General features: G+C 34.8%; 57 protein-coding genes and 2 pseudogenes (1 of these 59 running past the window's edge). 24 read left to right on the top strand and 35 right to left on the bottom strand.

Annotated features, from left to right (window positions below; all coding sequences use genetic code 11):
* From pyc to ACEWK1_RS03635, 3 genes are all read right to left on the bottom strand, one after another.
* Positions 1–209: the 5' end (the start) of a pyruvate carboxylase gene (gene pyc / locus ACEWK1_RS03645; protein WP_212134421.1), read on the bottom strand. 3,232 nt of this gene lie to the left of the window's left edge; 209 of the gene's 3,441 nt are visible here — the first part of the coding sequence; it begins with the start codon at positions 207–209; its stop codon lies off the left edge, out of view.
* A gap of 188 nt (positions 210–397) precedes the next feature.
* Positions 398–1,618: an FtsW/RodA/SpoVE family cell cycle protein gene (locus tag ACEWK1_RS03640; protein ID WP_212134419.1), complete on the bottom strand. Its 1,221-nt coding sequence runs from the start codon at positions 1,616–1,618 to the stop codon at positions 398–400.
* A gap of 162 nt (positions 1,619–1,780) precedes the next feature.
* Positions 1,781–2,062, bottom strand: coding sequence for a YlaN family protein (locus tag ACEWK1_RS03635; RefSeq protein ID WP_098799401.1), 282 nt, complete (start codon positions 2,060–2,062; stop codon positions 1,781–1,783).
* A 309-nt stretch (positions 2,063–2,371) separates the two neighbouring features.
* On the opposite strand from ACEWK1_RS03635, the gene ACEWK1_RS03630 reads away from it, so the two are divergent.
* Positions 2,372–2,869: a peptidyl-prolyl cis-trans isomerase gene (locus ACEWK1_RS03630; RefSeq protein WP_212134417.1), complete on the top strand. Its 498-nt coding sequence runs from the start codon at positions 2,372–2,374 to the stop codon at positions 2,867–2,869.
* A gap of 55 nt (positions 2,870–2,924) precedes the next feature.
* Here ACEWK1_RS03630 and ACEWK1_RS03625 read toward each other — a convergent pair whose 3' ends face one another.
* Entirely contained in the window at positions 2,925–4,253 is a 1,329-nt protein-coding gene (locus tag ACEWK1_RS03625) for a PhoH family protein (protein ID WP_121661285.1), read from the bottom strand.
* A gap of 330 nt (positions 4,254–4,583) precedes the next feature.
* Between ACEWK1_RS03625 and ACEWK1_RS03620 the strand changes: the two genes are divergently transcribed.
* Positions 4,584–5,189, top strand: a complete 606-nt coding sequence (locus ACEWK1_RS03620) for a YhcN/YlaJ family sporulation lipoprotein (RefSeq protein WP_121661284.1) — start codon at positions 4,584–4,586, stop codon at positions 5,187–5,189.
* Between the two features lie 131 nt (positions 5,190–5,320).
* On the opposite strand, the gene ACEWK1_RS03615 is transcribed toward ACEWK1_RS03620, so the two are convergent.
* Complete coding sequence (locus ACEWK1_RS03615; RefSeq protein ID WP_121661283.1) at positions 5,321–5,779, bottom strand: pyridoxamine 5'-phosphate oxidase family protein; 459 nt, start codon at positions 5,777–5,779, stop codon at positions 5,321–5,323.
* 155 nt (positions 5,780–5,934) lie between these two features.
* Here ACEWK1_RS03615 and ACEWK1_RS03610 point away from each other — a divergent pair, with 155 nt between their 5' ends.
* Positions 5,935–6,135 carry a YlaI family protein gene (locus tag ACEWK1_RS03610; RefSeq protein ID WP_098799396.1) on the top strand — a complete coding sequence of 67 codons (201 nt, stop codon included), beginning with the start codon at positions 5,935–5,937 and terminating at the stop codon, positions 6,133–6,135.
* Positions 6,132–6,566, top strand: coding sequence for a hypothetical protein (locus ACEWK1_RS03605; protein ID WP_232273505.1), 435 nt, complete (start codon positions 6,132–6,134; stop codon positions 6,564–6,566). Before ACEWK1_RS03610 ends, ACEWK1_RS03605 begins: the two co-directional genes overlap by 4 nt.
* 24 nt (positions 6,567–6,590) lie before the next feature.
* Here ACEWK1_RS03605 and ACEWK1_RS03600 read toward each other — a convergent pair whose 3' ends face one another.
* Positions 6,591–6,911, bottom strand: a complete 321-nt coding sequence (locus ACEWK1_RS03600) for a YlaH-like family protein (RefSeq protein WP_232273506.1) — start codon at positions 6,909–6,911, stop codon at positions 6,591–6,593.
* A gap of 208 nt (positions 6,912–7,119) precedes the next feature.
* On the bottom strand, positions 7,120–8,961 hold the full coding sequence (typA, locus tag ACEWK1_RS03595; RefSeq protein WP_098799393.1) for a translational GTPase TypA: 1,842 nt from the start codon (positions 8,959–8,961) through the stop codon (positions 7,120–7,122).
* Between the two features lie 214 nt (positions 8,962–9,175).
* Between typA and ACEWK1_RS03590 the strand changes: the two genes are divergently transcribed.
* Positions 9,176–9,361: a DUF5325 family protein gene (locus ACEWK1_RS03590; RefSeq protein WP_121661281.1), complete on the top strand. Its 186-nt coding sequence runs from the start codon at positions 9,176–9,178 to the stop codon at positions 9,359–9,361.
* Positions 9,362–9,418: 57 nt separating this feature from the next.
* Here ACEWK1_RS03590 and ACEWK1_RS03585 read toward each other — a convergent pair whose 3' ends face one another.
* The 3 genes from ACEWK1_RS03585 to ACEWK1_RS03575 all read right to left on the bottom strand — a co-directional run bounded on the left by ACEWK1_RS03585 (position 9,419) and on the right by ACEWK1_RS03575 (position 10,971).
* Entirely contained in the window at positions 9,419–9,883 is a 465-nt protein-coding gene (locus tag ACEWK1_RS03585; RefSeq protein ID WP_121661280.1) for a GNAT family N-acetyltransferase, read from the bottom strand.
* Positions 9,880–10,671 (bottom strand): inositol monophosphatase family protein, encoded by a 792-nt coding sequence (locus ACEWK1_RS03580; protein ID WP_121661279.1) that lies wholly within the window; start codon positions 10,669–10,671, stop codon positions 9,880–9,882. The genes ACEWK1_RS03585 and ACEWK1_RS03580 overlap by 4 nt, the downstream gene beginning before the upstream one ends.
* A gap of 144 nt (positions 10,672–10,815) precedes the next feature.
* Complete coding sequence (locus tag ACEWK1_RS03575) at positions 10,816–10,971, bottom strand: hypothetical protein (protein ID WP_232273945.1); 156 nt, start codon at positions 10,969–10,971, stop codon at positions 10,816–10,818.
* A gap of 380 nt (positions 10,972–11,351) precedes the next feature.
* Here ACEWK1_RS03575 and ACEWK1_RS03570 point away from each other — a divergent pair, with 380 nt between their 5' ends.
* Positions 11,352–11,972, top strand: a complete 621-nt coding sequence (locus ACEWK1_RS03570; RefSeq protein WP_121661278.1) for a YktB family protein — start codon at positions 11,352–11,354, stop codon at positions 11,970–11,972.
* Positions 11,973–12,037: 65 nt separating this feature from the next.
* On the opposite strand, the gene ACEWK1_RS03565 is transcribed toward ACEWK1_RS03570, so the two are convergent.
* The gene (locus ACEWK1_RS03565) at positions 12,038–12,307 is read right to left on the bottom strand and encodes a UPF0223 family protein (RefSeq protein ID WP_212134413.1); all 270 of its coding nucleotides are present in this window, start codon (positions 12,305–12,307) and stop codon (positions 12,038–12,040) included.
* Positions 12,308–12,341: 34 nt separating this feature from the next.
* Entirely contained in the window at positions 12,342–13,298 is a 957-nt protein-coding gene (locus tag ACEWK1_RS03560) for an NAD(P)H-dependent flavin oxidoreductase (RefSeq protein ID WP_212134411.1), read from the bottom strand.
* 275 nt (positions 13,299–13,573) lie between these two features.
* Between ACEWK1_RS03560 and ACEWK1_RS03555 the strand changes: the two genes are divergently transcribed.
* Positions 13,574–15,049 carry an aminotransferase class I/II-fold pyridoxal phosphate-dependent enzyme gene (locus tag ACEWK1_RS03555; protein ID WP_121661275.1) on the top strand — a complete coding sequence of 492 codons (1,476 nt, stop codon included), beginning with the start codon at positions 13,574–13,576 and terminating at the stop codon, positions 15,047–15,049.
* A gap of 234 nt (positions 15,050–15,283) precedes the next feature.
* Here ACEWK1_RS03555 and ACEWK1_RS03550 read toward each other — a convergent pair whose 3' ends face one another.
* The 3 genes from ACEWK1_RS03550 to ACEWK1_RS03540 all read right to left on the bottom strand — a co-directional run bounded on the left by ACEWK1_RS03550 (position 15,284) and on the right by ACEWK1_RS03540 (position 17,965).
* Positions 15,284–15,424, bottom strand: coding sequence for a GapA-binding peptide SR1P (locus ACEWK1_RS03550; protein ID WP_121661274.1), 141 nt, complete (start codon positions 15,422–15,424; stop codon positions 15,284–15,286).
* Between the two features lie 313 nt (positions 15,425–15,737).
* Positions 15,738–16,205: a hypothetical protein gene (locus ACEWK1_RS03545; protein ID WP_212134409.1), complete on the bottom strand. Its 468-nt coding sequence runs from the start codon at positions 16,203–16,205 to the stop codon at positions 15,738–15,740.
* A gap of 38 nt (positions 16,206–16,243) precedes the next feature.
* Entirely contained in the window at positions 16,244–17,965 is a 1,722-nt protein-coding gene (locus ACEWK1_RS03540; protein ID WP_212134407.1) for a tetratricopeptide repeat protein, read from the bottom strand.
* Positions 17,966–18,200: 235 nt separating this feature from the next.
* Here ACEWK1_RS03540 and ACEWK1_RS03535 point away from each other — a divergent pair.
* A pseudogene (locus ACEWK1_RS03535) lies at positions 18,201–18,701 on the top strand (BCCT family transporter); the annotation flags it as partial.
* 20 nt (positions 18,702–18,721) lie between these two features.
* On the opposite strand, the gene ACEWK1_RS03530 reads toward ACEWK1_RS03535, so the two are convergent.
* Positions 18,722–18,973: a hypothetical protein gene (locus tag ACEWK1_RS03530; protein WP_121661270.1), complete on the bottom strand. Its 252-nt coding sequence runs from the start codon at positions 18,971–18,973 to the stop codon at positions 18,722–18,724.
* Between the two features lie 260 nt (positions 18,974–19,233).
* On the opposite strand from ACEWK1_RS03530, the gene ACEWK1_RS03525 reads away from it, so the two are divergent.
* Positions 19,234–19,608: a hypothetical protein gene (locus ACEWK1_RS03525; RefSeq protein ID WP_098798087.1), complete on the top strand. Its 375-nt coding sequence runs from the start codon at positions 19,234–19,236 to the stop codon at positions 19,606–19,608.
* 52 nt (positions 19,609–19,660) lie between these two features.
* Here the strand turns inward: ACEWK1_RS03525 and lpdA are convergent, their stop codons facing one another.
* The 5 genes from lpdA to ACEWK1_RS03500 all read right to left on the bottom strand — a co-directional run bounded on the left by lpdA (position 19,661) and on the right by ACEWK1_RS03500 (position 25,774).
* Positions 19,661–21,073, bottom strand: coding sequence for a dihydrolipoyl dehydrogenase (gene lpdA, locus ACEWK1_RS03520; protein ID WP_121661269.1), 1,413 nt, complete (start codon positions 21,071–21,073; stop codon positions 19,661–19,663).
* A 3-nt stretch (positions 21,074–21,076) separates the two neighbouring features.
* Positions 21,077–22,387 carry a dihydrolipoamide acetyltransferase family protein gene (locus ACEWK1_RS03515; protein ID WP_121661268.1) on the bottom strand — a complete coding sequence of 437 codons (1,311 nt, stop codon included), beginning with the start codon at positions 22,385–22,387 and terminating at the stop codon, positions 21,077–21,079.
* Positions 22,388–22,436: 49 nt separating this feature from the next.
* A complete protein-coding gene (locus tag ACEWK1_RS03510; protein WP_121661267.1) occupies positions 22,437–23,414 on the bottom strand; it encodes an alpha-ketoacid dehydrogenase subunit beta in 978 nt (325 codons plus the stop codon).
* Between the two features lie 3 nt (positions 23,415–23,417).
* Positions 23,418–24,533, bottom strand: coding sequence for a pyruvate dehydrogenase (acetyl-transferring) E1 component subunit alpha (gene pdhA / locus ACEWK1_RS03505; RefSeq protein ID WP_121661266.1), 1,116 nt, complete (start codon positions 24,531–24,533; stop codon positions 23,418–23,420).
* A gap of 584 nt (positions 24,534–25,117) precedes the next feature.
* Complete coding sequence (locus ACEWK1_RS03500; RefSeq protein ID WP_121661265.1) at positions 25,118–25,774, bottom strand: YkyA family protein; 657 nt, start codon at positions 25,772–25,774, stop codon at positions 25,118–25,120.
* A gap of 439 nt (positions 25,775–26,213) precedes the next feature.
* On the opposite strand from ACEWK1_RS03500, the pseudogene ACEWK1_RS03495 reads away from it, so the two are divergent.
* Both ACEWK1_RS03495 and def read left to right on the top strand, forming a co-directional pair.
* A pseudogene (locus tag ACEWK1_RS03495) lies at positions 26,214–26,300 on the top strand (YjcZ family sporulation protein); the annotation flags it as partial.
* A gap of 244 nt (positions 26,301–26,544) precedes the next feature.
* Entirely contained in the window at positions 26,545–27,099 is a 555-nt protein-coding gene (gene def, locus ACEWK1_RS03490; protein ID WP_212134403.1) for a peptide deformylase, read from the top strand.
* Positions 27,100–27,150: 51 nt separating this feature from the next.
* Here def and ACEWK1_RS03485 read toward each other — a convergent pair whose 3' ends face one another.
* Complete coding sequence (locus ACEWK1_RS03485) at positions 27,151–28,077, bottom strand: DMT family transporter (protein ID WP_212134401.1); 927 nt, start codon at positions 28,075–28,077, stop codon at positions 27,151–27,153.
* 406 nt (positions 28,078–28,483) lie between these two features.
* On the opposite strand from ACEWK1_RS03485, the gene ACEWK1_RS03480 reads away from it, so the two are divergent.
* On the top strand, positions 28,484–28,693 hold the full coding sequence (locus ACEWK1_RS03480; RefSeq protein ID WP_121661261.1) for a DNA-dependent RNA polymerase subunit epsilon: 210 nt from the start codon (positions 28,484–28,486) through the stop codon (positions 28,691–28,693).
* Positions 28,694–28,698: 5 nt separating this feature from the next.
* Entirely contained in the window at positions 28,699–30,366 is a 1,668-nt protein-coding gene (rnjA, locus tag ACEWK1_RS03475; protein ID WP_121661260.1) for a ribonuclease J1, read from the top strand.
* A 44-nt stretch (positions 30,367–30,410) separates the two neighbouring features.
* Here rnjA and ACEWK1_RS03470 read toward each other — a convergent pair whose 3' ends face one another.
* Complete coding sequence (locus ACEWK1_RS03470) at positions 30,411–31,073, bottom strand: potassium channel family protein (protein ID WP_098798076.1); 663 nt, start codon at positions 31,071–31,073, stop codon at positions 30,411–30,413.
* Positions 31,074–31,403: 330 nt separating this feature from the next.
* Between ACEWK1_RS03470 and ACEWK1_RS03465 the strand changes: the two genes are divergently transcribed.
* A complete protein-coding gene (locus tag ACEWK1_RS03465) occupies positions 31,404–32,462 on the top strand; it encodes an AbrB family transcriptional regulator (protein ID WP_212134400.1) in 1,059 nt (352 codons plus the stop codon).
* 102 nt (positions 32,463–32,564) lie between these two features.
* Here ACEWK1_RS03465 and recQ read toward each other — a convergent pair whose 3' ends face one another.
* Together recQ and ACEWK1_RS03455 are read right to left on the bottom strand one after the other, a co-directional pair.
* Positions 32,565–34,703, bottom strand: a complete 2,139-nt coding sequence (gene recQ / locus ACEWK1_RS03460) for a DNA helicase RecQ (protein WP_416635737.1) — start codon at positions 34,701–34,703, stop codon at positions 32,565–32,567.
* 219 nt (positions 34,704–34,922) lie between these two features.
* On the bottom strand, positions 34,923–37,250 hold the full coding sequence (locus tag ACEWK1_RS03455; protein ID WP_180320431.1) for an immune inhibitor A domain-containing protein: 2,328 nt from the start codon (positions 37,248–37,250) through the stop codon (positions 34,923–34,925).
* Positions 37,251–37,827: 577 nt separating this feature from the next.
* Between ACEWK1_RS03455 and mreBH the strand changes: the two genes are divergently transcribed.
* The 3 genes from mreBH (at position 37,828) to ACEWK1_RS03440 (ending at position 39,514) form a co-directional block, all read left to right on the top strand.
* Positions 37,828–38,835, top strand: a complete 1,008-nt coding sequence (gene mreBH, locus ACEWK1_RS03450) for a rod-share determining protein MreBH (protein ID WP_121664925.1) — start codon at positions 37,828–37,830, stop codon at positions 38,833–38,835.
* A gap of 249 nt (positions 38,836–39,084) precedes the next feature.
* Positions 39,085–39,222, top strand: coding sequence for a protein YkpC (locus ACEWK1_RS03445; RefSeq protein WP_162987284.1), 138 nt, complete (start codon positions 39,085–39,087; stop codon positions 39,220–39,222).
* 25 nt (positions 39,223–39,247) lie between these two features.
* Positions 39,248–39,514 (top strand): hypothetical protein, encoded by a 267-nt coding sequence (locus ACEWK1_RS03440; protein WP_121661256.1) that lies wholly within the window; start codon positions 39,248–39,250, stop codon positions 39,512–39,514.
* A 74-nt stretch (positions 39,515–39,588) separates the two neighbouring features.
* On the opposite strand, the gene ACEWK1_RS03435 is transcribed toward ACEWK1_RS03440, so the two are convergent.
* Positions 39,589–40,755 (bottom strand): acyl-CoA dehydrogenase family protein, encoded by a 1,167-nt coding sequence (locus ACEWK1_RS03435; RefSeq protein ID WP_212134396.1) that lies wholly within the window; start codon positions 40,753–40,755, stop codon positions 39,589–39,591.
* 173 nt (positions 40,756–40,928) lie between these two features.
* On the opposite strand from ACEWK1_RS03435, the gene ACEWK1_RS03430 reads away from it, so the two are divergent.
* Both ACEWK1_RS03430 and ACEWK1_RS03425 read left to right on the top strand, forming a co-directional pair.
* The gene (locus ACEWK1_RS03430; RefSeq protein WP_212134394.1) at positions 40,929–42,161 is read left to right on the top strand and encodes an aminopeptidase; all 1,233 of its coding nucleotides are present in this window, start codon (positions 40,929–40,931) and stop codon (positions 42,159–42,161) included.
* A 149-nt stretch (positions 42,162–42,310) separates the two neighbouring features.
* Entirely contained in the window at positions 42,311–43,234 is a 924-nt protein-coding gene (locus tag ACEWK1_RS03425; protein ID WP_212134392.1) for a CobW family GTP-binding protein, read from the top strand.
* Positions 43,235–43,288: 54 nt separating this feature from the next.
* On the opposite strand, the gene ACEWK1_RS03420 is transcribed toward ACEWK1_RS03425, so the two are convergent.
* Positions 43,289–44,203: a ketopantoate reductase family protein gene (locus ACEWK1_RS03420; protein WP_212134390.1), complete on the bottom strand. Its 915-nt coding sequence runs from the start codon at positions 44,201–44,203 to the stop codon at positions 43,289–43,291.
* A 166-nt stretch (positions 44,204–44,369) separates the two neighbouring features.
* Here ACEWK1_RS03420 and ACEWK1_RS03415 point away from each other — a divergent pair, with 166 nt between their 5' ends.
* The gene (locus tag ACEWK1_RS03415; RefSeq protein ID WP_212134388.1) at positions 44,370–46,091 is read left to right on the top strand and encodes a sensor histidine kinase; all 1,722 of its coding nucleotides are present in this window, start codon (positions 44,370–44,372) and stop codon (positions 46,089–46,091) included.
* A 9-nt stretch (positions 46,092–46,100) separates the two neighbouring features.
* Positions 46,101–46,832: a LytR/AlgR family response regulator transcription factor gene (locus ACEWK1_RS03410; RefSeq protein ID WP_121661250.1), complete on the top strand. Its 732-nt coding sequence runs from the start codon at positions 46,101–46,103 to the stop codon at positions 46,830–46,832.
* Between the two features lie 88 nt (positions 46,833–46,920).
* Here the strand turns inward: ACEWK1_RS03410 and ACEWK1_RS03405 are convergent, their stop codons facing one another.
* Complete coding sequence (locus ACEWK1_RS03405) at positions 46,921–48,540, bottom strand: ABC-F family ATP-binding cassette domain-containing protein (RefSeq protein WP_098798064.1); 1,620 nt, start codon at positions 48,538–48,540, stop codon at positions 46,921–46,923.
* 221 nt (positions 48,541–48,761) lie between these two features.
* Positions 48,762–49,259 carry a spore coat protein gene (locus ACEWK1_RS03400; RefSeq protein ID WP_121661249.1) on the bottom strand — a complete coding sequence of 166 codons (498 nt, stop codon included), beginning with the start codon at positions 49,257–49,259 and terminating at the stop codon, positions 48,762–48,764.
* A gap of 178 nt (positions 49,260–49,437) precedes the next feature.
* On the opposite strand from ACEWK1_RS03400, the gene ACEWK1_RS03395 reads away from it, so the two are divergent.
* Complete coding sequence (locus ACEWK1_RS03395) at positions 49,438–49,863, top strand: hypothetical protein (protein WP_212134386.1); 426 nt, start codon at positions 49,438–49,440, stop codon at positions 49,861–49,863.
* Between the two features lie 98 nt (positions 49,864–49,961).
* Here ACEWK1_RS03395 and ACEWK1_RS03390 read toward each other — a convergent pair whose 3' ends face one another.
* Both ACEWK1_RS03390 and ACEWK1_RS03385 read right to left on the bottom strand, forming a co-directional pair.
* A complete protein-coding gene (locus ACEWK1_RS03390) occupies positions 49,962–50,849 on the bottom strand; it encodes a CPBP family intramembrane glutamic endopeptidase (RefSeq protein WP_121661247.1) in 888 nt (295 codons plus the stop codon).
* 13 nt (positions 50,850–50,862) lie between these two features.
* Entirely contained in the window at positions 50,863–51,474 is a 612-nt protein-coding gene (locus ACEWK1_RS03385) for a LysE/ArgO family amino acid transporter (RefSeq protein WP_121661246.1), read from the bottom strand.
* A 244-nt stretch (positions 51,475–51,718) separates the two neighbouring features.
* Between ACEWK1_RS03385 and ACEWK1_RS03380 the strand changes: the two genes are divergently transcribed.
* Positions 51,719–53,161 (top strand): carbon starvation protein A, encoded by a 1,443-nt coding sequence (locus ACEWK1_RS03380; RefSeq protein WP_212134384.1) that lies wholly within the window; start codon positions 51,719–51,721, stop codon positions 53,159–53,161.
* 141 nt (positions 53,162–53,302) lie between these two features.
* Positions 53,303–53,563 carry a hypothetical protein gene (locus ACEWK1_RS03375; protein WP_121661244.1) on the top strand — a complete coding sequence of 87 codons (261 nt, stop codon included), beginning with the start codon at positions 53,303–53,305 and terminating at the stop codon, positions 53,561–53,563.
* A gap of 11 nt (positions 53,564–53,574) precedes the next feature.
* Here the strand turns inward: ACEWK1_RS03375 and ACEWK1_RS03370 are convergent, their stop codons facing one another.
* From ACEWK1_RS03370 to ACEWK1_RS03355, 4 genes are all read right to left on the bottom strand, one after another.
* Positions 53,575–54,501: a DUF4349 domain-containing protein gene (locus ACEWK1_RS03370; RefSeq protein ID WP_212134382.1), complete on the bottom strand. Its 927-nt coding sequence runs from the start codon at positions 54,499–54,501 to the stop codon at positions 53,575–53,577.
* A 128-nt stretch (positions 54,502–54,629) separates the two neighbouring features.
* Complete coding sequence (lepB, locus tag ACEWK1_RS03365) at positions 54,630–55,190, bottom strand: signal peptidase I (protein WP_212134380.1); 561 nt, start codon at positions 55,188–55,190, stop codon at positions 54,630–54,632.
* 182 nt (positions 55,191–55,372) lie between these two features.
* Complete coding sequence (locus tag ACEWK1_RS03360) at positions 55,373–55,795, bottom strand: organic hydroperoxide resistance protein (protein ID WP_212134378.1); 423 nt, start codon at positions 55,793–55,795, stop codon at positions 55,373–55,375.
* A gap of 298 nt (positions 55,796–56,093) precedes the next feature.
* A partial coding sequence (locus tag ACEWK1_RS03355) for a PTS fructose transporter subunit IIABC (RefSeq protein WP_416635736.1) occupies positions 56,094–57,671 on the bottom strand: 1,578 nt, incomplete at its 5' end.

Below are 57,671 nucleotides of genomic sequence, written 5' to 3'. Positions count from 1 at the left end.
ATGATTCCTTCAATATCAAGATAGGCATCAATTGGTTTCTTTCCTTCTCCTACTAAATAAGCTTCATCAGCTTTATAGCGATGGTAAGACCCGGTATCTTCTTTCGAATAAATCGCTACTGTTCTAATATTCAACTCTGTGCATGCCCGGAACACCCTTATTGCGATTTCCCCTCTGTTTGCAACTAAAAGCTTATTCAATGTACCCATTAACAAACTTCCCCTCCTAAAACAAACAATTAGTTTGTTGATTAGTATAACACATTAAAGAAAAATGTTATACAAAAATTCACTGACTATTTGGCCTTTTAAACAAACACAGTAGGTAGGTATATGTATAATATAAATAAAATACCCTTCAGACAAACATTTGTGACTGAGGGGTATTTTAAGTAATTTTATCTTATTGAAGTATTCTTTGTTGTTGGTTGAATAGGCTGAACTTCTTGTAATGGTTGATTATCCATTTTCACAGGCTTCTTATACGTATCGCGATATGTTGTAAACATTGATACATTTATAAGTAGCCCCATAGAGATAAGGAGCAAAAGAATAGAAGAACCTCCATAACTTATAAACGGTAATGGAACACCTGTAATCGGTAGTAATCCCGTTAAGCCGCCTAAATTAATCATAGATTGAATGGCAATCATACTTGAGATGCCAACGGCAAGCAAGGTACCAAAAGGATCTTGACATTTCCTAGCAATATAAAACCCTTTTATTACAATAAAAGCTAGTAGAATCAATACAAATAGGACTCCAAAGATTCCTAATTCTTCAGCAATGATAGACATAATAAAATCAGTATGTGATTCAGGTAAGTATCCATACTTTTGAACACTTTGTCCCAATCCTAATCCTGTTAAGCCACCAGAACCAATTGCATAAAGAGAATTCACAAGTTGATATCCTGCTCCCCCTTCGGTTCCGAAAGGATCTAGCACACCAGTAAAACGACTCATCTGTTCATCACTAAAAAACCCTTTAAGTACGATAAACGGTAGCATCAATAAACCAAATAACCCTAAAAGAGATATTAGCTTTAACATACTTTTTATCGCCATTCCTGAGCAGACAATCATACAAATAGCAATCATCCCGATTATAAAAGCAGTTCCAAAGTCAGGTTGAATGACAACAAAAAAGCAAATAAGTCCTGTGAAAATAAGCGGAGGAAGAACACCTCGTCCAAATTCATCTATATAAGACTGTTTCTTATCATAAACAGCTGCAAGATAAATGATTACACTTAGCTTCACAAACTCACCAGGCTGAAGGCTGAAACCACCTAACTTGATCCAACTTTGAGCGTTACCGGCTACATGCCCGATAAAAAATAAGGAGACTAAGAGGCCAATTGAACCAAAGACAATAAATTTTAAAATTTTACTATTTAAAAATGCTCTGTAAGGAAAAATCATCATTACAATAAATGCAAGACCTCCTCCAATTAGAGCCATTTTTTGCCTTTGGAAAAAATGATCTGGCTCAAAGCCATATCGTGCAACTGCTGTGATCATACTAGAACTATAAACCATAACTAGTCCAAATGAACATAACAGGATAACAGCTAATATTAATGAATAATCATATGATTTTATTATTTTTTTCATCATAATTATCTCTTCCTTACTTAAAAACATGAAGTAAATCTAGTTGTACCTTTATTTTACTATATCTTCGCTTTTTGTAGAGGAAAATCCTTTAAAATCGTTATATTTTTATCAATAAACTAAAAAAACTCAAACTATTATGTGTGAGTTTGAGTTTTTAGTCAACTATTTTGTTGTAAATGCATCGTGTAATGCAGACAACTCTCTTTCAAGCGAATCAAGAAGTTCTTTTCCTTCACGTTCCTCAACTAAACCAAGCCTTACAGCGAAGTCTATTTCCCTAGATAAACCAAACATTTGTGTATCTAAAACCTCTTCATAAAGTGGACATTGAGGCATCGTTAAATTATCCATTTGAACCTTGATTAATTTCATGATTTTATCAGCATCTGCCTTAAGTACCGCAAGTGCCTTTTCTCGATGATTAACAGCAATCTCAGACGCCAATTTAATCCCTCCGTTTCCGAGCGATTACCCTATTCTATGTATTAATATTAAATCCATTGAAGGAAAAAAGCAAGGACAAACAGACTAAAGATTAAATAATCCTCTAAAATTTAAGCCTATTTGTTAATTCTTAAAAATTATCATAATGGAATTAGATTTTGATAGGCTAAAGCTAATGTACTTTTTAAACTAATGATCTCTCTTCTGAAATGGAATTATTTGTGAACTTCGTTTAAAAAAGGATGCTATCTTAACATGTGACAAATTTTCCATAAAAGCTTATACTAGCGTTGTAAAGGGGTGTTCATAATGAATTCAATTATTATTATAAAAGGAAAGGTAAATTATCAAATTACCTTAGATCCAGGTGTTTGGATTTTCGATGATAGAAAAGTTGATTTGACAACTTATTTTCATACGGAACAGGAATCAAAAGATGAGTTAGAAGAGTACACGAAAGCGGTATCTAAACACTGGGAACGTGAAATTCGCGAAGGAGCTATTTACCCTCCAACACTTAAGACAGAACGTACATATGAGAGAGAGAAAATTTTGAACGGAACCTTCGGAATTCCTTTTAAACCCTTCCTTCAAAATGCCGAGTTCCAAGATGATGCAAAAGAGGTTCAATTTATTACAAAAGACCAGAAATACATCGTTCCACTTGAAGATGCATCAGAGATGATATTAGGTTTTAGCAAGAAAGGAAAACCTCTTAAGGAAGATGGTCCAATTCACGTTTATTATGGCAATGGATCAAATATCGATTCACCAATAACGCATGTAAAAGAAATCATTGTTTCTTAATTAGTTACGAAAAGGGCTCATTAAAGCCCTTTTCGATTTCACTAATTGTCCATCACTATAGTATGTCAGCTGCAAGCTGAGCCAACCCAGACCTTTCTCCTTTTACCAGCCTTACATGACCAGCTATAGGCTGATCTTTAAACTTTTCCACAACATAAGTTAGTCCATTATTATATTCATCTAAATAAGGATGATCTATTTGTTCAGGATCTCCCATTAAAACAATTTTACTTCTCTCTCCAACACGCGTAAGAATGGTTTTCACTTCATGTTTTGTTAAATTTTGTGCTTCATCAATAATAATAATTTGTTCAGGTATACTTCTTCCACGAATATACGTTAAAGCTTCTACTTCAATTGATCCCATTCCAGCTAATATAGCATCAAGCTCACCTGGCTTTTTTGTATTAAAGAGATATTCAAGGTTATCAAATATTGGCTGCATCCACGGTCTAAGCTTTTCTTCTTTCTCACCAGGTAAAAATCCTAAATCTTTTCCAACAGGCACGATCGGTCTTGCAACAAGTAACTTTTTGTAAGAACCAAGATCTTCAGTTTGCATAAGACCTGCCGCTAAAGCAAGTAATGTTTTTCCAGTTCCTGCTTTACCAATTAGTGTAACTAAAGGCAAGTCCGTTCTAAGTAAAAGCTCCATAGCCATCGTTTGTTGTACATTTCTAGGTTTGATTCCCCAAATGTGATCATGGTCGAATACTAGTCTTTGAATTTTCTTACCTGAATGATCTACCTTACCAATTGCAGAGGACGAACCTCCAAGTGCATCTTTCATGATCACAAATTGATTTGGATAAAAAGGATGATCCGTTATTTCTGATAATATCAATTCATTTTTTTCATAAAAACGATTTAAATTTTCATTACTAATATACATGTCGAGAAAGCCTGAATAGATGTGATCGATTTCTACTACTCGATCACTTAAAAAATCCTCAGCAATTAAACCAATCGCATCAGCCTTTACTCGAACGAGTGTGTCCTTACTCACTAATATTACTGCTCGGCCATTTTCTTTCGTCTGTTCCTCTAATGATAAATTCTTTGCCACTGCAAGTATTCGGTTATCATTTGTTTTTTCAACAAAAATTTCTTGTAATTGGTGAAAAGACCGATGATTTAATTCTATCCTTAATGACCCACCATTGGGTAAAGGAATTTTCTCATGAAGTTTGCCTGTTTCTCTAAGCTGATCAATCAGTTTTGAAACTTGCCTTGCATTTCTTCCTATTTCATCCATATACCGCTTCTTTGAATCAACCTCTTCTAAAACCACTGCTGGAATAACTACTTCATTTTCTTCAAAGGAAAAAATTGAATTCGGATCTTGCAATAATACATTTGTGTCTAGAACATAAATCTTCCTCAAACCTCCGCCTCCTACTCCGTTCCTATTTTTTTATGGAGTTTAAACAATTAGGTGGTGAAAAAAAGTCAAGCTGTGAATGAAGCGTTGCTAAAATATATGAAAGAATGAATAAAGATAGAAGGTTTATTAGACAATAAAATTAAAAAGCAGTAAAAAAACTTCTTTTCAACTTAAATTCGGATGTAAAATCAATAAACATTTCGGTGTATATCAGCTGAGTTAAAAGTGGTGTACGGAAAGACTCCTTAGTGAAACACACTAAAGGAAAAAAGGATCAAAAACCAGGAAAGATTAACATGAATATTTAAAAAAATCATAAGGAGTGATCTCATGAAATTCATTACAATTCTTTTGTTATCGTTCCTCATCATAACCGGTTGCAATCAAGACCAAGGTGCTAATGATACGCAAAACAATGACGGAAACGAAACACAAATAAATGTTAAGAACAGCGTAGAACAGCATGTGGATCGTAAAACAGGACAAGAAATCTCAAAGCATCTTGTGGAGCTTGCCAATCAAATACCTGAAGTTAACGATGCAACAGCTGTTGTGCTTGGACAATTTGCAGTTGTAGGTATTGACGTTAATTCAAAACTTGATCGTAATAAAGTAGAATCAATAAAATATACAGTTGCTGAAAGCTTAATGCATGATCCATATGGAGCAAGAGCAATCGTCATTGCAGATGCAGATACAAACGTTAGACTACGTGAAATGGCCAACGAAATTCAGGAAGGACGACCAATTGTGGGTATCTTAGACGAGTTAGCAGCCATTGTTGGACGTGTCGTACCAGAAGTACCGGCTGAAATCTTAGATAACCAACAAAAACAACCAACAGAGCAAAGTAAGAATCAACTAAATGAGCAAGAAGAAAAGTCGTTAGAAAAAGAACAGCAAGATCAATCGAATGGTCATTTAAACGATAAGTAAATCAGTTACTTTGTTAATATAAAAAGACTGCCTGGAACAATTTATGAATACCTAATTCGTGTTAGCTATGTTAGGGATCATCTTGTTTCAAGCAGTCTTTTTCCTAAATACGACTATAAGATATTCACTTTTCAAGCATGATTTTTTAAAGCATCTAATACTTGTTTATCTAACTTAGACGCCGCTTTTTCATCATATGTTTTTTCATATTGTGGTTCGGCTGAAATCTTTGAACCATAGAACATAACATCACGAACTTCAATTATCGATATTTCAATTAAAGCAAGTTTCAACGGAACTTCTTCCAACCTTTCTCCTTTAAGATGTGCATTTCCGTTAATGGAGTATGTAGATTCGTTAGCTATTAAATTTAAAACAACTGCAGGATGTTTCTTTATATTATCAATGATTCGTGAACGTTGATCTATTGCTAAAAAAATCCGGTTAGTTTCCGGAGCAAAAACCCAAGAAATGGCACTTATGTTTGGAGAACCCGTTTCATAATCAATTGTTGCCAAAGTTACATACCGCTCTTGTTGCAAAGCATTAAATAAGGGCTCAATTAACACTGGTTCAACTTTATTAGCCATCTGAATCCTCCCTTTCCATTTTATATAGAAATATCATACCTTTTTTTCTAAAATGTTCCAACTAAAAACATTCCTTCTCAATTCTTTTAAAGGCTTATGTTATAATATGACCAATAGAATTAGTAAAAAGATATTAAATAATAAAGAGGTGCCAAATGAGAGTTAAGTGTGTTATTTGTGATACAGTGGAAAACATTGACGATGAAACATTAGTTGCAAAACGACTTAGAAATCGTCCAATTCATACATATATGTGTAATCCTTGTCAAAACAGAATTACAGAAAAAACAAATGAGCGAATTGCAACTGGTAAGTTTCGACTTTATCAAGATAAAAAGACAGAAGACACCTGGTGAGAATACTTCAAGGGCTCGTTACCGGACTTATAAGCGGAACGGTATTGGGCTTGTTTTTAAAATTAGTCGAAACATTAACAAAACTAAAGGTTTACACACTATTATTAAATATTGATTTTATTTATATTGGTTATATTCCTGAAATCTTAGAATTTATTATTCATCTAGCAGTATCTGTTATAATCGGGGTAATCTTTGTTTTTTTTACTCATTCCCTTAAGCTCATACAGATGAAACAGCAGGTTCTTCTTTCATGTTTCCTAACCTTACCAACTGTTTTTTTATATTTCCCTTTAACAATACTTTCCATAAAAGAAACACCAGATATACTTGACTTTACAGCTATACTTTGGTGGACACTAGGACACTTACTATACGCCTTAATCCTACCAATTCCACTACGATTTTTTTCTAAATCAACTAAAAAATAAAGGTTCTGACTTTGGTCAGAACCTTTATTTTGCTTCTTCTGCTTCTTGTTTTTTTGACTGATATAGCCTGATTTTGTAAATAATTAAAATAAGTGCTGCAACCACTAATCCTTCTGCAACTGGTAAAAAGATCCCTAAAAACGTTAATACCGTACAACCAAAGGCTAAAAAGGTATAAATAACAGCCGATTTTAAAATTGGGAGTTTTTTAGCAAACCCAAGTTTATATACAAGAATCGATAAAAATAAGATTGTTAAGTATAACATCCACATCCCAAGCTTCGGATTATCGACAACTTGGTACAGGCTAGGAAAAAACGAAAGTCTTTCTGAAACATCCATCATGTCCCCTCCTCACAAGTTTACTTGCTAGTTACTTACTGTGGACAAAACTCTAATTATATACTAACACATAAATTGTTCCATTTTTTTAGTAAATTGGAGCTAGGTAAGTCAGGTTACCATTCATCCACAAATTAAACTATGAACATTACTTTAAGTGAATAGGCTGATTCTATACAATAGAATCAGCCTATTCAAATTAGCTTTCCAATTACATTCCAGCTAGTTTTTTCTTTTTAGCTGCTTTTTCACGTTCATTTTTATCAAGAATTTTCTTTCTCAATCTGATCGATTCAGGAGTTAACTCGCAATATTCATCATCATTTAAATACTCAAGGGCTTCTTCTAATGACATAATACGAGGTTTTTTCATTGTACTTGTTTGATCTTTAGTAGCAGAACGAATATTTGTTTGTTGTTTCATCTTACAAATGTTAACAACTAGGTCATTTTCACGAGTGTGTTCTCCAACAATCATACCTTCATACACATCCACACCAGCTTCAACGAAGATCACTCCACGGTCCTCAACACCTTGAATACCGTAAGTTGTAGACTTGCCATTCTCCATTGAAACAAGAACACCTTGACGACGTCCCCCTACTTTACCAGGTTGCATTGGCTGGTAGCTGTCAAATGTGTGGTTAATAATACCGAATCCACGAGTTAAAGACATAAACTCTGTTGAATATCCAATTAATCCTCGAGCTGGTACATTAAATATTAAACGTACTTGACCATTACCGTTATTTATCATGTCAAGCATTTCACCTTTACGAGCTCCAATAGATTCCATAACAGAACCAGTGTGCTCTTCTGGAACGTCAATTTGTACACGTTCTACTGGTTCACATCTTACTCCATCAATTTCCTTAACAATAACCTCTGGTTTGGATACTTGTAATTCATATCCTTCACGACGCATGTTTTCAATTAAGATTGATAAATGAAGCTCTCCACGGCCGGAAACAACCCACGCATCTGGTGAATCTGTTGGATCAACACGTAAGCTTACATCTGTTTGCAATTGAGCTAACAAACGTTCTTCAATTTTACGTGCTGTGACAAATTTACCTTCACGACCTGCAAACGGACTGTTATTTACAGCAAATGTCATTTGTAATGTAGGCTCATCTATACGTAGAATAGGAAGTGCTTCCTGATGTTCAGCTGGACATACTGTTTCACCAACATTGATATCTTCCATACCTGATACTGCAACAAGGTCCCCTGCGACAGCTTGTTCAACTTCAACACGTTTTAATCCTTGGAAACCAAAAATCTTTGATACACGGAAGTTTTTAATTGAACCATCAACTTTCATTAATGAAACCTGTTGTCCAACCTTCATTGTTCCACGGAACACGCGTCCAATCCCGATACGTCCTACGTAGTCATTGTAATCTAACAATGCTACTTGGAATTGAAGAGGCTCTTCTTTGTTATCGACTGGTGCAGGAATATGATCTACAATTGCATCAAATAATGAAGCCATATTTTCTTCTTGTTCAGCCGGATCAGGACTTGTACTTGCTGTACCATTAATAGCAGAAGCAAATACCACTGGGAATTCTAATTGATCTTCGTTTGCATCAAGCTCGATGAATAAATCTAAAACTTCATCGACTACTTCTGATGGACGTGCAAAATCACGGTCAATCTTGTTTACTACAACAATCGGTGTTAAGTTTTGCTCTAATGCTTTCTTTAATACGAAGCGCGTTTGTGGCATACACCCTTCATAAGCATCAACAACAAGCAATACGCCATCAACCATTTTCATAATACGTTCAACTTCTCCACCGAAGTCAGCATGCCCTGGTGTATCCATAATGTTAATACGTTTGTCTTTATAGTTTATAGCTGTGTTCTTAGCAAGAATTGTAATTCCACGCTCACGCTCAAGGTCGTTTGAATCCATTGCACGTTCAGCAACTTGCTCGTTCGTACGGAATGTTCCAGACTGATGTAAAAGTTGGTCAACCAAAGTCGTTTTACCATGGTCAACGTGGGCAATAATAGCAATGTTGCGAATATCATTTCGAAGTTTCACAATTTCATCTCCTAAAAATATATAATAACCAAGAATGAGGTGTTACCTAATTAAAAGGCTCATTCCTGTAGTATTCTGAGTTAATACTATCATTATTTCAAAATCACCTTCGATATTATACCATAAACAATCTAGAAAAGCTGAAAGATTTTAAGTAAACTATAAGAATGGAACAAAAATTAGGCAAAGCCATGGTTGGGAGCTGTCATTTTTAATGAAACAAGGTAAATGGATTTTTCTTGTATTAGCTGTATTAGCAGCCCTTTTTATGATTGGAATTGGAGTGGCTGTTGGTGAACGAAGCATCCTAGGAATTATTTTGGCCATTATTGGTCTTAATGCTGTAATGGCTGCAGGGTTTATTATGAAAAAAAGAATGAGAGAAAAAGGATTAATATAAGATCCTCTACTTTTCTCTAAACGTTAAAGAAAACTCGCCATTTTCGGCGAGTTTTCTTTATAACGGCTTAACAGAGATCATAAATTTTTTATGAGATGTATCGTCCTCTTCAACCTTAAATTGCTCAAATCCACATTTCCCAAGAAATAGAAGCCAGGAATCCCTCTGAATAGGACACCCCGCAAATACTGCTTTATGTCCGTTATCACTTAAAACCATTCCGATCTCATTCAGTATTGCTCTTCCATATCCTTTTCCTCTAAAGTTTTCATGAACAATAATCGTACCAATCCAAGGTTTCTCGTTAGATGGAGCCCATTCCAGAACATATGATACACCCAATAGGTGATTTTCATCCAACCATACCCTCCATTCACCATTGAACATTTTGTATGATGATAGGTATTCAGTAAGGTCTTCTGCTTTACATTCTTCCTCTTGCCATTCTAGACTTGTCCTAATTAAATCCATGAAAAATGGATGATCACTCGTCTCAAGTATTCGAGATTTTAATTTTGTCATTTTACCAAAAATTCTTTAAGGATATATTGATGTAATGATTGTTCGCCAATAAAAAAGCTATTCTTATTTAATAGATCAAGCTTTTCTCCTGATAATGTTGACGCATTTGCACCAACTTCCTCTAGCAGAACTAAGCCTGCTGCGAAGTCCCACGGTGCCAATCTCATTGTCATATAAGCATCTAAACGGCCGGCTGCAACATATGCACATTCAAGTGCTGCTGATCCATATGATCTTGTACCACGTACCCTTTTAACAATCGGTGTAATTAATTGATGATCGAACCGTTTATTCTCTGTTACCCACATCGGACTTACACTTAATATAGCTTGCTCGATTTTCACTTCATCAAGTTTAGGCAAAGGTAACTCATTCATATAAGCTCCCTCTCCTCTAAAAGCATGATAAAGCTCTTTATGTACAACATCATAGATCAACCCTATGTATCCAATACCATCTCCATATACGCCTACAGATATAGCAAAGTTTCTTTGCTGATGAACAAAATTCATTGTTCCATCAATTGGATCAATAATCCACACGACTCCGTCTAAGCTTTCTACCTTATCACCATACCCTTCTTCACCAAGGATTTTGTGGTCAGGGTAGGTTTCTTGAATTTTACTGATTAAATATTGTTCTACTTCTTTATCCATATTTGTAACCAAATCATTTGGGTTTGACTTGTACTGTATAGAAAGGGCAGAATCAAAAGAGTTTCTAATTAATTCACCGGCTTCTTCCACCCACTGTTTTGCCCTTTGATCTAATTCCTTCCAGTTCGTCATTAAGCAACCTCATTTCTATGTAATAAATCACCATTTCTATATTAAGCATACTGTATGGAATTAATGGAAATCAAGTATCTGACACTTTGTCGCGCAGATAAAAACGAACCTAACCTAAGGTTCGTTTGTAGATATTCTTCTCTACTAAGCTTGAAGTTTCATCCACTCTTTTCTTAACTTTTCCAATTTTTGTTTACACTCTATTTTTTTCTTTTGATCTTTATTCTGCATAGCTTCGTAAAGGGAGGCTAATTCGTAATCGAGTTCGAGTCTTAACACCCCAATACGATTGTTAATCATTTTCTGACCACTCGTTTTAACTATTTGTTTCACTTTTTACCGCCCCTTTCATTTCATCTTTTTTATAACAAGGTAACCATCAAAGCGATTTCAAAGAATCATTTAATGTTTTAATAGTTTTTTTATATAATATGTGGTCGTAAAAAAAGTTGGAACCAATTAGACAAAATTGTGTATTTACCTAATCTATACCACTAAATTTTTTTTTGAAACTTAAAAATGAGAGTATCAAGAATGTACGTTCGGGTAGTTTTAACTAGTAAATAATCAATTGTTTTTAAGGTAAACTTAAAGAAGTCATATAACTAGGAAAAAGGAAGGGAATTGTTTATAATAATTATAAATTAAAATTAGATATAAACTAGGAGGAACTTTGATCGATGAAGTTTAATGGGTTTACGAACGAAGATTTTGAAACATTTACAATAGATGGTTTGGATGAACGGATGGAAGCAATTCGAGGACGCATCCAACCAAAATTCCATGAGTTAGGACAAGCTTTAACAGATGATCTTGCTTCTTTGCTACAAAAGGAAATGTTTTTACATATAGCAAAACATGCAAGAAGAACGGTAAATCCACCTAAAGACACATGGTTGGCTATTGCAGATAATAAACGTGGATATAAACAGCACCCTCACTTTCAGGTTGGATTATTTGATGACCATCTTTTTATTTGGTTGGCATTTATTTACGAATTACCAAACAAGGAAAAAATTGCAAAAAACTTCTTAGAGCATCTAGATAAAGTTGTAGAAATTACACCTGAAGAATACTATGTTTCTTTAGATCACACAAAAAAAGATGCTAAGCCACTTCATGAGGCTGATTTAAAAAAATCTTTAGAAAGATTTAGAGATGTAAAAAAAGCGGAATTTCTTATTGGTCGTCATTTCCGAGCACAAGACCCAATTGTACGAGACGGAGATAAGTTATATGAAGTTATTCGTGAAACATACGAGACACTTATTCCTCTTTATAAGCTGTCTTTCGATAAATAAAAAAACAAATGATTTATAATAATAAAACGTCCAAAGTGCTTTTACTACTTTGGACGTTTAGTTTCCTACATTTTCACCAAATGAACTTCTTCAGCATCTTTTGCTTTTTTGATCACGCGATAGGATGAATAACCGCTCACTTCTTCAAATTCATTGCATATTGTCTTTTCCTCTGCCTTGCTTGGCACGATCTCTTTAAATCTTCGATATGCTGTCATTAGTTTTGTCCGATCAATTCCATTTTCATATGCTTTTTCGATACATTCAAAAAAATGAATAACATCAACTGTTTCTTCTGTGTTCCAGTCTAAAGAAATAGGATACTGATATTCCATGTTTAACGCCTCACTTCCACTATGTCTATTAACATTATGTCCATTCTTTACGGATTGTTTCCGCATCTGTAATAATCCGGGTTACTAGCTCTAGGACAGAAGGTATGTCTGATATTAATCCCATTACTTGTCCTGCCCATGCGAACCCATCATTTATCTTACCATCATATATGTATTTTTTGTTAGCTACCCCACTAATGTAAGCTTTTAATTCTTCATACCCACCAGAATTCTTTTCGATTTCTAAGATTTTGTCTGTCCATTCATTAGCAATTGCCCGCGCAGGTGCTCCAATTGATCTTTTAATAACAACTGTGCTGTTTTCATCTCCATCAATTAATGCTTTCTTATAAACAGGGTGTGCATGAACACATTCTTTCGTAGCAATAAATCTAGTGCCCATTTCAATTCCATCAGCTCCTAGGCTTAAAGCAGCCATTAGCCCTCTGCCATCAGCAATACCACCTGAAGCAATAACCGGTATATTGACAGCATCAACTACTTGAGGGATTAACACCATAGTTCCTACATCTGTTCTTCCAAGATGTCCCCCGCCTTCTTGTCCTACTACCATTACAGCATCTGCACCCAACTCTTCAGCTTTGATAGCCTGCCGTTTTGCTGCTACTAAGACCAGTTTTTTTATTTCCGTTCCTTTAAGTAAATCAAAAATAGGACTAGGGTTTCCACCTGTCATTGAGATCACTGGGACATTTTCCTCAATTGCTACTTGTACTAGTTCTTCATACCCCTGCCCGTGTTGACCGATAGCAAAATTCACTCCAAACGGTTTTGATGTTTTATCACGTATCTTTTTAATTTCATTACGAAGTGCATCAGCTGTTCCAAGTGACATAGCTGTAATTTGCCCCAATCCACCAGCATTTGAAACTGCAGCAGCTAAATCAGAATAGGCTAAATACGCTAAGCCTCCCTGTATAATTGGATATTGAATCCCCAAAACATCAGTTACTCTTGTTCTCCAATTCATTTCTACCCCTCCTTTATTACATAACTATTCTAGTCTTGCTAATATCTCCCTTCTATCTTTTGAAATTTAATCTTTTCTGTTGACTGAGTTTATTGATAGCGATATAATTCACTTGTTTTATGTCTAATAATAAGGCAGATTTCGACATAAACTTATGTAATACAAGTAAAACTTAAAAGTATCGGATCTCATACATAGACACTAAACATCATCCGTTGCTTTTGATGTCATAAAAAACGCAATAATATCTTTCAAAAAAGAAGGTGGGAACAACTTTGTCACAAAAAGAAACACCATTGTTCACTGGTTTAATTGAACATGCAAAAAAAGACCCTATTCAGTTTCATATTCCAGGACATAAAAAAGGAGCGGGGATTGATCCTGAATTTAGACAATTCATTGGTGATAATGCCTTATCAATTGATCTAATTAATATCGGACCTTTAGATGACCTCCATGCCCCTAAAGGTATGATAAAAAGAGCTCAAGACCTAGCAGCGGAAGCATTTGGTGCAGATCATACATTTTTCTCTGTTCAAGGAACGAGTGGTGCCATTATGACAATGGTTATGACTGTTTGTGGGCCTGGAGATAAGATTATCGTTCCTAGGAATGTTCATAAATCCGTTATGTCTGCCATTGTCTTTTCTGGTGCAACTCCTATTTTCATACATCCTGAAATTGATAAAAAACTCGGCATTTCTCACGGTATAACAACAGAAGCTGTTGAGAAAGCACTTGAACAACATCCTGACGCAAAAGGTGTACTTGTAATAAATCCTACTTATTTTGGGATTTCTGCTGATTTAAAGAAAATCGTTGAAATTGCTCATTCCTACTCAGTTCCAGTCTTAGTTGATGAGGCACATGGGGTGCATATACATTTTCATGAAGATTTACCTTTAAGTGCGATGCAAGCAGGTGCCGATATGGCCGCGACTAGTGTTCATAAACTAGGTGGTTCAATGACTCAAAGCTCTGTATTAAATGTAAGAGAAGGACTTGTATCACCACAACGTGTTCAATCCATTTTAAGTATGATGACAACCACCTCAACTTCGTACTTGCTTCTTGCTTCACTTGATGTTGCAAGAAAACGATTGGCAACTGAAGGACATGAACTTATTCAGAAAACGATTGAGTTGGCAAATTATACGAGAGATAAAATAAACGAAATTCCTAACATATCTTGTATAGGTAAAGAAATAATAGGTACTAAAGCAACATTTGATTACGACCCAACAAAATTAATTATTCCAGTTTATGAACTTGGTATTACGGGCTATGACGTTGAAAAATGGCTTCGAGAAAAATACCTAATTGAGGTAGAATTATCTGATTTGTACAATATCCTTTGTATTATTACACCTGGAGATACTAAAAATGATGTTGATACATTGATTAAAGCATTGAGTGAGCTATCTTCAGAATTTAAGGCAATGAAAGAGCAAAATGATGTAAAAGAACGCATTTTATTACCTGATATTCCAGTACTTGCGCTCACACCGAGAGATGCATTTTATTCAGAAACTGAAATTGTGTCCTTTGAAGAATCCGCAGGTAGAATTATTGCTGAGTTTATCATGGTCTACCCTCCAGGTATACCAATTTTTATACCAGGGGAAATCATTACTGAAGAAAATTTAACATATATTAAGAAAAACTTGGAAGTAGGTTTACCAGTTCAAGGTCCAGAGGATCCTACACTTAACAAAATACGAGTGATAAAAGAACACAGAGCAATTAGATAAAAATCCCCTCCCTTTTTGGGAATTCTAAAACGTTTGTTAGATAAGAAAAGCTTAGCAGGTAGCCCAAACGAAAGCCTTAGCTTTTCTTATCCACATCCATAATATCTTAACTTTCTGATCGTACAAAACAAAGCTCAAGTACCTATACAAGTACTTGAGCTAATTTTTTCAGTACAATTCTCCAGTACTGAATTATCATTCATAGTCGGTCTTACCTTTTATATTTAACCCCTTTTACTTGACCTTTACTGAGCTTCGTTGCTGGTTTTGGCTACAACAATCATTATGACTACATTTACCATATAAAATTGTCACTTTTTCTCCTTCTACATGACCGATTGTAGAGCTGCAGTGCTGACATACGATTGTTCCCATCTCCATACCCCTTTTCACTCTAGATAATTAAAACTCTTTAATTCTCCTTATCTCTGAAAGCGTTTAATTAACTTGTTACATCCATAATAATATGTCACATTTGAATAGTCAATAGTTAATTGTATAACACATTTATTTATTAGTTATTTTAAGCATTTGTTAATATGAAGTATATTTTTAGTTAGAGGAGAATACATATAATCTTAATAAGGTGATTATAAACGCTTAAGTAACAATTTTAATCCAATAAAGTTTCAGATGAAAAAAGGTCACTCTTTTTTTCAATAGAGTGACACATTATAACGTTTATAACCTAATATTTTATTTTCTTTTTTGCTTTTTCCAATTCATTTAATATAGATTGATATGTGTTTTCCGATAGTACTGTTGGGTCTTTTTTATAAGCATCCACTAACATCTCAAAGTCTTCAATCGCAGTTGAAGTGCGATGAAAAACTGATTCAGGCATTCTTGCACATACATTACCTCGTAGAATACGTATTGTATGATTTGTTGGTTCGTTCGAAACAGCTTGATCTAGCATTCTCAAACCTTCTAGTGCATATTTTTTCTTATCTTTAGGGATTGGGGTATCTCTCGCTAAAAGTGCTGTAGCACTTCCGTAATATCCTAATGACTCTATGTGATTTGGTTTTTCACTTGCTAACGTTGCAAATAAATGATATGCCTGCTGAGCAGCTTTTTTATTTCCCCTTACACCTTTATGATAAAGGTCAACAGCCTCATCAAAACGAAGATTCCATTCTGTATTGTTAGCCATACATAGCCTCCTAATTTTCAAGTTAAACAAACAAAGAATCAATCCTCAATCCGTATCCCTTTTTCAGTCAAAAACTCCGAATAAAATAAATCTTCATCTTCCTTAGCAAGTTCAGACCAAATTTTTTTGGCTTTATGAACAAAATATTTTTTCTCATAAACAGTTCCAAGATCAGCTAATACCTTTAAATATTGACTATGGGTTATATCAATATCTGAGCTACTTTGATACATTTTAATAACCGCTTCGAAATCCTTAATTATCTGATCACTACAACGAAAGAACGTATCTGGAAGGCTAAATTGTATATAGGCTCGATGTAAAAGAAGTTGAATATACCTTGGATCATTAATCGGAATAGATGTATTTAGTTTTTTTAGCCCTTTAATAGATTGACTAAAGACCTCATAAGGATCCGAGAAGAATCGACCTAGTAAGGTTAACGATGCAGAATAATAAAACTTTGCTACCGGGCAGCTGCTATATTCTTTTTGAATAAATTCCCATAAAGCTAGTGATTGTTTTGCTGCCTTTTCATTACCGTTTACACCAATATCATGAAGTTGTAATGCAGTTTCATATAATTGTTCCTTTGGTTTTTCAATTATTTCATCAAGTAATAGCTCTTCAAATGAAAATACGTTAATTAATTCGTTTGCTTTGGTAACAATCTCTTTATTTGATGAAAATTCAACAAGTTTATGCCATTGTTTGACTGCTTCCTCTACCATATCTAATCGAACAAAGCATTCTCCAAGCCTAAGTAGGATATCTTCATAGATAGCCAAAGAAAAAATAGTAGGATTTTTTTCATACTGAGCTGATAAATATTGAAAATCACGTGCTGCAGTTGAAGATCGAAAAAAGAAAAACTCTGGCAATCGATAACTTTGCATCGCCCTTACATATCTTATTTTATAAAGTGTAGGATATTCACTTACAAGCTTATCTAATAGATTTAAAGTCTTATACGCATTAGTGAAGAGTTCAACCATACCGGCAAAACTATGACTATCTTTAATTGAGTTCAAATGAACATTATAAGCTTGTAAAATTGGATTTGAAGAATCTTTATCCATTAATTGTGAGACTTTTTTCATAACCTTAAGTAAAGAGACCTCATCACTACAAATTGCCATAGTATATAAAGAATGAATTTCATCATTAATTGGATCATTTATATTAGCTACTGGTATAGATTTAATTTTGCTATTAAACTTAGGGATTTTATATGAAGAATCTATATCTAATAATTTATTTACTACCTCCGTTGCTTCTTCTATCTTACCTAAACGTTCATATGCAGTAATTAAACTCTCCATTGTTTCAATATATAGTGTTTGTGGAATGCCATAAGAATTACGTTCATACATGTTTATAATACGTTCAAAATCCTCAATTGCTGTTTCCGTTCGATGAAAGCGACCTTCAGGCAAATTAGTGGCAACATTACCTCGTAATGTTCGAATTAATGCATTAGAGGGATCTTTTAAAACCGCCACATCAAGCAACTTTAGCCCTTCATTTGCATATTTCCCTTTCTCTCTCAGGTCAAATGTATCTCTTGCTAGCAAAGCCTTTGCCGATCCAAAATAAGCCATTAATTCTGTATTATTGGGCTCTTCTTTTGTAAGCTCCTCAAAAAGACGATGTGCCTCAATACCTGCCTTTTTATCACCCTTTATTGCCTTGTAATAAGACTCTACACCTTTATCAAACTGCTCCTCCCAATATTCCTCTAAATTTTCATGAGAATTCATGGAACATATCAAACCTCCAATCAACATTCGTATTCTAGAAAATACAGTGATAATCTATGATTTAAAACAGTAACAAGTGTCAGAAATATAGAAAAACTATGAAATAGTCTATATTTTTTACAAAGTAAATGAAGAGATGTTCAAGGCTTACTAGACCTTCTCAAACAAACAACTATTTTTAGATTTCTCTGAAATTTCCTTTATACATCGTGATTTGTCGTATAGATTTACCTTTATTTCAAGAGGGCGAACGATCCGTGAATTCGTCACCGGTGTCCTTGCAGTCCCAACCATTTTCGGGGCACTCTGGTTCTCTGTTTTTGGTGGATCAGCCATTTATCTAGACTATCTACAGAATGTGTCAATCGTTGACATCGTAAATGAACAAGGAAAAGAGGTTGCTCTTTTTGCAGTATTAGATCACTTTCCTCTTGGAACGTTCATGTCATTTATTGCGATTTTTTTAATTAGTACATTCTTCATTACATCAGCTGATTCTGCTACGTTTGTGCTTGGTATGCAAACCACAAACGGTTTATTGAATCCGCCAAATAAAATAAAATTCATTTGGGGCGTTATCCAATCTGCCTCAGCTGCTATCCTCTTATAGTCAGGTGGATTAGGCGCTTTACAAACTTCAGCGATTATTGCAGCACTTCCTTTTGCCGTGATTATGATCCTAATGGTTTTCTCATTATTAAAATCACTGCAACAAGAAAAAGTGGTTAGAAAGTAAAATGGGTACCAATTTGGTACTCATTTTTTCAATCCAATAAAAATAAGTTGATTGACAATAGCAAAGAGCAGGAGAGAAAAAAGAGAAAAGTATATCGCATTTTTCCTCGCTTTTATTAAAGTATAGGCAATTAAATATGAAAGATAGAAAAACATGACCAATAAGATCATTTTTGCTAAAAAGCTATCTTTTTTTGAAAGCCATTCTATAACACTATAGCTACTCCACAAAAGGAGATGAGTAACAGAAAGCAAGCTCCATGTTTTTTTCATTTCATCCTCCCCCCTTTACCAATTCTTATGCAACAACATAAGATTCTTTCAGGGATTTTGAAGCTTAATCTTAATTTTTTGTATAGAAACTTCATTATATTTTTCATTTATGTAACAAATAGATGACAACAGGAAGAAAATTGAATTATTATGATAAAATGTGTTTAATTTAGATACATATTTTTGGATTTTATAAGTGAAATTCTGTCATAAATAATTATTTCGTTCTATTTTATTCTATTAAAAAGAGGTGGACATGGATGAAAAGATCAATACTTATTGCCTTCATCATACCAGTCATTGTTCTTTCTTCATGTGAAAATCTGTTGTTTTCAGAAGGTCCCTTAAATGAAGATATACCCCAAGACAAACAACTAGTGTTTTTTTCCGATGATGAAAATATTCAACGTGAAGCAGTCTATTATGATGCCTTATTAGACATTAAAAAGAATTTCCCAGAGGAATTTGAGAATATGAAAATAATCTCAGAGAAAACAGATCATAATCAATTCGAGATCGAAACTTTTCCTTCCCTGCTTGTTATTGATAAGAAACAAGTTTTAGTACAAATCGAAGGAACCGTTGTATCAAAAGAAGATATATTAGAGCCTGTGTCAAGCGCTCTATCGAAATAGACAAATTACATGCAAAAAGGCTGACTCTAGTAGTCAGCCTTTTCTTTATTTATTATTTCACAATATGAATTGGGCTACCAATTGCAACTTCAGCAGCTTCCATTGTGATCTCACCTAATGTTGGGTGAGCATGAATTGTCATTGCAATATCTTCTGCTGTCATACCAGCTTCAATTGCTAATCCTAACTCTGAAATCATGTCTGAAGCACTTGGTCCAGCGATTTGTGCACCAATTACTAATCCATCTTCCTTACGAGTTACAAGTTTTAAGAAACCATCAGTATTGTTAAGTGATAACGCACGACCATTTGCAGCAAATGGGAATTTAGAAGCATTCACTTCAATACCTTCTTCTTTTGCTTGAGCTTCTGTGTAACCTACTGAAGCTAATTCTGGCTCAGAGAATACAACAGCAGGAATAGCTAAGTAATCAATCTCTGCTTTTTCTCCAGCAATTGCTTCTGCAGCAATTTTACCTTCATAAGAAGCTTTATGAGCTAAAGGAGGTCCCTCAACGATATCACCGATTGCGTAGATGTTTGGAACGTTTGTACGGCATTGTTTATCAATTTTGATAATTCCTCTGTCCGTCATTTCCACACCTACTTGCTCTAAACCAAGTTCATCAGTGTTTGGACGGCGTCCTACAGTAACTAATAGGTAGTCAGCTTCAACTGTTTTTTCTTCACCGTTTACTTCGAAAGTTACTTTAACACCATTGTCAGTTTCTTCCACACCTTTTGCCATTGCTTTTGTGTGAATTTCAACATTTCCTTTTTTCTTTAGGTTACGTTTTACAATAGCACTCATTTGTTTTTCAAAGCCAGCAAGAATTTCATCAGCAGCTTCGATAAACGTTACTTCAGTACCAAAGTTTGCGTAAGCTGTACCAAGCTCAGTTCCGATATATCCTCCACCAATTACAACAAGCTTATTAGGGATTTCTTGAAGGTTTAATGCACCTGTAGAATCTAATACACGCTTAGAGTATTTGAAAGCTGGGATTTCAATCGGACGTGAACCAGTTGCGATAATAACATTTTTAAATTTGTAAGTTTGTGAAGACGTTTCGTCCATAACTTTTACTGTTTCATTATCTACGAAGTAAGCTTCACCACTAACTACGTCAACTTTATTACCTTTAAGTAATCCAGCTACACCGCCAGTTAATTTTTTCACAACACCTTGTTTAAATTCTTGAACTTTTGAAAAGTCAACAGTTACGTTTTCAGCTTTAATACCCATATCTTCAGAGTGTCTAGCTTCTTCATAACGGTGACCAGCAGAGATTAGCGCTTTTGAAGGAATACAACCAACGTTTAAACAAACCCCTCCAAGTGTTGCTTTTTCAACTACTGTTACTTTTTGTCCTAGTTGTGCAGCGCGGATCGCTGCAACGTATCCGCCTGGGCCTGCTCCTATGACAAGAGTATCTGTTTCAATTGGGAAATCTCCTACTACCATCGATTACGCCTCCATTAAAATTAATTGTGGATCGTTAAGTAAACGCTTGATGTGGTTAAGAGCATTTTGAGCTGTAGCACCATCAATCATTCTGTGATCAAAGCTTAATGATAAAGCAAGAACCGGAGCTACAACAATCTCTCCATCACGAACAACAGGTTTTTCTGCAATTCGTCCAATACCTAGAATAGCAACCTCTGGGTGGTTAATTACTGGAGTGAACCATTGACCACCTGCAGAACCAATGTTAGTGATTGTGCAAGAAGCACCTTTCATTTCATTTGGTGCAAGCTTACCTTCACGCGCTTTTGTAGCAAGTCCGTTAATTTCATCAGAAATTTCAAATACAGATTTGCGTTCTGCATTTTTCACAACTGGTACTAGAAGACCTTTTTCAGTGTCAGCAGCAATACCAATGTTGTAATAATGCTTTTGAACAACTTCTTCTGTTTTGTCATCAAGTGAAGTATTAAGTACAGGATACTTTTTAAGTGCTGAAGTAAGAGCTTTCACTACGTACGGTAAATATGTTAACTTAATACCTTGCTCTGCTGCAACATTTTTGAATTGTTTTCTATGAGAAACTAAATTTGTTACATCCACTTCATCCATTAAAGTAACGTGTGGAGCAGTATGTTTTGAGTTAACCATCGCTTTAGCAATTGCTTTACGGATTGGGCTCATTTTTTCACGAGTCTCTGGGAATTCACCCTCTGGAATTGCTTGAGCTGCTGCTGGTTGAGCTTGTTTTTCTTCTTTTGCAGCTGGTGCTTCTTCTGTAGTTTCAGGTTGTGCAGAAACTCCTCCACCTTGTAAGAATGAATCAACATCTTCTTTTAATACACGACCATTTTTACCGCTACCTGAAACTTGACGAATATCCACATCTTTTTCACGAGCATATTTACGTACAGATGGCATAGCAATAACACGCTTAGAAGGATCTACCTCTACTTCTGCAGGTGCAGCAGCTGGAGCTTCTGCTTTCTCTTCTGCAGCAGGTGCAGCTTCAGCTTTTTCTTCCTTCTTAGGCTCATCATCACCATGATCACCTTTGAATTTAAGGTTTTCGTAACCAGGTGCATCAAAAGTAATAATCGTTTGACCAACAGTTGCAACTGTTCCCTCTTCTACATTTACTTCTGTAACTGTACCTTTAACTGGTGATGGGATCTCAACAACTGCTTTATCATTTTGAACTTCAGCAAGGACATCATCCTCTTCAACCTTGTCGCCTGGTTTAACGAACCACTTTACAATTTCACCTTCGTGGATACCTTCACCAATATCAGGCAGTTTAAATTCAAATGCCAAATCATTCAACCTCCTATAATTATGTTAAAAATTCGTTTTGAAGTATTAATTAAAATTCAAGAACTTTTCTAGCTGTTTCTAAAATATCTTTATAAATTGGTAACCAAATGTTTTCCGCTTCAGTAAATGCATATACAGTATCAGGAGCAGTCACACGCAATACTGGTGCTTCTAAGCTTAAAATTGCTCTTTCAGTAATTTCAGCCACTACATTAGCCGCAATACCTGCTTGTTTTTGTGCTTCTTGAACAACAATTACACGACCTGTTTTTTCAACAGATGCAATAATTGTTTCAATATCTAATGGGCTGATTGTACGTAAGTCAACAACCTCAACAGAAATACCTTCTTTTTCTAATTCTTCCGCAGCCTTTAATGATTCATGAACCATTGCTCCGTAAGTAATAATTGAAAGATCTGTACCTTCACGTTTTACATCAGCTTTACCAATTTCAATTGTGTACTCTTCTTCAGGAACTTCCTGACGGAATGAGCGGTATAATTTCATGTGCTCTAAGAATACAACTGGGTCATTATCACGAATAGCAGAGATTAAAAGTCCTTTTGCATCATAAGGAGTTGAAGGAATAACAACTTTCAATCCAGGTTGTTGTGCAACAAGGCCTTCTAAGCTATCAGCGTGAAGCTCTGGTGTATGTACGAATCCACCAAATGGCGAACGAATTGTTACTGGAGCAGTCCAATGTCCACCAGAACGATAGCGCATACGAGCTAATTGACCATTTAATGAATCCATTACTTCATAAACGAAACCAAAGAATTGAATTTCCATAACTGGACGGAATCCAGTTAAACCGAAACCAACTGTTAATCCACCAATACCAGACTCAGCAAGTGGCGTATCAAATACTCGGTCTTCTCCAAACTCTTTTTGAAGTCCTTCCGTCGCACGGAATACCCCACCGTTCACACCAACGTCTTCACCATATACAAGGACGTTTTCATCATTTTTTAATTCGGTGCGTAATGCATCAGTGATGGCTTGAATCATTGTCATTTGTGCCATGGATTATTTCGACTCCTTTGCTTTGTAAATTTCATATTGCTCTTTTAAGTTATAAGGCATTTCTTCGTACATGATTTCCATCAAGTCCGTTACCTTTTGTTTTGGATATTTATCAGCTTTTTGAATAGCATCTTTAATATCTTCTTTTGCTTGTTCAATTACTTTGTTTTCCTCATCTTCGTTCCAGATTCCTTTGTTCTCTAAGAACTTACGGAAACGAACTAATGGATCTTTTGCTTCCCACTCATTTTCTGTTTCTTTCGTACGGTAACGTGTAGGATCATCTCCAGCCATAGTGTGTGGTCCATAACGGAATGTTAATGTTTCAATTAATGTTGGACCTTCTCCGTTAACTGCACGCTCACGAGCGTCACGAACTGCAGCATAAACTGCTAATGGATCCATACCATCAACCTGAACACCTACGATACCTGCTGCGACTGCTTTTTGCGCAATTGTTTGTGCTGCAGATTGTTTTTCAACTGGAGTTGAGATCGCATAACGGTTATTTTGAACAACGAAAATTGCAGGAGCTTTATATGCACCAGCAAAGTTAATACCCTCATAGAAATCACCTTGTGATGCACCGCCATCACCTGTATAAGTGATCGCAACCGCTTGTTTGCCTTTCTTCTTAAGACCTAATGCAACACCAGCAGTTTGGATGTATTGTGCACCAATTATAATTTGTGGTGAAAGACAATTTACTCCTTCAGGCATTTGGTTACCATGGAAATGTCCACGTGAAAATAAGAATGCTTGATATAACGGAAGGCCGTGCCAAATGATTTGTGGAACATCACGGTATCCAGGTAAAATCCAATCTTCTTTTTCTAAAGCATATTGAGATGCAATCTGAGAAGCTTCTTGTCCTGCTGTTGGAGCATAGAAACCTAAACGACCTTGACGGTTTAATGAAATAGAACGTTGATCTAAAATACGTGTATAAACCATACGACGCATTAATTCTTTTAATTGATCGTCACTTAATTCTGGCATTGCCGCTTCATTTACGACTTTACCTTCTTCATTTAAAATCTGGAATGTTTCAAAAACCTTAGAAATAGCTTCAAACTGTTTTTTACTGTCTACAACAGCGCCTTTTGTTTTTGCAGCCATTTTACAACCTCTTCCTTTCCATTTTAAGAGTGTTGTTCAATCCATATTAAGAATTGAACTTCAAAAGTATTAGTAAGAGAATTCCAATATTCACAGCAATAGGTTACCCTAAAATCTTATGGATGACACAATTTTTTTGAATTCGACTCTTCTTACCTTTTATACCACTCACGAGATGTATAAAAACGTTCTCTATGTATGGTTTGGTGGTCTATTTAACCCACACTGTATTAGTTTAAATTTAAAATAAACTGATACACCTTAACAATTCATTTACAAGTTTACACCAATGTTTTCACGTCCGTCAATCAGTTTATATCTATATTTCTTAAAGAAAAATAAATTATATATTTAGTCATTTTTCTTGCTCCCTTAAACTGTATTATCACAAATATAAACTCTGTAACATTGTTTATAATACAGTTTTATATAACAACTTGATTTTATAATATGTATTCGACACTTTTCACCTTCTCAAACACAGTGACTTAGCTATTAATTTATTTAACCTTAAATGAATACCATCTTGGAAAAGAGAATCAAAAAAGAACCTTCCAGGTGGAAGGTTCTCATATACATGTGCATTATTCACTTTTTTCAACGTTTAACTCAGCTTCTTCATAAAACTTTATTTTTAAATCATTATATTGTTCAGTTAGTTTGTTAAATTCATTATTTTGTTCCATAACTGATTGATATGACTTATTAATTTTAGCTATTTGTGTTTCCAACTGTTTCATCTCCAAATCTTTATTTTGAAGCATTGAATACAGTTCTTTGTCTAAAGAAATTGATTTTTTGTAGTTTTCATAAAGATTTTCGTATGATTTATATCGATCTTCCATAGTAGACTTAAGCTCTTGTGCAGATTGCAACAGTGTTTCATCCTTAATTTTCTCGATTTCTTCATTAATTTCATTGAATTTATCTTTCGAAGACATAATACTGTCATATTCCATTTGTAGTTTAGATTCTCGTTCCTCTACTGAAGTTAAAGCTTCTTTAGATAAGGAAACAACTTGTTCAAATTCTTTCATTCCTAAATCCATAATCCTATTATAGAGATCCGCTTCCTTCTTTTCGAGTTCAAGTAATGGCTGTTGTTGCTCTTTAAATGAATTCTCTAATGTAACAGCTTCCTCCAATATTGTATAAATCCTTTCTTCTGGTGCAGGACCGAAGCAGCCAGAAAGTAAAAATAATAATACAATAAACAAAGCGTAATTCTTTTTTTTCAGCATCAGAATGTATATCCCCCTAACTTACAGACACTTCTACTATAATTGGTCTAACATATTTTCTCAATGGGTTTTCATTATATCTTTGGAATTATTTGGATAAAAACTTTTGATCAATTAGCTTGATTCTTTGTTATATACATTTATATGAAGCCTGTCTTCATTTTAGACCTACTTAGAGCATTTCTCAAAACCAATCATAGGGGGTATATATACAACGCGGGTAAAGTATCCGATACAATTCAGTAATGAACTACTCCTTTCCCGAAGTAAGAATCAATTTAATATATCTAGGCGAATGTCTATACACTTTTGAACTACTTTCATACAGTGTACTATACGTCAAAACAAAGGACGTAATCATCATGAGGAGGTCGTTAGAATGCATTATTTTGATTGCAATTACGGGTGTGGAAATTATGGTTACGGATATGTTGCACCAACAGCTGGATACGGAAACGGCTTTGCGTTAATCGTTGTATTGTTTATTTTACTAATTATTGTAGGTGCAGCTTACATCGGCTATTAAAAATAAAAGCAGAGATATTTGTCAAAGGGCTAACATTTTTCCACTGTTAGCCCTTCAATTATTTATGTAATCCCAATTTCTTTTCGATTTCTGCTATTTCCTTTATAATCTTGTAGTATAATACAATGAAATTATATCTAGTCTATCTATACATAATGATTTTAAGGTTGTAATAACTTAGTTTGACTTCCTTAGTCATTCACCTATTAAATATTTTTGCTTTATGTTTAAAGGAGTGTTCACCATGATAACAATGGAAGATATTATAAGAGAAGGTCATCCGACTTTGAGAGAAGTGGCGAAGGAAGTAACATTACCGCCTTCAGATGAGGATAAAGAAACGTTATCTCAAATGATCCAATACGTAAAAAATAGTCAAGATCCGGAAATTGCTGAGAAGTACGGATTACGCCCAGGTATAGGACTTGCAGCTCCGCAAATTAATGTATCAAAAAGAATGATTGCGATCCATGTTGTTGATGAAAAAGGAAACCAGCACAGTTATGCTCTATTTAATCCAAAGATTGTTAGCCACTCTATCGAGAAAAGCTATTTAACTAGCGGCGAAGGATGCCTTTCGGTCGATCGAGCAGTTCCAGGCTTTGTACCTCGTTATGCCCGAATTCGCGTAAAAGCTACAAGCCTTGAAGGAAAGAATATAGATGTTAGACTAAGGGGTTTATTGTCCATTGTTTTTCAGCATGAGATTGATCATTTAAATGGTGTGATGTTTTATGATCATATTAATGAGGATCACCCGTTTCAAGAGCCTGAAAATGCAGTTCCTGTTGAACGTTAAAGAAGGGATAACTCCCTTCTTTAGTTTTGTCTACGAGAGTTTTTCTTCACTTTAATGATTACTCCCTATTGAAGTATTAAAACTGCTTCTTTTTTTCGCCATTTTAGCTGAGCTTAAATAAACTCCTGCAAAAACAAACAATAAACCTAAGATCATATGTGGAGAAATACCTTCCCCAAGTAATAAATATCCCCATAACATTGCCGTAATTGGAACGATATAGGTTACCAATGAAGCAAATTCAGCACTTCCTTCTTTAACCATATAATAGTAAAAAAGATAAGCAAATCCAGAGCCAAACACACCTAATCCAATTAATGATAGGAATGTATGTGTTGAAAATACTGATGTAAGATGAACAGATTCATTTAAAATTAAAATAAATATTAAGCTGATCATTGTTGAAAAAAACAAAGTAATAATTGATACAATTATAATAGATAATTCCTGTAAATATCTTTTTGCCATTTGAGCGCCTAACCCATAACAAAATGTAGCAAAAAGCATCGTTCCTGCCCCAATAAAGTTTTCATTTATTAAGCTTTTAAAATCAAGATTTAACAAAATTAAAATACCTAAAAACCCTATTGAAACTCCAATCCATTGTCTCCCCTTAACAGGAATAAAGAAAAAGAGTGCCCCAATGACAATCGTCCATATTGGAGTTGTTGCATTTATAACAGAGGCAAGACTACTTGAAATCCTCATTTCACTCATAGCTATGAATGCAAAGGGGAGTGCATTATTAAAAAGTGCTACAAGAAAAAGCTTCAGCCATGGTAGACTTTTGAACCTTACTCTTTTCAACTCTTGTTTTTTAAACACAAAAAGAATAATGAATAGTGTGATTGTGCCAAATAAACACCGCCAAAACACAACACCCCATGGCCCTAGATCTTCTACTAGGAGCTTTATAAATAAAAAAGACATCCCCCAAATCATACTTAAAATAAATAATGAACTATATAGTTTTTTCATTTCAGTTTATCCTCCTGATGTGTAAAAAGCATGTTTTCAAACTAAGTGAAAATGAAGAAATTGTCAATTTCTTTCACATTAATTCCCATGAAAATATCACAAAAAATGACATATACTAAAATCGATAACAAGAGATCGGTAAATAAAATTAGATAGGAGGATTTTCTATGTTAAAAAAATTAAAGAAATCTCTTAGAAGACAGTGGAAGCACTTAGTAAAGAGAAAAACAATCGCATAATAAAGCCTATTCCAACTGGTAGCTATATTTTATTTTTAACTGCGAGTTATAGACTTATTTACCAAAAGAAGACATGCTCTTGCCCTATAGGCTTGGCTTGAGTAGAAATATCGCATATAATAGAAAAAGTTAGTCTAACATTCGGAAGTTAAGGAGAGATTTGGTAAATGATTTTTAAAGTTTATTATCAAGATAAAATTACAGAGGTTCCTGTTCGCGAACGAACAAACACTCTTTATATTGAAGCAACATCTGAAGCAAATGTGAGATTTAAACTTAAAGAACGCGGCTATAATATTGAATTTGTCACTCCAGTTGATGGGGCTTATTTAGAATATGAAAAGCAAAGCGAAAATTATAAAGTATTGGAGATCTGATTGTTATGAAATTTGTAAAAAATGATCAAGTTGCAGTCTTTGCATTAGGCGGACTTGGTGAAATCGGAAAAAACACGTACGGAGTACAATTTCAAGATGAAATCATCCTTATTGATGCTGGAATAAAATTTCCGGAGGATGAGCTACTAGGAATTGATTATGTCATTCCTGACTACACTTATTTATCTAAGAACGAAGATAAAATAAAGGGATTATTTATTACGCACGGACATGAAGACCACATTGGTGGAATTCCATATTTACTTCGTCAAGTAAACATTCCTATTTATGGTGGTAAGCTTGCTTTAGGTTTACTTAGAAACAAACTTGAAGAGCACGGACTTCTTCGACAATCTAAATTAATTGAAATTCAGGAAGATGATATTATTAAGTTCAGAAAAACGTCTGTGACATTTTTTAGAACAACTCATAGTATTCCTGATTCATATGGTATTGTTGTTAAAACACCACCAGGAAACATCGTACATACCGGTGACTTTAAATTTGATTTTACACCTGTAGGAGAACCTGCAAACTTAACAAAGATGGCTGAGATTGGTCGGGACGGAGTTCTGTGTTTACTTTCTGACAGTACAAACAGTGAGATCCCTACCTTTACGATGTCAGAGAGACGTGTCGGTGACAGCATACACGAAATTTTCCGTAAGGTTGATGGTCGTATTATCTTTGCAACATTTGCATCAAATATACACCGACTACAACAAGTAGTTGAAGCTGCTGTTGCACACGGACGTAAAATTGCCGTGTTTGGGCGAAGTATGGAAGCAGCCATACAAATCGGACAAGATTTAGGTTATATTAGTTGTCCTAAAGATACTTTTGTAGATGCACATGAAATTAATCGTATGCCAGCTCATCGTGTGACAATTCTTTGTACAGGATCTCAAGGTGAACCAATGGCAGCTTTATCGCGTATCGCAAACGGCACTCATAGACAAATTCAAATTATTCCTGGAGACAATGTTGTCTTCTCTTCTTCTCCAATACCAGGAAATACACTTAGTGTTAGCAAAACGATTAATCAACTGTTCCGCGCCGGAGCAGAGGTAATCCACGGACCACTTAACGATATTCATACTTCAGGTCACGGTGGTCAAGAAGAACAAAAACTTATGCTTAGGTTAATGAAGCCAAAATACTTTATGCCAATACATGGTGAATTCCGCATGCAGAAGATGCACGCTAGACATGCAGTAGACTGTGGTGTTGAAGAAGAAAACTGTTTTATCATGGATAATGGAGAGGTTCTAGCAATAGGAGACAAAGAAGTTGGAATTGCTGGGAAAATCCCTTCAGGTAATGTTTATATTGATGGAAGTGGTATTGGTGATATCGGTAATATCGTCCTCCGTGACCGCCGAATTCTTTCGGAAGAAGGTCTTGTGATAGTCGTTGTAAGCATCAATATGAAAGACTTCAAAATCGCAGCAGGTCCAGACATTATCTCTAGAGGCTTTGTCTACATGCGCGAATCTGGTGACTTAATTAATGATGCACAATCACTAATCTCCAAGCATCTGAACAAAATTATGGAACGTCGCACGAGTCAATGGTCTGAAATTAAAAATGAAATCACTGACACACTCGCTCCATTCTTATACGAAAAAACAAAGCGTCGTCCAATGATTTTACCAATTATTATGGAAGTTTAATTAAAAAAGCAGTACACCGATTCAAAAATCGGGTACTGCTTTTTTTAATCACCTAATAAACGTTTTTCAAAACGGTTAATATCTGTATCCGCACCAATAACAATTAAAATATCATTTTTTTGAATAATTTCATTTGCTTGAGGAGAAACAATAATATCTTTTCCTCTTTTTACAGCAACAATGTTGATTCCATATTTAGCTCGAATGTCTAAATCAATGATGGAGTTTCCGTTTAGCCTGTCATTTGCAACAATCTCAACGATGCTGTGCTCATCAGAAAGCTCTAAATAGTCAAGAACGTTGTTTGAAATAATTTTATGAGCAATTCTTCTCCCCATATCACGTTCTGGATGAACAATACGGTCAGCCCCAATTTTGGATAGCACTTTTTCATGATAATCATTTTGTGCTTTAACAGTAATATGCTTAACTCCTAACTCTTTAAGAATCAATGTGGTCAAAATACTGGCTTGAATATTATCTCCTATCGCAACAATAACATGATCAAAGTTACGGATACCAAGACTTTTTAACACTGTTTCATCTGTGGAATCTCCAACAACAGCATGTGAAGCAACGTTTGCAAACTCATTTACTTTGTCCTCATCTGTATCAATAGCCATTACTTCCATACCCTCTTCACTTAGAGCCCGACAAATACTGCCTCCAAAACGCCCAAGTCCAATTACCGCAAATTCTTTTTTCATCTAAAATCCTCCGCAATATCACAATAAGTAGTTAGAAAACGCTTTAAGTAACCAAAAACCTTTTTATAAGCTAGTACTATTAAAAATGTTATCACATTTCAACTTTTTTTTACAGGACAACTCATGATTATCTGTTTGTTTCTATAACCAAAAATTAGTACAAAGATGAGCCTGATAACCTTAATACATATCACGGACTTTATGATAAAATAGAAAGAATGGTGTAGTAACAATAAAAAACAGCATGACGAAAGTCAGGGGAACAACAGTGTAAGAATTAAACACATATTTAACGAAAAATTAGTAAACAAGTAATTTGGGAGGAATAGAATGAGTACAAAACTACCCAATGTCATATTTCCCTATCTAATAGGAACATTTGGAGGATTTCTCTTTTATCTTTCTCATCTCCCTCTAGCTTGGATTCTAGGTCCTATGACTTTTCTAATAATATGGCGATCACTTTTTAAAAAGATAAGGACATTTATACAACCGAGCTTTTTAAAAAACGGTTCATTTATCATTTTAGGAATATCATTTGGACTTTCATTCACAAAAGAAACCTTTGTTCTTGTGGGTCCATACGTGATTCCCTTTTTACTTACAACGGTTTTATTAATTTTTCTTAGTGTTTGTAACGGTTTAATCATAAGTAAACTTGTTAACATCGATCGAAACACGAGTATTTTTGCTTCAATTCCCGGTGGATTAACAGAAATGGTTGCCGCTAGTGAGGCTGTTCATGCAAACTCTTCATTAGTTACCATCTTTCAAACTGTAAGATTATTAACAGTTGTCTTTTTGGTCCCATTTACAATACTACATATGTTCGAACCCTCGTTCTACTCACAAACAACACTTTCAGTACAAAAAGATTTATCATTATTTTCATATAGCTGGTATTTCCTTGCAGGACTTGCAGGTTGGGGGTTTAGAAAATTCTTACCAGCATCATATGTAATTGGTCCTCTTTTAACGACAGCCTTATTGAATATTATAGGTATAGAATTACCCCTTTTTCACGATCTATTTATGATTTTTGCTCAAATATCAATCGGTGTTGGATTTGGACTCATGATCACATTTAATGATCTTAAAAAGGGTGGAAAATACTGTGGTTTGTATTTTATAACAACTATGATTCTTATCGTAGCAAGCTTTGGCTTTGGCTATGTTTTCAGCCTTTTAACAGACCTAAACTTAGCAACAGCCATGCTTTCTCTTGCACCAGGCGGGCTAGTCGAGATGGTTCTTACGGCCTCGTCAATTGGTGCTGATCCAGCGATAGTTAGTTCCTTACAATTTATCCGTTTACTATTTATCATAAGCGTTGTCCCAAGCCTTTTAAAATACAGCATTAACAAACTTCCATCCAAAAGTTTAAATTAGAAGAAAATCAGAATTAAGACTGTTTTTAATATAGATTAATATTAAACTCTTATAGAAAAAGCTCACATTCCTCAGTATCATTCTCGAGGATGTGAGCTTTTTTCACGAACTGACCACTTCTAGATTCATCTTACAAATTGCTGCTTTTATTTGAAAATAATTAATGCTAGCAGGTAACACTTCTTTTAAGGGCTTTAGCAATTCAGTATTCATTTCCTTAATTTTATCGATGATTAAGTTCTCTTGTTCTTCGGTAAATATGCTTCTCCATTCAATCGGTTGTCCTTCTTCCACCGCCCGAATGATATGATTTTGTACAGTGATTTCAGTAATTCCTCGTTGTATACTAATTTCCTTCATCTTTAACCCATCCATATATAATTGATAGGTAAGAAGATGACTTGGCGTCTTATCAACTGATTTTTGTGAATGTGATTTTTGTATCACCGTTTGATTAAACGGCCCTTGTTCGATTTTCATATAGTCACAAATTGCCCTAATAAATGGTTGTCCATAACGTTCAAGCTTTGTTCGAGCAACACCTTTTACTTCTAAAAACTCAGACTCATTAATCGGACATTTACTACTCATGTCTTTTAGACTACTATCAGAAAAAATAATATATGGCGGTACTCTATGCTCAGAAGCAAGTTCTCTTCTTATATTCTTTAAAACTTCAAATAGTTCATCATCGCTTTCGATTGATTGAATCACTAGCTTTTCCTTCTTAAATACCGGCGTTTTATCAACTAATACAAGTAACCCTTTTTTACTAAGTTCGATAACAGGGTATTGAGCATTTGTTAAGGATAAATAACCTTCAGCAATTAAAAAATCAATAAATTCTACAATTTGTTTTTCTGTCTTGTTCTTCATTAACCCATAGGTTGATAATTTTTGAAATCCCATTTGAGAAATTCGCTTATTATTAGAACCCTTTAGTACTTGTGCTACAAGAGTTTTCCCAAATTTTTCGTTCATTCTTTTTACACAAGAAAAAACCATTAAAGCTTCATTTGTTACCTCAATTTTTTCCCGTGTATCCTTACAGTTCATACAATTGCCACAATCTGCTTCAGTATTCTCTTCACCAAAATATTCAACAATATAAGTTTGTAAGCATTTTTCTGTATGACAGAGATCTACCATTTGCTGTAATTTTTGATATTCATGAACCTTCTTTTCATAACTAAGAGATGTTTGCTCTATTAAGAATTTTTGAAGCTGTATATCTTGTCCAGCAAACAGAATCGTACATTCACTAGGCTCTCCATCTCGCCCAGCACGGCCTGCTTCCTGGTAGTAAGCCTCTATATTTTTAGGTAAATTATGATGAATGACATATCGAATATTGGATTTGTTTATTCCCATACCAAAAGCGTTAGTTGCAACCATAACATCAAACTCGTCATATAAAAATTGATCCTGCTGTTGCGCTCGCTCTTGTTCTGACATACCAGCATGATATTTCCCAGCCTTGAAGCCACTTTTTTTAAGAAATTGAGATAACTCATCCACTTCTTTTCTAGTAGCTGCATAAATAATTCCAGCCTCATTTTTATTTGCCTTTATATATTTTTTAATATAGTCGCGCTTATTTTCACCTTTAACTACATTAAAAGTTAAATTTTCGCGGGAAAAACCTGTAACAAACGAATTTTCCTCTGACAAATCTAACAAATGACAAATATCAGCTGTTACTTCTTTTGTTGCTGTTGCTGTAAGGGCAACAACAATTGGTTTAGCAGAAAGGTCCATGATCATTTTATTAATAGATCTGTAGCTAGGACGAAAATCATGCCCCCATTGAGAAATACAGTGTGCCTCATCTACTGCTACCATAGATATATTTAACGTTAACAAGAGATCACGAAACGAATTTGTTTCTAATCTCTCAGGTGCAATATAAACAATTTTATAAGAGCCCTCTCTTAGCTCTGCGATTCGTTCATTTATTTCCGGAATCGAAAGACTGCTATTTATATAAGTTGATGGTATTCCAACACTTGTTAATGCATCTACTTGATCTTTCATTAAAGAAATTAATGGCGATATGACAACAGTAATACCATCCATTAATAAAGCAGGCACTTGATAACAGATTGATTTTCCACCACCTGTTGGCATAATGGCTAGCGTGTCCTGTCCCTCTAGTATATTGCGAATAATATCCACTTGGCCTTTTCGAAACGATGAATAACCGAAATAATCTTTTAACAACTTTTCAGCTTTTTGTAGCATTTAATCACCTTTGCTTTTATTTTTCTTATGTTTATATTAGTATAACACGACCAAGCTTTATCTTTTTTTAGTAGATTTTATTTTTCAATGGTTATTATGAAGTTTTACTAAAGTGAAAAATTAAAATTCTAGGATTCATTAAACCTCATAATACAATTTAACCATTTAGGAAAAAAAATAACCCCTCCCTTTCATTGAAAGGAAGGAGCTACTTTCTTTTTACTTATGAATCCAAACTGCACCGGCAGAATTATCTTTCGCTTCACCAATAACCTCAAATTTCAAGCCATGGTTAGGAACAATTCGACCTGCATCTGGAATCGCAGAATTGATATATGTTTTTGAATCATCAAACTTAGTATTTCCTTTAAAGCTTAGGAACTCGTATGCTCCACGAGTAGGAGAATCAACGAAGAATCCTGGTGTTTTATCTAAAGAGAACGCTGCATCCGCAACTTGGTAGCGAGTGCTTTGAGTAACCGTTTTTTGGCCATTTAATAAGCCAAACACAGCCTCTGGATGTGAATCAACAACTCCAAGGAATCCTTGTCCTGGATGTACCCCAACCCAGTTATCAGTAAAACTTTCATCTGCATACCAAACAACTAAACCAGTATTATACTTAGCACCGCGAGAGAATGCTAATGCTTTATCAGAGCCAGCATAGTTTCTCCATTCTAAGTAATAGTGATTTTTCGCTTGAGAGTAGCCATTTGAAACGATAAAGCCATCTAAAGCAACTTTTGCTTCACCTTCAGCATTATCGGCAAAAATTTCATTACCGTCAGCTGTTACTGAAATATTATCAATGGCAAACCCATTAGGAGCTAATCCGCCATCGGTTACATATTCAAATACTAGTTTTACTTTTTTACCAGCAAAATCGCTTAAGTCATACGTTTTTTCAACCCATAGACCATTTGTTGTTTCCATACCATCTGCAGTATTGTCATCACCAATAACATCTAGCGTAACTTCTGTTCCATCCTCTACTACAGCCTTTACATATACATAATCATAATCAAATTCAACTTCAAACCATTGTAATGCACTAAATTCCGCTGAGGTTGCTCTTGTTAAATCAAATAGCGGTGTTTCTAATGCTGTATGAAGATCATCACCTTTTTGGCTGTAGAAATAGTTTTCTCCACCATTCTCAGCTGGTAAAAATCCTTCTACATCTTTAGCTGGTAAGTTCACTTTTACTATACCGGGGTTATTTGATTTCGTTACACTTTGATCTAGGAAAGTTGCAATCCCGTTCTTCGTGATATCTGCATAATCAACTTCCATAATATTTGCCCAGTTTCCTCCCATTATATTTTGGAAGAATTCCTTGTTTTGAGGTGAGAAGCTTGTCGGAGCTGTTCCTGCAATGTTTCCATTCCAGCTTCCTCCACTCATAATGGACCAAGAAGCAACTGGCTCACCTTGACCAGTATATTGAGTGTCATATTCATCTGGAAGACCTAAATCGTGTCCAAATTCATGTGCGAATACACCAACTGCACCATCTTCAGGTTGAATTGTGTAGTCGTATGCAGCCATTTGACCACCCCAATAATCAACTTCAGCCTGTGTTTCAGCAACAGGATACACTCCATTTAACGTCCATCTATGTGACCAGATTGCATCATCACCTAGAGTACCACCACCAGCTTCCTGACCTGTACCTGCGTGAATAATCATCAAGTGATCTACTAGTCCATCTGGCTCATTTTGATTTCCATCACCATCAAGATCATATAAATCAAATTCATCGTATTGGGCTAAATCAATACCAGAAGCTACTGCTGCATTTAAGGCATCCTTTACAAGGTCTCTAGGTCCTTTAGGATTAAGGTTATCATGCCCACCTTCAGGATTGTCATCGCCATAGTCTGCCGCATTACCTGGTACGGTTAACCATTCTGAAACTGTTCCATCAACTGTGTAACTACCACCTGATTGCTCTTCATAATATTGTTTAAAGGTTTTAACTTTCTCTCCATTAAACAAGGTAAAGTCTTCATCACCGAACATTAACTTTTCATAATGCTCTTTATTAAAGTCATCTGCATACATGTAACCATCTTCTTGTACAACATTGTTATGCTTGAAATCTTCAAATTCTGTTAATAATACCAAGACTTTATCTGAGCGAACTTCTCCGTTATATGGTGCTTGTTTAGCAGCATCCACCTTCACCGCACCATTTGGTTTACCCTTTTTGAAGTTTCCATGGCCTTTATTTAGCTGTTTTGCTAGCTTGTCCTTTTGTTTTGTAAGGAAGTCTTTCGTTTTTTGATCCATCATTTCTTCATGAGAAGTTTTATGAGAAACCTTACCTGCTTTTTCGCCTTCCTTTTTCTCAATATATTCTTTAACCTTTTGCTTTACTTCTGCAGCAGAAGCATTTTTAGAAATAACCCCTTGATCTTTCAATGCTTGTGCTAATCTCTCTTCAGGAACAATATTGTAATCAATTGGTGCTGACTCTAGTACTGGACTAGCAGCTTGTACATTTGATGCTACCGGCAAGTATGTACCAAACAATAGTCCCCCCATAATGACGGAACTAGCAGTCACCTTTAGCACCTTTTTCAACTGCTTATTTCGAGCCTCAATTCCTCTTCTTAACTTTCTCACTTTAATCCCCCTTCTTTTAATAGAAAGCATTGCAAGATGGAACTTCATAACTTCAAAATACTTTTCTACTAAAAATTATTATAACTACATAACTATTATAATCTTTATATAAATATAATAAATAGTCCGAAAATTCTATTTTCTGAAAATTATAACAAGTCCATTTTCCCTATACATAAATTAAAAATAGGTATTTTTACCCCCGCAACATAGAGAGCAATAAATCCTTATAAATAAAGGTTTTTGTAAGATTTTCTACCGAGAAAAAATGTCCACTCATCAAACACATATCCAAATCACAAAATTTTCAACCCTATATTTATTCATTTTCACTTTAAAGCTTTTATTCAATAAAGAAATTATATTTAAAAATTATCTAAACACTTATATGACAAAAAGATGACGATCTCTTTTCATATTGATAACAGCCCCCAAAAACCAACAATATTCAACAAATTCTATAAATAACGTTAATAGGAAAGAGGTTTTTATGTTTATGTTTTCTACTACCGAAATTGGAATAGATTTAGGAACAGCAAATATTTTAGTTTACACAAAAAATAAAGGGATTATCTTAAATGAGCCCTCTGTAGTAGCGATAGACACAACTACTAAAAAAGTATTAGCAGTTGGAACAGAGGCAAAAAGTATGATTGGAAAAACACCTGGACAAATCATCGCAGTAAGACCTCTAAAGGATGGAGTTATAGCAGATTATGACATCACAACAGACATGTTAAGACATGTCATGAAAAAGGCGTCAGGAAAGCTTGGTATGTCTATGAGAAAACCAACTGTTGTCGTTTGTACTCCATCAGGTGCTACATCAGTTGAAAGAAGAGCAATTCAAGATGCTATTCGTAGTTCTGGAGCAAAGCAAGTTCATTTAATTGAGGAGCCTGTAGCAGCAGCAATCGGAGCGGATCTTCCTGTTGATGAACCAATCGCAAATGTCATAGTAGATATTGGCGGGGGAACAACAGAAGTAGCCATAATTTCGTTCGGTGGAATCGTAACATGTCACTCAATCAGGATTGGCGGAGATCAACTAGATGAGGATATCATTCAATATGTCAGAAAAAATTATAATCTTCTAATCGGTGAGAGAACAGCTGAACAAATGAAAATGGAAATTGGATACGCACTAATAAAGCATGAAAAAGAATCAATGGAAATACGAGGTAGAGATCTCGTAACAGGTTTACCTAAAACAATTAGTGTTTCGTCATATGAAATGCAGGATGCAATGAAAGAATCATTACTTCATATTTTAGAAGCAATTCGAGCTACACTTGAAGACTGTCCTCCTGAGTTAAGTGGTGATATTGTTGACAGAGGCGTTATTTTAACAGGTGGTGGTTCACTAATGAAAGGGATACAGGAATGGATAAGTAATGAAATGATTGTACCTGTTCATATTGCGCCAAATCCGTTAGAGTCGGTAGCAATTGGCACCGGTAGATCACTTGCAGTTATTAATAGATTAGTAAAAGTAGCAAAATAATGCACAAAGGAAACCAAATTTGGTTTCCTTTTTGTCTTTAAATGTAAAAATTCACTATTAAACCCTTTTATCAAAATTATATATTTACACAAAATTAACATATTTTTCAGCATCATTTCTCTTATTCTTGAATAAATTATATTTGGTTTAATAGTAATACAGTAATAACTTTGTATATTTTTAGCAGTTACATGAAACTTTAATCAAACTCCATCCGTCTAATTATTGAATTGTAAGGGAGGTACATGTGTGAAGGACCTGAGCAGACGTATCATTATTAGTTTAACATTAGCTGTCATCATTATGGGAGGAATGAGTGTTTCTATGGCAAATATGCCTGGTAGCCCATCCCAAAATAACGAAATTGTTTCAGTTCAAGGCGAGTAATTAGAAAGAGAGGTTATTTAAAAAGATGAAAAATAAAGACAAATCTAAATTACGACAATTCGTTCCATTTGTATTCCCGATTTTTGCTCTACTACTACTTCTAAGCGGTTTATTAGGTACTTATACGATCCCTGTCTTTGTCATCGTTTTACTTTTTGGTTTTGCTTATTCCTTCGTTTCCATGCTAACAAAAAAGGCATTAATTGGTTCGATTATTAATCTCTATGTTACTGGCATTTTAATATTCGGAGGAGCTTTACTTTATATAATGGCTATAGCCTCAGGTGTATAGATGTACTCGGAATAATACATAAGCATTCAAGAAAAATCATTTCTTGAATGCCTTTTTTTGACCAAATCAGATAATTACTCTCTAAATGCACGGTCACCTAATATTTTTAATGTTATATCATCAGAAGGTGGGTTATGTAGCCCTGCACGAACATCGCGGTAATGCCTTTGCAAAGCATTAGAGTTAAAGAGACTTTGCCCCCCTACTACCCTCATAGCTAAATCAACAACTTCAACAGCTGTATTTGTCACGACAGTTTTTGTAACTGCCAAATCATACGCTAAAGAATCACGCTCATTCTTACTTGCTGAATCCCATTTCTCAGCTGTAGAATACATGAGTGTTCGCGCCGTGGTTAACTTCACATCAATTTCAGCAACCTTTCTTCGTACTTCAGGCACATCTTTAATTGGATGAGTTAAACTTGTTGGTTGATATGTTTTTGCAAATTCTATTGCTTTATTTCTTGCAGATATGGCAATGCCTATATAACATGCTGGAATATGAAGAAGCCAGCCTTGTGCAGTAGGTCTTTCTTTCTTCTGTTTTCTTTCAACTAAAGCTTCTAATGGGACCTCAACCGAATTTAATATAAGATCGTCACTTCTAGTCCCACGCATACCTAATGTATCCCAAGTTTCCTCAATTTCCACACCAATTGCTTCTCTTGGAATTAGAAAGTCACCAATCTCTCCAGTTTCTTCAAGTGTGGCAGGTACAATAAAGTAATCAAGTGCCGGAGCTAGTGAAGTAAAGATTTTTTTACCATTAATAATCCAACGTCCGTCTTTTTGTATAGCATTTGTTTCAGGTTTACCACCTCTTGCTGGACTTCCAGAGTTTGGCTCTGTTGCAGCACTGTTAATTAGCTTTTTTGAAGAAATAATTTCTTTACATATTGTATTATAAGTATTTTCTCCCCACTTTTCCGTTTCTCTTAGATGCATCATTAATCCCAAATGCCATCCTAACGATAATGCAGTTGCTGCATCTCCTTGAGCTATTTTTTCTTGTACTAGTAAAAATTCGTACAAAGTTGCTCCTGTCCCTCCCAAGTTTTTCGGAATGGTGAGATGTAAATATCCAGCTTCTTTTAAACGATCAAAATTTTCAAATGGAAATAAGCCTTCTTTATCATATCGGTCTGCACGTGTTTCAAATTCCTTTGCAAGCTTACTTGTTTTTAATAACAATTGCTTTTGATCTTCATTTTTTATAAATTGTTTATCTATATAATTCACGTTATCACCTCGTTATCCATATTGTAGTCATTTTAAGAGTTAACTGAAAGTAATTTGGCTTAACAAATTGTTTACCTTTTCATTCTTCTATTTGTTTTGATAAAATAAAAGAGGAACTTCATTAGAGGCTCTTTTCATTACATATTCATCCTAGGATGAAGGAGGTTTTTTTCTTGAGTAATTTCAAACAAAACTTAGAAAAATATGCCGAACTAGCAGTTCGAGTAGGGGTAAATATTCAGCCAAATCAAAACTTAACGATTAACGCATCTACAGAAGTTGTAGAATTTGTACGTCTTGTTGTTAAAAAAGCTTATGAAGCTGGAGCACGTAATGTATATGTTGAATGGCATGATGATGTGATTACGAGAACTCGTTTTGAACTTGCTTCAGAAGAAGCATTAAGTGATTATCCTGAATGGAAAGCGAAAGGCTTGGAAACATTGGCTGAACATGATGGTGCTTTTATGTCCATCATTTCTTCTGATCCTGATCTTTTAAGTGGAATAGATCCAAAACGAATTGCTGCTTCTACAAAAGCTGCTGGAATGGCGCTGACAAAATATCGAAATTATTTACAAGCAGATAAAGCTAGTTGGACAGTCATTGCAGCACCTTCTAAGGAATGGGCCGCAAAGGTGTTCCCTAATGAAACCGAAAATAAACAAGTTGAAAAACTATGGGAAGCCATTTTTAGAACAACTCGTATTGATCAAGCTGATCCAGTTGAAGCATGGAAACAGCATAATGATTCATTACATACAAAAGTAGACTACTTAAATAATAAAAGATACAAAAAGCTTCATTACAAAGCAGAAGGTACAGATCTTACGATTGAATTACACCCTACTCATACATGGGTTGGTGCTGGTAGTGAGAACGAAAAAGGCAATTTCTTTATGGCTAATATGCCTACAGAAGAAGTTTTTACCGTTCCATTACGTAATGGCGTAAATGGTGTTGTTCAAAGCACGAAGCCCCTAAGCTATAGTGGTAATTTAATCGACAACTTCTCACTAACTTTTGAAGATGGAAGAATTGTTTCAGTAAAAGCAGAAAAAGGTGAAGCAGTCTTAAAGCAACTTGTTGAAACCGATGAAGGTTCACATTACTTAGGTGAAATTGCTTTAGTTGCTCATGATTCTCCTATATCACAGTCAGGTATTCTTTTCTATAACACACTTTTTGATGAAAACGCATCTAACCATTTAGCAATTGGAAACGGATATGCATTTTGTGTTGAGGGCGGAAAGAAAATGTCTCGTGAGGAGCTTGAAAAAGTAGGTGTAAACTCCAGTCTTACCCATGTTGATTTCATGATTGGTTCAGCTGACATGGCCATCGATGGTATTAAGGAAGACGGAACATCTGAACCAATCTTCCGCAATGGAACTTGGGCTTTCTAACTTTCAATTAGCAAAAAGGTCTGACAAAAATGTCAGACCTTTTTAAATATGTTAAGATAAATTTTGTATCAATTTTATTAGCCAATTTAGCGTACCACCCAAATAGTTAATAAAGAAAATAAATAAGAAGTCACGATAAGGAGTTTAGTATGAAAAAGGTTGACGTATACATATTAGCCGGTTTTCTAGGAGCGGGAAAAACAACACTTCTTCAAAACATTCTTACCCAAGAACATCAGAAAAACAGAAAAATTGCTGTTATTATGAATGAACTAGGAGAAATTTCAATAGATTCTGATGCTGTTTCTAAGGATACACCCTTAAAAGAGTTGCTAAACGGTTGTGTTTGTTGCACAATTCAAGGTCAGCTTGAGGTTCAACTAAATCAAATGCTTCATGAATATGAGCTGGACGCAATCTATATAGAAACTACCGGGGTTGCCCATCCAATTGAGGTACTTGATGCATGTTTATCTCCCCTTTTTGCTGAAAAGCTGGATGTTAAGGGCATTATCACTTTAGTAGATGCAAAAAGATGGCAGGACCAAGAAAAGCTAAGCATTCAATTGCGTAAATTACTAATAGAACAAGTAACACATGCTGATATCGTTCTTTTAAATAAAACAGACTCACTATCCGAGAATGAAAAAGCAAAGTTGGTGGCAGGTATTCAAGGGTTAAATCCAAACGGAAAATTATACATGACTGAGCATGCGAAGATACCACTCTCTGCCATTCAACCACAACAATTAGGTGAAAAAAAACACCATGAACAATCACATGTTTCTAAGAACCTACACTTACGAAGCTATGTTCACACCTTTACAAATCCCATTGATTTAGATCAATTTGAAAAATTTCTAAGGGAGATGCCCGATACTATTTACCGAATTAAAGGTTATATAACCTTTACTCATTCTACTGAGTCCTTTCTTTTTCAATACTCCTATGGCATGCCGTTATACATGAAAGAACAGATTAAAAGAAAACAAACTCTTGTTTTTATCGGGGAAAATCTAGATCATAAACAACTAAAGCAACAGCTCGCTACAGTAGAAATCGTATCAAATTAACTCGAGAAGGCAAGCATTACATCTTGTAAGCTTGCCTTTGTTCTATCAAAATCCTTATTGTTTTCCATAGGTTTCAAGGTTTGCATAGACAATTTTCAGATAAGGAGTATTCACTTTGTGTTTTTCTGACTCAGAAAGCAGATAGCCTTGTAAATGATCAGCTTCAACTTGAAAGCCTTTTTCCATATCTCTTTGCATAGATGACTTCATCGTATAATCCATTTCTTTTACTCTATTTACCTGAACCTCTTCAATACCATCTACTATCGGTGCATTCATTTTACGCATAATAGAACCAATTTCAAAAAATAATCCTTCAATTACTTCTAAGCCATGTTCTGTTTTAAGAATTGGTCCAATACTTGATCGAAACAACGAGGTAATACCCGATAATCCAGTGATAAACATATATTTATGCCACATATCCTGTAAAATTGTGTTACTTCTTTTAATTGAAGCTTTAGTATGTGAAAACACATCTTCTATTTTCTTAATTCTTTCGGTTTCTTCTCCAGAAAGTTCTCCATACACTAAATCATGACTTGGGCTTGTTTGGATGATGGTACCTTCTTCATTAACAGTAGATTCTACAAAGCAAAGGCCACCTATGATTTGTTCTTTTGCAAATATATTTTGAAGTTCATAAAGATGTTTAATACCATTTAACATTGGTATAATTGTCGTCTGAGTTCCAACAAACGGTTTAATGTCTTGTATAGCCTGATTAAAATGATACGATTTCGTACCAATCATAATAACATCATATACCTCAACATCAGATTCTGTAGTTAAAACCGTTTTCGGTTGAAATGTATAGTTGCCATGAATGCTTTCTATTTTTAAGCCCTTCTCTTTTATTTGCTTTTGACGGCCTTCTCTTACTAAAAATGTCACATCTACACCTTTCTCATGAAGTCTTCCTCCAAAATAACCTCCTACTGCACCTGCACCAACTACTAAAACTTTCATTGTATTCTCTCCCCTGTATGTTTATTTTGCTTTAATAGAATCTTCTTATTAAAGTATAAGTAAGCGATAACAATTTGTCATGTTATAAACTCTTCCCTTTTAACAAACTCTACTTCCGATCATCAGTGTGCTAAAATATGTACAAATAATAGCGAGGTGTGTAAACATGTTTGTGTTATTTTTGACGATGCTCGAAAGATTAGGAATCATTGTTACCGTTGCTCTTATTATGACAAGGTTGCCTTTCTTCAGACATATGATTGAACGAAACGAAATTAGTAGAAAACAACAATATTATGCAATTTTATTCTTTGGTGCTTTTGGTATAATTGGTACATATTCTGGTATAACGTTTGATTCAACCTCTTTACAGTTTGACAGATGGGCCTATGCTCTAGGAAACGAGGAAGCAATTGCCAATTCAAGAGTTATTGGTATTATTATTGCAGGACTACTGGGTGGGTATAAAGTCGGTATTGGTGCTGGTTTATTAGCTGGAATTCATCGATATTCTCTCGGCGGGTTTACTGCTTTATCTTGCGGAATATCTGCTATACTTGCTGGAATTCTATCTGGATTTTTTTATAGAAAAAAAGCTCGTCTAAATTTGTCAACTGCATTATTTGTTGGAGCTTTGGCCGAGACAATACAGATGCTTGTGATCCTCCTCATTTCAAGACCATACAATCAAGCGTTACAGCTTGTAGAAGCAATTGGTCTACCAATGATTGTTGCAAATGGTGTTGGATCAGCTATTTTTCTTCTCATCATACGAAACGTCTTAAATGAAGAAGAAAAAATTGGGGCATTGCAAGCACAAAAAGCACTGAGATTAGCAGAGCAAACTCTTAGTTATTTAAGAAATGGGCTAACGTTAAAAACCGCAGATGTTGTGTGTAGAATCATTTTAAAAGAGGTAGATGCCTTGGCCATCTCTGTAACAAATCAAGAAAGAATTCTAGCTCATGTTGGAATGGCTGATAATCATCACAAAGCTAATCAAAAGATTCAAACAACCCTAACAAAACAAGTTCTTGAAAATGGAAAGCTCACAATTGCCAAGCAAGAAGATATTCAATGTCAAGAAAAAAACTGTCCATTAGGCGCCGCTGTTATTGCCCCTCTAAAAATAAGGGACGAAACAATTGGAACATTAAAATTTTATTTTCAATCTGAAAAGGATATTTCTTATTTAGTTATCGAATTAATTAGAGGGTTAAGTTCATTGCTCAGCAACCAATTAGAAATTGCAGAAGCCGAACAAGCAAAACAATTAGCAAACGAAGCAGAAATTAAAGCGCTTCAAGCACAAATCAGCCCTCATTTTTTATTTAATTCATTAAACATTATTGTCTCATTAATTCGGACAAACCCTGACTTAGCAAGGAAGTTACTTTTATCTTTATCACAGTTTTTCAGAAAAAATCTAACAGGAACAACGACAAAATGGACTACCCTTGAGGAGGAGCTTGCACATGTAAGAGCTTATCTCTCTATAGAGGAAGCAAGATTTGTTGATAAACTATCTGTTGAATACGATATAGATCATCAGGCTTTATCTCAAAGAGTTCCTACACTAACTTTACAACCTATTGTTGAAAACGCCATCAAACATGGAATAAAAGATTTGGATAAGAATTGCTTAATAAAAATTTCTATTAGACATAAGGGTACTAGTATATTTGTAACAATTGAAGATAACGGAAAGGGGATTGAGCTTAGTCGATTAAACTCTTTAGTAAAAAGTATTGTTGAGTCCAAACAAGGCACTGGCTTTGGGTTATATAATGTGAATCGAAGACTTTTGCTCATGCTCGGAGAGGAAAGCACACTGCGTATTTCTTCAAAACTTAATCAAGGTACAGCCGTGTCTTTTAAGGTAAAGTAGGAGGACAAAATGAAAAAGAGACAAATCAAAATATTGATTGTTGATGACGAACGCTATAGCAGGGATGAATTAAAACACTTACTTTCAGAGCATGATATTATTCATGTTGTTGGTGAGGCAGACTCAGGCGAATCTGCCTTAGTTAAAACTTTGCAACTAAAGCCAGATGTTGTTTTTTTAGATATTGAAATGCCTAAAATGAATGGAATGGAAACAGCTATGGCAATGAAGGAATTAAAGCATCAACCTCTCCTAGTTTTTGCAACAGCCTACCCTTCATTTGCAGTAGACGCCTTTCGTTATGATGCAATTGATTATGTATTAAAGCCTTTTGAAGAAGAGAGATTGCAAGAAACAATTGGTAGATTGGAAGACCGCTTAGTAAATATAATCCCCCAGCAAGAAGAATTTCCATCAAAATTGGCTGTGGAAAGTGATGAGGGAATTGTCTATATTCACCCAGACGACATTCTCTATTTATATCGTGATGAACGGGTAACGAAAATTGTTGGCAGTGTATTTAAATATGAAACAAAAACTCCTTTAAAAGATTTAGAAATACGACTAAAGGACTTTAGTTTTTTCAGAATACACAAAAGTTATCTTGTTAATTTAAAATATGTAACAAAATTAATTCCATGGTTTAACGGAGCTTATCAACTTGAACTGAAAGGTTATTCTGAGCAACTTTCAGTTAGTCGTAATTACGTAAAAGCCCTACGTGAACGGTTAGAGATCTAAACCTCAATATTAAATTTTTCACAAAAAGGTAAACTTAACTAGAACAAAAAAATAGCTAGTATGAAATTTTCATACCAGCTATTTTTAATTAAGCATATAATTGCTTTACTTGCTTTTGAACATTATCATCTTCTAAAAATTCATCGTAAGTCATTTGTTTATCAACTAAGCCATTCGCAGTTATTTCAATGATACGATTCGCAATTGTTTGAACAAACTGATGGTCATGAGAAGTAAAGATCATTGCGCCTTTGTATGCTGTTAGACCATTATTTAAAGCCGTAATTGATTCAAGATCTAAGTGGTTCGTTGGTTCATCTAGTAAAAGCACGTTAGCTCCACTAAGCATCATTTTTGATAACATACAACGAACTTTCTCTCCTCCAGACAATACACTTGGCTTTTTCAAAACTTCTTCACCAGAGAACAGCATACGGCCTAAGAAGCCACGTAAAAAGCTTTCACTTTGGTCATTAGGAGAATATTGACGTAACCAATCCACTAAATTCGGCTCATCACCTTTAAAATATTCGCCATTATCTTTTGGGAAATATGCCTGAGAAGTTGTTACACCCCATTTAAATGAGCCACTATCAGGTTCCATTTCCCCGGCTAAGATTTTGAAAAGAGTTGTAATCGCAATTTCATCTCGACCAACTAATGCAATTTTATCTTCCTTATTTAAAGTAAAGCTAATATTATCTAAAACTTTTACACCATCAATTGTTTTTGATAATCCTTCAACACGCAAAACATCGTTCCCTATCTCACGCTCAGGTGTAAAGTTTACATAAGGATAACGACGAGAAGATGGTTGTATGTCGTCTAAGGAAATCTTATCTAATAATTTTTTACGTGATGTTGCTTGTTTTGATTTCGAAGCATTAGCGCTAAATCTCGCAATAAAGTTTTGAAGCTCTTTAATTTTTTCTTCTTTTTTCTTATTAGCTTCTTGCCCTAGTTTAAGTGCCAATTGACTAGACTCATACCAAAAGTCATAGTTTCCAACATAGATTTTAATTTTAGAGAAATCTAAATCAGCAATATGCGTACAAACTTTGTTTAAGAAATGACGGTCATGAGATACTACAATAACGGTATTCTCAAAGTTGATTAGGAATTCCTCTAGCCATTGAATTGCATGGATATCAAGATGGTTTGTTGGCTCGTCCAGAAGAAGAACATCTGGCTCACCAAAAAGCGCTTGAGCTAAGAGTACTTTAACCTTATCTCCACCTGTTAAATCTGCCATCTTCTTTGTATGAAGGTCCTCTGAGATACCAAGTCCTTTTAAAAGGATTGCAGCTTCACTTTCGGCTTCCCAACCATTTAGCTCAGCGAACTCACCTTCTAACTCAGCCGCCTTCATACCATCTTCATCTGTGAAGTCAGCTTTCATGTAGATAGCATCTTTTTCTTGCATTACTTCATAAAGGCGTTTATGACCCATAATGACAGTTTTCAAAACTTCATGCTCTTCATATTCAAAATGATTTTGTTTTAGTACTGCTAAACGTTCACCAGGTGCCATGCTAACATCACCAGATTGGGCTTCAATCTCACCTGATAAAATTTTAATAAATGTTGATTTCCCGGCTCCATTTGCCCCGATTAAACCGTAGCAGTTACCCGGAGTAAATTTAATATTAACATCTTCAAAAAGCTTGCGATCTCCAAATCGTAAGCTAACATTCGTTACTTGAATCATGAAACATCCTCCACAAATAAGGGTAATCCCTATATCTTTATTTTTTAGTAATCATTATGCCATTAATGAAAAATAGCAGTAATGAATAAAGCTAGACACATTTTTACAGACATGCCTATTATAATGGAAATTCCTAGTGATATCAATGAATACAGAAAAACAGGTGACAAAAGATGTATAAACAGAAGGAAGCACCCCATATTGGTTGCTTCCTTCCCTTCCTACATAGATAAAGCTTTTTTTGCGAGATTTATATCATTGTTAAGTAGTTTTTGTAAATTATATGCGGGATAAAAACCTCTTTCATACATGTAATAAAAGATTCTTGCATGAATATTTATAGCTGATTGTAATTGTTTAGCTAGGACACTCCTCAATTCAGGAGTAGCTGTCTCGGTTATTGCCACAGCATAGTTTCTAACTGCCGCTTTTGAGAATGCTAGTAAATCTCCAGCATAAAAAGCTTTATCCATGTCTCTCGAATCTTCCTCTCCACGTGCAGCTAATGGATAAAATTGTAACAATTCTCTAATGTTAGTTTCTAACTCACGGATTGACTGAGAATAAATTGATTTTAAAGTAGGACAACTAATTTTATTAAGACCCTTCTTTAATTTCATTAATCCAATTGACGAAAAAGCTACTAATTCATGTAACTCTAATGTCTCGTGCCAAGCAAGTGTTTTTTGTTTTGGTACATTTTGATATGAATAATTCATTGTCTCTCCCCCTGATCATTAATCCCTATAGCTTTATTCATTAATAGAAAAATGGTCGTTTGTCCTATCAAATATGGGCTGGGAATTTTCTGATTTTATAACCCAGGTTGATAATTTGATGTATAAAATTCATGACAATTGTTAACGACTTAATTTAGGGAACGGAGGTAATCATCATATGATTTCAACACGCGGGGATGCACATAAACTTTATTTAAAGTTTAAAAAAACAGTCGAAAATGGACAACCGCTTCATAAATTAAAAGAACTAAAAGAAATAGAACAAATTAAACATTTCTATCTTTCTATTGATACCTCAACATTAGAGAAAATGTATTATCGAATTTTAAAAGAAAAAAATGGAACAGGAATGATTCCTGTATTTGTATCTGCTGGTCCTTGGCTACTTTTTCTTTTTTCAAAGCAACTTCAAGAATTTTTATTTAAGAACGGCAGTATGCCTTTTGTTATTTTTATTTCCATCTATCTAACAATACTAGTGATAAGTGTTATTCTACATTTTCGAGAAAAATCCTGGGCTGCAATACACCTGACCTTGATAGAAAATATTCTAAAGGAACGACAATCGACACTTGTTCACTAATTAGTTTTCCTTATACGATCACCCACAAAAACTTATACCTTCTGATACTATAAAAAAAGAGCGCGCTAAATAGCACGCTCTATACATGATTAAAGTCTCTATTTCATCTCTTTCTTTTGTTTCTGAAATACAATGATTGTAAATAACACACCAGTGATGATCGTAGTAAGTGTCGATAGCATTGCATTGACATTCGTTGTTACAAACACGGAAGGTATGTCACCATAAACAGTATCGTCCATTGTTAAAAATAAGCAGAGAAACATATTATTTGCTGCATGTGCACCAATAGAGAACTCTGAACTGTTTGTTTTTATTGAAATATACGTCCAAATAAAACCCATTGCTAAATAATCTAGCGCTACCCAAAAGGCTCCATACTCCATTTCTGGGTTAAAAAAGTGAAGACTACCAAAAATCCCGCCAACTATAATAGCAAGCAATATCGGATTTGTCGTAAATTTTGCTCCCCACTGAAGAAGGAACCCTCTGAACAGAAGTTCTTCAGAAGTTGTTTGAATCGGAACCAGAAAAATTACCGCAACCAATAACCACATAAACCTGTTAGCATCAAAATCATTTAAATAATAATCATTTGGGAAAAAGGCATAATCGATTAGTGTAAACACAACTAATAATATAAATAAAACTACATAACCATAAAATACTTTTCCCCAATTAAGGTTTTTATACGGTGTTATTAATGAGATAAACCTTCTTTTTAAGATCGCTTTAACTGCAATAAGTAGACCAAGAATCAAAAAAATGCTTTGCAAGTGTAGTAGGTAAAGATCAACTAAAGGGTCTGTTACCAAACCCGTCTCAAAATCTATCAAACCAGGTTGAACAAGCTCCCCTAATATAAGTGCTACTGTATATGCAACTGTTCCTAAAATAAGCATAAAAGCTAAAATAACAAATAGAGAACCAATATACCTCTTATGCGTATTTTTACCTTCTTCAATTTTGATAAAACTTTGCCTCATCAACAAATCTCCTTTAACTTATTAATTGAAAGATTAAATAAACAGCTACTGCCCAAATAATAAGAGCAGAAACTTTATTTATCTTTCTCAAGTGTTTTCCATTTTGATCAATTTTCTTTATACTTCTTCCTGTCAGCGCGAGACCAACAAACCAAATCCACGAAACAATAATACAAGCTAGTGTAAATAACACCTTGTCTCCTTCATTATAAGCAAGTGAACTCGTCCCAATGACACCAATTGTATCTAAGATTGCATGTGGATTTAATAAAGAAACACTCATCGCAAACATAACTTGTTTTTTTGGAGATAATGAGGAGGATTGGTGCTCCTTACCTGCCTGTTCATCTGACCTCCAAACAGACCAACCCATATAAAGCAAAAACATAATTCCTATCAAAAATATAGTTATTTTTAACCATTCAAATGAAAAAACAATAACAGATACTCCTAGGACTGCAAGAATAATTAAAAATGTATCACAAAGTGCTGCTGTAACAATAACTGGAAGAGCCCGCACAAATCGAGGTTGAAGTGCTCCTTGGTTAAAAACAAACACATTTTGTGCACCTAAAGGAAGAATTAACCCAAATGCTAATAATATTCCATGCAATATTGCTTCCACTTCTTTTCCTCCATTATTTAGAGTTTCCTTTTTTAACAGATATTAACATCATATATGAATACGAATTGTTTTTAAATATATAACTTTAAATCTTACATTCTATTTATTATCACCTGCATCTTGAAAGCGTTTTACTACATGTTACACTCTCTATTTTACATCTTAATCACAAAACACTCCGTTTGAGTTGTTTTTTTGTTAAGATTCATGTAAGCGTATTCATCATTCTAATGGAGGTCCTTTTATGTATACATTTATTGCTGGAATTGTACTATTAATCTTAGGATATTTTATTTACGGTCGTTTTGTAGAAAAAGTCTTTGGTGTGAAAGAAGCAAGAAAAACACCAGCTATCACTCGTAGAGATGACGTTGATTACCTCCCTATGGGCAAGAAACGTAATTCTCTTATTCAATTATTAAATATTGCTGGAGTAGGACCAATCTTCGGACCTATTATGGGAGCATTATATGGTCCAGCCGCATTCATTTGGATTGTCATCGGATGTATTTTCGCTGGTGCTGTTCATGATTATTTGACAGGAATGATTTCAATTCGTAATCGTGGAGCACACTTACCAGAGCTTGCAGGGAAATTTTTAGGTAAAGCAATGAAACATGTTGTAAATGCTTTTGCTATTTTATTATTACTTTTAGTGGGAACTGTATTTGTAACAGCACCAGCCGATTTATTAGCAGGTATTACTCCTGACTGGGTATCATTTGGAGTGATTATAGGTGCTATCTTTATCTATTATATTTTAGCAACACTATTACCAATCGATAAGGTTATTGGTCGTTTATATCCAATTTTCGGGGCTTTACTTTTAATAAGTGCAATTGGTGTAGGTGTCTCATTAGTCATTACCGGTGCACCCATTCCTGAATTAACGTTTGCTAATATGCATCCTGATAAAGCACCGATCTTCCCACTATTATTTTTAACGATCTCTTGTGGAGCCTTATCTGGATTTCATGCAACACAAACACCGATCATTTCACGTACAACACAAAATGAATCTCAAGGTCGCTTTATTTTCTATGGAATGATGATTGCTGAAGGTATTATTGCGATGATCTGGGCAGCTGCAGCTATGAGTTTATTTGACGGCTATAATGGATTAGCTGATATTTTAGCTAATGGTGGTCCAGCTGCAGTTGTAAGTGAAGCTTCTACTGCCATGTTAGGAGCAATTGGTGGAACGTTAGCTGTTCTAGGTGTCATTGTACTACCGATTACTTCTGGAGATACTGCATTTAGAAGTGCACGTATGATCATTGCAGACTATTTAAACATTTCTCAATCTAAAATTATGAGTCGCCTTTGGATTGCGATTCCATTGTTCATTATCTCATTTGCGCTAACTAAAATTGATTTTACACTATTATGGCGTTATTTTTCTTGGGCAAACCAATCAACAGCAGTAATTGCATTATGGGTAGCTTCAATGTATTTGTTCATCGCTAAGAAAAACTATTGGATTGCTATGATTCCAGGGATTTTCATGACAATGGCCACAACCACGTATATTTTGAATGCAGCAATTGGCTTCGGATTATCATTAACAACCTCATATATCGGCGCTAGCATCGTCACTGTTTTAATTATTGGACTCTTTTATAAGGTCGCTATTAAGGCAAGAGAAAATAATTTACAACTTGATGATGACATAAATATTGCAGCATAGCATTATCCCAAAAAAGAAGCAGCTTTCCTGGCTGCTTCTTTTCTTCCATAAGTTCAATTTTTCGTCCTTGTCTTTCTTAAACTCATATTCAATTTATGTTAAAATAAGCTATCTAAAAGTTTAAGGGAGACTATCACTATCATGAAATTACACACTCTAATTGAATACTGCTTACTAATCTTTTTTTCAGGAATTTATTTTGCCTTTCTAGGTTTTGAGTCTAGTGGTGTTACGTTTATTATCGGGGTTATATTCATTTACATCATTATTTCGCTCTCACTAAAGAGAATTCTTCCCCGTTATCACCTTGAGGATAAAAAAATGCCTATTTTAGTTAGTGTACTACTAGTAATAGGTTCTGTCTTTATTACGATGCTTATTTTAACGGTCTTGGCTACATAAAAGCATTTCATTTATTCACCTAAATTAGTTGGTGGTTTTCCTTGATTATGCTTTCTTTTTCTTTTAAAAATGAAAAGCGTAATAAAAAGAATTCCACCTATAAGAATTAAAATCGGTAAACTTCCAACTAAGAAAATAAAAATACTAGACATTGATTTTAAAACAACATTCACACTTTCCATGAACTGCTTCTTTGTCCGCTCCCAAGTATTCAAACCCTCATTATCAAGTCCTGGAACATTTACTTTATCTTCTCTAACTTGAAGGGTTACAGTAGCTAAACTTACTTGATTATCTAAGTAATTCATTCTTCCCTTTACTGTCTCAATTTCTTCTTGAATAGCTGCTAAGTCGCTTGAAATTTTCAATAAATCCTCTGTTTTTTCAGCATTCTCCATAAATTCAAGCAATCTTTTTTCAACAACTTGTTTAGATTTTAAACGTGATTCAAGATCAACAAATTCTTCTGTTACATCTTGACCTGATATTGAACGATCTAAAATCTTTGTACTCCCCTTTTCAACACTCTCCAAAAATAAATGAAAAGATTCCTGGGGTATTCTCACTGTTATTGAACCCTCAACCGTTTCTCCACCATCCACAGAGTAGGAATGAGACTGTACAACATATCCATGTAAAGTTTCTATTTTCTCTTGAACAAATTTCACTGTTTCATCAAAATTCAATACTTTTATAGACAGGTCAGCTGTATAAATAACCATCCTATCACTATCAATGCTATCTTCCTTTTTTTCCTTTTCAACCGTATTTTCTACTGAGCCTGATTCTGATTGTTCTTTCTTTTCCAGTTCCGGAACAGCTTGATCAGCGGATTGACTCGTCGTATTCTCAGTTGCACTCTCACTTGAATTGTTACTACAACCAGTAAAAAGTATAACGAGAAAGAATGAACATAAAAGAAACCTCCACTTTTTCATCTTTTAACACTTCCTTTGTTGTGTTTGACTTATATATGTAGTCGCTTAAAAGTATGAAATGTTACAAAGATATGGAAGATAACATTAAAAAGACGACAAATAATACTTTGTCGTCTTCGTTGTATCAACTATTCTGTTTTACTCAAATGATCAAATGGGAAAAAGATAAATTCAGATTTACCCAAAATACGATCTTTTTCAATTAAACCTAGACCGTTTCGACTATCCATACTATTTAGTCGGTTATCTCCCATAACAAAATAGTTACCGTTCGGTACCTCTATCTCTTCAAAATCATCCGTTAAGTCAATTCCTATACTCTCTGCTTCCTTTTCATTACTATCAAGATATGGTTCCTCTATAACCGTTCCGTTTACATACACTTTTCCATCTTGCGCACTGACCTTATCTCCAGGGACACCTATTACACGTTTTACATAGCGAATGTTTTCTTCTTTGCCATCAATAATAACAATATCACCTTTATCGATCTCACCAATAAATTTTAACGTTTTATTAACAAAAAGACGATCCCCATCATGTAGTGTTGGATCCATTGAAGATCCTTCTACAAGATATGGTTCAAATAAAAAAATACGAATAATCATAGCTAGTCCAACCGCTAGCACAATGGCCTTTGTCCATTCCCACATCTTTGACTTCGTTGTTTCTGTTTCTGTTTGTGACATGAAGATCCTCCTAAATTACATTGCTCTTTTATCATTATACCTTTTTATATGGATATTTTGCCAATAAATATACAATTTCTATAAAAACAATTAATCCCCGAGTGAATGGAAAATTCACCGGGGATTAGAAATAATATTTTGTTTATTTAGTTGATGAAATTTTTACTATTAAAGGTAACTTCTTATTCTACCTCTAGTTCCACTTCAATATTTCCTCTTGTTGCTTTTGAATATGGACAAAATCCATGTGCTTTCTTAACCAATTCTTGAAGCTTGTCCTTTTCAATACCTGTCCCTTTTACTTGTAACGTAACACCAAGTTTAAAACCATCATCAGACTCGTCCTTTAGGAGACTAACATTTGCCGTAACTTCAGACTCAAAGCTCACGTTTTCTTTTTTTGCCATTAATTGTAACGCACCGTCAAAGCATGCAGAATAACCAGCCGCAAATAATTGCTCAGGATTTGTTGCTTCAGGGATTTCCTTGGCTCTAGGTGAACCTGGCATTGCTAATTGTAAATTGATATTGCCATCAGATGACTCAACTCTGCCATCTCGTCCACCGACTGCTTTTACTGTTGATGTAAATAATGGTTTTGACAAGTTTATTCCACCTTTCAATTCTAGCTTTTTCTCTACTACTTTTATTTACCCAACTTTTTTCACTTTTAATCACTTTACTTGAATCAATTTCATAATGTATCATTTGTTACCAAAAAACGTATGAATTTCACATTTAATAATGTTTTTATCCGCGTATTATTCACTAACATGTTCAAGATGAAGAAAAATGTTCGTTTTTTGATTTAAGTGTCATAATTATGAAATTAACTCGCTTATAAAAAAAGCTGACTGATTTCTAGTAAACTAAAAATCAGTCAGCTTTATTAATTACATTCTTTTATTCAGTAACACGCTTCTTTAAAATCCCAAGCATTAATGCAGTAACTACTGCACCAATTACTATAGCTAGTAGATATAAAACTGGGTTACCTTCAACTAAAGGAATAACAAATGCACCGCCGTGTGGAGCACGTAATCCATTTCCGAAGAACATTGCTAAAGCTCCAGCTACTGCAGAACCAGTGATAATGGAAGGAATAACACGACCTGGATCGGCTGCTGCAAAAGGAATAGCACCTTCTGTAATAAATGAAGCACCCATAATATAACAAGTAATACCTGCTTCACGTTCACGTTTTGTAAATTTATTTTTGAATAAAGTAGTAGCTAATGCAATTCCTAGTGGAGGAACCATACCACCTGCCATAACTGCAGCATGCGGAGCAAAGTTTCCAGCATCAATCATTGCAATACCAAATGTGAAAGCAGCTTTATTGATTGGACCACCCATATCTACTGCCATCATACCGCCTAACAGTAAGCCTAGAAGTATTAAGTTTCCTGTACCTAAGTTGCCTAAGAAGTCACTAATCACACCATTTAATGCACTTACAGGTTTATTTACTACAAAGAACATGATCATTCCAACAGTGAATATACTTAAAACCGGATATAACAGAACGGGCTTAATACCTTCTAAAGAAGCTGGCATACCAGATAAAAGTTTCTTTAAAAGTACAACAATATAACCTGCTAAGAAACCAGCAATTAATCCACCCAAGAAGCCTGCGCCACCTTGAGCAGCCATAAATCCACCAACCATACCTGGTGCTAAACCTGGACGGTCTGCAATACTTAATGCAATGAATCCAGCTAATACAGGAATCATTAATCCAAATGCATTTCCGCCACCAATTGTGCTCAATGCTTCAGCAAAGGCGTTATGTGAAGGGTCATTAGGATCTGATGCATGAATTCCAAACATGAATGATAAGGCAATTAAGATACCGCCACCTACAACAAACGGTAACATATTAGATACACCGTTCATTAAGTGCTTATAAAATCCAGTTCTTTCACCACTGCTATCTTCTTTTTTCGACTCTCCACTTCCTTGATAAATTGGAGCATCTTGATTCACAGCACGATCTAATAATTCTTTTGTTTTACGAATACCATCAGCAACTGGAACAATGATCACATGCTTACCTTTAAAACGTTCCATTTCTACTTGTTTATCTGCAGCTACGATAATTGCCGTGGCTTCTTCAATTTCTGCAGGAGTTAAAACATTTTTAGCTCCACCGGAACCATTCGTTTCTACTTTTAACGATAAGTTCAACTCTTTTGCTTTTTCTTTTAATGCATCTGCTGCCATATACGTATGAGCAATACCTGTTGGACATGCAGTAACAGCTAATATTTTACCTGTTTTCCCTTCAGTTGACACAGCTTCATTCTCATCTTCTTGAACATCATATTGGTCGATAATCGCCAACACTTCATCCTCTGTTTTTGCTTGTAGTAACTGATCTCTTACTTCTTGCTTCATTAATATACTTGAGAGTTTTGACAATGCTTCTAAGTGGGTATTGTTTGCGCCCTCTGGAGCAGCAATCATGAAAAACAAATAACT

This window comes from Metabacillus sp. YM-086, assembly GCF_048059995.1.
Lineage (GTDB): Bacteria > Bacillota > Bacilli > Bacillales > Bacillaceae > Metabacillus > Metabacillus litoralis_B.
Note: the sequence above shows the minus strand (reverse complement) of the source record. Positions and strands in the feature narration are given on the sequence as shown.

Bases quoted from the DNA above. Each gene is read 5' to 3' on its own strand.
- ACEWK1_RS03640 (WP_212134419.1), bottom strand. From the start codon at position 1,618: ATGATGAAAAAAATAATAAAATCATATGATTATTCATTAATATTAGCT.
- ACEWK1_RS03630 (WP_212134417.1), top strand. From the start codon at position 2,372: ATGAATTCAATTATTATTATAAAAGGAAAGGTAAATTATCAAATTACC.
- ACEWK1_RS03620 (WP_121661284.1), top strand. From the start codon at position 4,584: ATGAAATTCATTACAATTCTTTTGTTATCGTTCCTCATCATAACCGGT.
- ACEWK1_RS03615 (WP_121661283.1), bottom strand. From the start codon at position 5,779: ATGGCTAATAAAGTTGAACCAGTGTTAATTGAGCCCTTATTTAATGCT.
- ACEWK1_RS03610 (WP_098799396.1), top strand. From the start codon at position 5,935: ATGAGAGTTAAGTGTGTTATTTGTGATACAGTGGAAAACATTGACGAT.
- ACEWK1_RS03600 (WP_232273506.1), bottom strand. From the start codon at position 6,911: ATGATGGATGTTTCAGAAAGACTTTCGTTTTTTCCTAGCCTGTACCAA.
- ACEWK1_RS03590 (WP_121661281.1), top strand. From the start codon at position 9,176: ATGAAACAAGGTAAATGGATTTTTCTTGTATTAGCTGTATTAGCAGCC.
- ACEWK1_RS03585 (WP_121661280.1), bottom strand. From the start codon at position 9,883: ATGACAAAATTAAAATCTCGAATACTTGAGACGAGTGATCATCCATTT.
- ACEWK1_RS03580 (WP_121661279.1), bottom strand. From the start codon at position 10,671: ATGACGAACTGGAAGGAATTAGATCAAAGGGCAAAACAGTGGGTGGAA.
- ACEWK1_RS03575 (WP_232273945.1), bottom strand. From the start codon at position 10,971: ATGATTAACAATCGTATTGGGGTGTTAAGACTCGAACTCGATTACGAA.
- ACEWK1_RS03570 (WP_121661278.1), top strand. From the start codon at position 11,352: ATGAAGTTTAATGGGTTTACGAACGAAGATTTTGAAACATTTACAATA.
- ACEWK1_RS03565 (WP_212134413.1), bottom strand. From the start codon at position 12,307: ATGGAATATCAGTATCCTATTTCTTTAGACTGGAACACAGAAGAAACA.
- ACEWK1_RS03560 (WP_212134411.1), bottom strand. From the start codon at position 13,298: ATGAATTGGAGAACAAGAGTAACTGATGTTTTGGGGATTCAATATCCA.
- ACEWK1_RS03550 (WP_121661274.1), bottom strand. From the start codon at position 15,424: ATGGGAACAATCGTATGTCAGCACTGCAGCTCTACAATCGGTCATGTA.
- ACEWK1_RS03545 (WP_212134409.1), bottom strand. From the start codon at position 16,205: ATGGCTAACAATACAGAATGGAATCTTCGTTTTGATGAGGCTGTTGAC.
- ACEWK1_RS03540 (WP_212134407.1), bottom strand. From the start codon at position 17,965: ATGAATTCTCATGAAAATTTAGAGGAATATTGGGAGGAGCAGTTTGAT.
- ACEWK1_RS03530 (WP_121661270.1), bottom strand. From the start codon at position 18,973: ATGAAAAAAACATGGAGCTTGCTTTCTGTTACTCATCTCCTTTTGTGG.
- ACEWK1_RS03525 (WP_098798087.1), top strand. From the start codon at position 19,234: ATGAAAAGATCAATACTTATTGCCTTCATCATACCAGTCATTGTTCTT.
- lpdA (WP_121661269.1), bottom strand. From the start codon at position 21,073: ATGGTAGTAGGAGATTTCCCAATTGAAACAGATACTCTTGTCATAGGA.
- ACEWK1_RS03510 (WP_121661267.1), bottom strand. From the start codon at position 23,414: ATGGCACAAATGACAATGATTCAAGCCATCACTGATGCATTACGCACC.
- pdhA (WP_121661266.1), bottom strand. From the start codon at position 24,533: ATGGCTGCAAAAACAAAAGGCGCTGTTGTAGACAGTAAAAAACAGTTT.
- ACEWK1_RS03500 (WP_121661265.1), bottom strand. From the start codon at position 25,774: ATGCTGAAAAAAAAGAATTACGCTTTGTTTATTGTATTATTATTTTTA.
- def (WP_212134403.1), top strand. From the start codon at position 26,545: ATGATAACAATGGAAGATATTATAAGAGAAGGTCATCCGACTTTGAGA.
- ACEWK1_RS03485 (WP_212134401.1), bottom strand. From the start codon at position 28,077: ATGAAAAAACTATATAGTTCATTATTTATTTTAAGTATGATTTGGGGG.
- ACEWK1_RS03480 (WP_121661261.1), top strand. From the start codon at position 28,484: ATGATTTTTAAAGTTTATTATCAAGATAAAATTACAGAGGTTCCTGTT.
- rnjA (WP_121661260.1), top strand. From the start codon at position 28,699: ATGAAATTTGTAAAAAATGATCAAGTTGCAGTCTTTGCATTAGGCGGA.
- ACEWK1_RS03470 (WP_098798076.1), bottom strand. From the start codon at position 31,073: ATGAAAAAAGAATTTGCGGTAATTGGACTTGGGCGTTTTGGAGGCAGT.
- ACEWK1_RS03465 (WP_212134400.1), top strand. From the start codon at position 31,404: ATGAGTACAAAACTACCCAATGTCATATTTCCCTATCTAATAGGAACA.
- recQ (WP_416635737.1), bottom strand. From the start codon at position 34,703: ATGCTACAAAAAGCTGAAAAGTTGTTAAAAGATTATTTCGGTTATTCA.
- ACEWK1_RS03455 (WP_180320431.1), bottom strand. From the start codon at position 37,250: ATGGGGGGACTATTGTTTGGTACATACTTGCCGGTAGCATCAAATGTA.
- mreBH (WP_121664925.1), top strand. From the start codon at position 37,828: ATGTTTTCTACTACCGAAATTGGAATAGATTTAGGAACAGCAAATATT.
- ACEWK1_RS03440 (WP_121661256.1), top strand. From the start codon at position 39,248: ATGAAAAATAAAGACAAATCTAAATTACGACAATTCGTTCCATTTGTA.
- ACEWK1_RS03425 (WP_212134392.1), top strand. From the start codon at position 42,311: ATGAAAAAGGTTGACGTATACATATTAGCCGGTTTTCTAGGAGCGGGA.
- ACEWK1_RS03420 (WP_212134390.1), bottom strand. From the start codon at position 44,203: ATGAAAGTTTTAGTAGTTGGTGCAGGTGCAGTAGGAGGTTATTTTGGA.
- ACEWK1_RS03415 (WP_212134388.1), top strand. From the start codon at position 44,370: ATGTTTGTGTTATTTTTGACGATGCTCGAAAGATTAGGAATCATTGTT.
- ACEWK1_RS03410 (WP_121661250.1), top strand. From the start codon at position 46,101: ATGAAAAAGAGACAAATCAAAATATTGATTGTTGATGACGAACGCTAT.
- ACEWK1_RS03405 (WP_098798064.1), bottom strand. From the start codon at position 48,540: ATGATTCAAGTAACGAATGTTAGCTTACGATTTGGAGATCGCAAGCTT.
- ACEWK1_RS03400 (WP_121661249.1), bottom strand. From the start codon at position 49,259: ATGAATTATTCATATCAAAATGTACCAAAACAAAAAACACTTGCTTGG.
- ACEWK1_RS03395 (WP_212134386.1), top strand. From the start codon at position 49,438: ATGATTTCAACACGCGGGGATGCACATAAACTTTATTTAAAGTTTAAA.
- ACEWK1_RS03390 (WP_121661247.1), bottom strand. From the start codon at position 50,849: ATGAGGCAAAGTTTTATCAAAATTGAAGAAGGTAAAAATACGCATAAG.
- ACEWK1_RS03380 (WP_212134384.1), top strand. From the start codon at position 51,719: ATGTATACATTTATTGCTGGAATTGTACTATTAATCTTAGGATATTTT.
- ACEWK1_RS03375 (WP_121661244.1), top strand. From the start codon at position 53,303: ATGAAATTACACACTCTAATTGAATACTGCTTACTAATCTTTTTTTCA.
- ACEWK1_RS03370 (WP_212134382.1), bottom strand. From the start codon at position 54,501: ATGAAAAAGTGGAGGTTTCTTTTATGTTCATTCTTTCTCGTTATACTT.
- lepB (WP_212134380.1), bottom strand. From the start codon at position 55,190: ATGTCACAAACAGAAACAGAAACAACGAAGTCAAAGATGTGGGAATGG.